The organism is Rhodovulum euryhalinum (assembly GCF_004342445.1).
Taxonomy (GTDB): Bacteria; Pseudomonadota; Alphaproteobacteria; order Rhodobacterales; family Rhodobacteraceae; genus Rhodovulum; species Rhodovulum euryhalinum.
The window spans coordinates 1-57671 of record NZ_SLWW01000017.1; the positions used below are offsets into that span (position 1 = coordinate 1).

Annotated in this window: 50 protein-coding genes and 1 tRNA gene; 26 read left to right on the top strand and 25 right to left on the bottom strand. The window is 67.8% G+C overall.

What is annotated here, in order from left to right; translation table 11 throughout:
* From EV655_RS16470 to EV655_RS16485, 4 genes are all read right to left on the bottom strand, one after another.
* A partial coding sequence (locus tag EV655_RS16470) for a HAMP domain-containing protein (RefSeq protein WP_132546457.1) occupies positions 1–1795 on the bottom strand: 1795 nt, incomplete at its 3' end.
* 71 nt (positions 1796–1866) lie between these two features.
* The gene (locus EV655_RS16475; protein ID WP_132546458.1) at positions 1867–3036 is read right to left on the bottom strand and encodes an ABC transporter substrate-binding protein; all 1170 of its coding nucleotides are present in this window, start codon (positions 3034–3036) and stop codon (positions 1867–1869) included.
* 231 nt (positions 3037–3267) lie between these two features.
* Positions 3268–4329: a dipeptidase gene (locus EV655_RS16480; protein ID WP_424511322.1), complete on the bottom strand. Its 1062-nt coding sequence runs from the start codon at positions 4327–4329 to the stop codon at positions 3268–3270.
* Between the two features lie 155 nt (positions 4330–4484).
* The gene (locus EV655_RS16485; RefSeq protein ID WP_132546460.1) at positions 4485–5795 is read right to left on the bottom strand and encodes a P-loop NTPase family protein; all 1311 of its coding nucleotides are present in this window, start codon (positions 5793–5795) and stop codon (positions 4485–4487) included.
* Positions 5796–5946: 151 nt separating this feature from the next.
* Between EV655_RS16485 and EV655_RS16490 the strand changes: the two genes are divergently transcribed.
* Positions 5947–7566, top strand: a complete 1620-nt coding sequence (locus tag EV655_RS16490; protein ID WP_132546461.1) for a hypothetical protein — start codon at positions 5947–5949, stop codon at positions 7564–7566.
* Here EV655_RS16490 and EV655_RS16495 read toward each other — a convergent pair.
* The 11 genes from EV655_RS16495 to EV655_RS16545 all read right to left on the bottom strand — a co-directional run bounded on the left by EV655_RS16495 (position 7521) and on the right by EV655_RS16545 (position 18124).
* Positions 7521–8126 carry a prepilin peptidase gene (locus EV655_RS16495; RefSeq protein WP_243645116.1) on the bottom strand — a complete coding sequence of 202 codons (606 nt, stop codon included), beginning with the start codon at positions 8124–8126 and terminating at the stop codon, positions 7521–7523. The genes EV655_RS16490 and EV655_RS16495 overlap by 46 nt on opposite strands.
* 109 nt (positions 8127–8235) lie before the next feature.
* Positions 8236–9087: a tetratricopeptide repeat protein gene (locus tag EV655_RS16500; RefSeq protein ID WP_132546462.1), complete on the bottom strand. Its 852-nt coding sequence runs from the start codon at positions 9085–9087 to the stop codon at positions 8236–8238.
* A gap of 29 nt (positions 9088–9116) precedes the next feature.
* Positions 9117–9719, bottom strand: coding sequence for a tetratricopeptide repeat protein (locus tag EV655_RS16505; protein ID WP_132546463.1), 603 nt, complete (start codon positions 9717–9719; stop codon positions 9117–9119).
* Positions 9682–10671 carry a type II secretion system F family protein gene (locus EV655_RS16510; protein ID WP_132546464.1) on the bottom strand — a complete coding sequence of 330 codons (990 nt, stop codon included), beginning with the start codon at positions 10669–10671 and terminating at the stop codon, positions 9682–9684. Before EV655_RS16510 ends, EV655_RS16505 begins: the two co-directional genes overlap by 38 nt.
* Before the next feature lie 12 nt (positions 10672–10683).
* Entirely contained in the window at positions 10684–11652 is a 969-nt protein-coding gene (locus EV655_RS16515) for a type II secretion system F family protein (RefSeq protein ID WP_132546465.1), read from the bottom strand.
* A 3-nt stretch (positions 11653–11655) separates the two neighbouring features.
* Positions 11656–13068 carry a TadA family conjugal transfer-associated ATPase gene (locus tag EV655_RS16520; RefSeq protein ID WP_132546466.1) on the bottom strand — a complete coding sequence of 471 codons (1413 nt, stop codon included), beginning with the start codon at positions 13066–13068 and terminating at the stop codon, positions 11656–11658.
* 19 nt (positions 13069–13087) lie between these two features.
* A complete protein-coding gene (locus EV655_RS16525) occupies positions 13088–14341 on the bottom strand; it encodes a CpaE/TadZ family protein (RefSeq protein WP_132546467.1) in 1254 nt (417 codons plus the stop codon).
* 210 nt (positions 14342–14551) lie between these two features.
* Positions 14552–15181: an OmpA family protein gene (locus EV655_RS16530; RefSeq protein WP_132546468.1), complete on the bottom strand. Its 630-nt coding sequence runs from the start codon at positions 15179–15181 to the stop codon at positions 14552–14554.
* A gap of 1 nt (position 15182) precedes the next feature.
* On the bottom strand, positions 15183–16604 hold the full coding sequence (locus EV655_RS16535; protein ID WP_132546469.1) for a type II and III secretion system protein family protein: 1422 nt from the start codon (positions 16602–16604) through the stop codon (positions 15183–15185).
* 215 nt (positions 16605–16819) lie between these two features.
* Entirely contained in the window at positions 16820–17656 is an 837-nt protein-coding gene (cpaB, locus tag EV655_RS16540) for a Flp pilus assembly protein CpaB (protein ID WP_132546470.1), read from the bottom strand.
* Positions 17657–17902: 246 nt separating this feature from the next.
* Positions 17903–18124, bottom strand: coding sequence for a Flp family type IVb pilin (locus tag EV655_RS16545; protein WP_132546471.1), 222 nt, complete (start codon positions 18122–18124; stop codon positions 17903–17905).
* Positions 18125–18487: 363 nt separating this feature from the next.
* On the opposite strand from EV655_RS16545, the gene EV655_RS16550 reads away from it, so the two are divergent.
* The 4 genes from EV655_RS16550 (at position 18488) to EV655_RS16565 (ending at position 22879) form a co-directional block, all read left to right on the top strand.
* The gene (locus EV655_RS16550; RefSeq protein ID WP_132546472.1) at positions 18488–19336 is read left to right on the top strand and encodes a lytic transglycosylase domain-containing protein; all 849 of its coding nucleotides are present in this window, start codon (positions 18488–18490) and stop codon (positions 19334–19336) included.
* Between the two features lies 1 nt (position 19337).
* Entirely contained in the window at positions 19338–20771 is a 1434-nt protein-coding gene (locus tag EV655_RS16555; RefSeq protein ID WP_132546473.1) for a UbiA family prenyltransferase, read from the top strand.
* A 213-nt stretch (positions 20772–20984) separates the two neighbouring features.
* The gene (locus EV655_RS16560; protein ID WP_132546474.1) at positions 20985–21683 is read left to right on the top strand and encodes a 5-formyltetrahydrofolate cyclo-ligase; all 699 of its coding nucleotides are present in this window, start codon (positions 20985–20987) and stop codon (positions 21681–21683) included.
* Positions 21680–22879: an NnrS family protein gene (locus tag EV655_RS16565; RefSeq protein WP_132546475.1), complete on the top strand. Its 1200-nt coding sequence runs from the start codon at positions 21680–21682 to the stop codon at positions 22877–22879. The genes EV655_RS16560 and EV655_RS16565 overlap by 4 nt, the downstream gene beginning before the upstream one ends.
* 154 nt (positions 22880–23033) lie before the next feature.
* On the opposite strand, the gene thiC is transcribed toward EV655_RS16565, so the two are convergent.
* The 3 genes from thiC to EV655_RS16580 form a co-directional block, all read right to left on the bottom strand.
* Positions 23034–24836, bottom strand: a complete 1803-nt coding sequence (gene thiC, locus EV655_RS16570) for a phosphomethylpyrimidine synthase ThiC (protein ID WP_132546476.1) — start codon at positions 24834–24836, stop codon at positions 23034–23036.
* 360 nt (positions 24837–25196) lie between these two features.
* Complete coding sequence (locus EV655_RS16575) at positions 25197–25994, bottom strand: glycoside hydrolase family 25 protein (protein WP_132546477.1); 798 nt, start codon at positions 25992–25994, stop codon at positions 25197–25199.
* A gap of 124 nt (positions 25995–26118) precedes the next feature.
* Entirely contained in the window at positions 26119–27351 is a 1233-nt protein-coding gene (locus tag EV655_RS16580; protein ID WP_165905382.1) for a lytic murein transglycosylase, read from the bottom strand.
* Between the two features lie 522 nt (positions 27352–27873).
* On the opposite strand from EV655_RS16580, the gene EV655_RS16585 reads away from it, so the two are divergent.
* From EV655_RS16585 to EV655_RS16600, 4 genes are all read left to right on the top strand, one after another.
* Positions 27874–28173 carry a hypothetical protein gene (locus EV655_RS16585; RefSeq protein ID WP_165905383.1) on the top strand — a complete coding sequence of 100 codons (300 nt, stop codon included), beginning with the start codon at positions 27874–27876 and terminating at the stop codon, positions 28171–28173.
* Positions 28174–28376: 203 nt separating this feature from the next.
* Positions 28377–28715: a zinc ribbon domain-containing protein YjdM gene (locus tag EV655_RS16590; RefSeq protein WP_132546480.1), complete on the top strand. Its 339-nt coding sequence runs from the start codon at positions 28377–28379 to the stop codon at positions 28713–28715.
* A gap of 254 nt (positions 28716–28969) precedes the next feature.
* On the top strand, positions 28970–29746 hold the full coding sequence (locus EV655_RS16595) for a fumarylacetoacetate hydrolase family protein (protein ID WP_132546481.1): 777 nt from the start codon (positions 28970–28972) through the stop codon (positions 29744–29746).
* A 155-nt stretch (positions 29747–29901) separates the two neighbouring features.
* Positions 29902–31035 carry an aminotransferase class V-fold PLP-dependent enzyme gene (locus tag EV655_RS16600; protein WP_132546482.1) on the top strand — a complete coding sequence of 378 codons (1134 nt, stop codon included), beginning with the start codon at positions 29902–29904 and terminating at the stop codon, positions 31033–31035.
* Between the two features lie 235 nt (positions 31036–31270).
* Here EV655_RS16600 and EV655_RS16605 read toward each other — a convergent pair.
* Positions 31271–31345: transfer RNA gene (locus EV655_RS16605), tRNA-Gly, on the bottom strand.
* Positions 31346–31662: 317 nt separating this feature from the next.
* On the opposite strand from EV655_RS16605, the gene EV655_RS16610 reads away from it, so the two are divergent.
* Positions 31663–32262 (top strand): hypothetical protein, encoded by a 600-nt coding sequence (locus tag EV655_RS16610; protein WP_132546483.1) that lies wholly within the window; start codon positions 31663–31665, stop codon positions 32260–32262.
* Positions 32263–32302: 40 nt separating this feature from the next.
* Here the strand turns inward: EV655_RS16610 and EV655_RS16615 are convergent, their stop codons facing one another.
* Together EV655_RS16615 and EV655_RS16620 are read right to left on the bottom strand one after the other, a co-directional pair.
* Positions 32303–35746, bottom strand: coding sequence for a pyruvate carboxylase (locus EV655_RS16615; RefSeq protein ID WP_132546484.1), 3444 nt, complete (start codon positions 35744–35746; stop codon positions 32303–32305).
* A 111-nt stretch (positions 35747–35857) separates the two neighbouring features.
* Positions 35858–36325 carry a hypothetical protein gene (locus EV655_RS16620; RefSeq protein WP_132546485.1) on the bottom strand — a complete coding sequence of 156 codons (468 nt, stop codon included), beginning with the start codon at positions 36323–36325 and terminating at the stop codon, positions 35858–35860.
* Between the two features lie 128 nt (positions 36326–36453).
* Between EV655_RS16620 and EV655_RS16625 the strand changes: the two genes are divergently transcribed.
* From EV655_RS16625 to msrB, 13 genes are all read left to right on the top strand, one after another.
* Entirely contained in the window at positions 36454–38838 is a 2385-nt protein-coding gene (locus EV655_RS16625; protein WP_132546486.1) for an ATP-dependent helicase, read from the top strand.
* Positions 38839–38958: 120 nt separating this feature from the next.
* A complete protein-coding gene (locus EV655_RS16630) occupies positions 38959–40041 on the top strand; it encodes a Hint domain-containing protein (protein WP_132546487.1) in 1083 nt (360 codons plus the stop codon).
* A gap of 503 nt (positions 40042–40544) precedes the next feature.
* Positions 40545–41618, top strand: a complete 1074-nt coding sequence (locus EV655_RS16635) for an Mrp/NBP35 family ATP-binding protein (protein WP_132546488.1) — start codon at positions 40545–40547, stop codon at positions 41616–41618.
* A 587-nt stretch (positions 41619–42205) separates the two neighbouring features.
* Positions 42206–42709, top strand: coding sequence for a division/cell wall cluster transcriptional repressor MraZ (gene mraZ, locus EV655_RS16640; RefSeq protein ID WP_132546489.1), 504 nt, complete (start codon positions 42206–42208; stop codon positions 42707–42709).
* A gap of 3 nt (positions 42710–42712) precedes the next feature.
* Positions 42713–43711: a 16S rRNA (cytosine(1402)-N(4))-methyltransferase RsmH gene (rsmH, locus tag EV655_RS16645; RefSeq protein ID WP_132546490.1), complete on the top strand. Its 999-nt coding sequence runs from the start codon at positions 42713–42715 to the stop codon at positions 43709–43711.
* Positions 43712–44074, top strand: coding sequence for a cell division protein FtsL (gene ftsL / locus EV655_RS16650; RefSeq protein ID WP_132546491.1), 363 nt, complete (start codon positions 43712–43714; stop codon positions 44072–44074).
* Positions 44071–45849 carry a peptidoglycan D,D-transpeptidase FtsI family protein gene (locus EV655_RS16655; RefSeq protein WP_132546492.1) on the top strand — a complete coding sequence of 593 codons (1779 nt, stop codon included), beginning with the start codon at positions 44071–44073 and terminating at the stop codon, positions 45847–45849. The genes ftsL and EV655_RS16655 overlap by 4 nt, the downstream gene beginning before the upstream one ends.
* A gap of 26 nt (positions 45850–45875) precedes the next feature.
* Positions 45876–47363, top strand: coding sequence for a UDP-N-acetylmuramoyl-L-alanyl-D-glutamate--2,6-diaminopimelate ligase (locus EV655_RS16660; protein ID WP_132546493.1), 1488 nt, complete (start codon positions 45876–45878; stop codon positions 47361–47363).
* Positions 47360–48808, top strand: a complete 1449-nt coding sequence (locus EV655_RS16665) for a UDP-N-acetylmuramoyl-tripeptide--D-alanyl-D-alanine ligase (RefSeq protein WP_132546494.1) — start codon at positions 47360–47362, stop codon at positions 48806–48808. The genes EV655_RS16660 and EV655_RS16665 overlap by 4 nt, the downstream gene beginning before the upstream one ends.
* Positions 48808–49893, top strand: a complete 1086-nt coding sequence (gene mraY / locus EV655_RS16670; RefSeq protein ID WP_132546495.1) for a phospho-N-acetylmuramoyl-pentapeptide-transferase — start codon at positions 48808–48810, stop codon at positions 49891–49893. The genes EV655_RS16665 and mraY overlap by 1 nt, the downstream gene beginning before the upstream one ends.
* Before the next feature lie 21 nt (positions 49894–49914).
* Entirely contained in the window at positions 49915–50343 is a 429-nt protein-coding gene (locus tag EV655_RS16675; RefSeq protein WP_132546496.1) for a hypothetical protein, read from the top strand.
* 90 nt (positions 50344–50433) lie between these two features.
* Entirely contained in the window at positions 50434–51837 is a 1404-nt protein-coding gene (murD, locus tag EV655_RS16680; protein ID WP_132546497.1) for a UDP-N-acetylmuramoyl-L-alanine--D-glutamate ligase, read from the top strand.
* Positions 51838–51911: 74 nt separating this feature from the next.
* Positions 51912–52379 (top strand): peptide-methionine (R)-S-oxide reductase MsrB, encoded by a 468-nt coding sequence (msrB, locus tag EV655_RS16685; protein WP_132546498.1) that lies wholly within the window; start codon positions 51912–51914, stop codon positions 52377–52379.
* A gap of 232 nt (positions 52380–52611) precedes the next feature.
* Here the strand turns inward: msrB and EV655_RS16690 are convergent, their stop codons facing one another.
* Complete coding sequence (locus EV655_RS16690) at positions 52612–53238, bottom strand: J domain-containing protein (RefSeq protein ID WP_132546499.1); 627 nt, start codon at positions 53236–53238, stop codon at positions 52612–52614.
* A 76-nt stretch (positions 53239–53314) separates the two neighbouring features.
* On the opposite strand from EV655_RS16690, the gene EV655_RS16695 reads away from it, so the two are divergent.
* A complete protein-coding gene (locus tag EV655_RS16695; RefSeq protein ID WP_132546500.1) occupies positions 53315–53572 on the top strand; it encodes a BolA family protein in 258 nt (85 codons plus the stop codon).
* A gap of 3 nt (positions 53573–53575) precedes the next feature.
* On the opposite strand, the gene EV655_RS16700 is transcribed toward EV655_RS16695, so the two are convergent.
* Both EV655_RS16700 and EV655_RS16705 read right to left on the bottom strand, forming a co-directional pair.
* Entirely contained in the window at positions 53576–53983 is a 408-nt protein-coding gene (locus EV655_RS16700; RefSeq protein WP_132546501.1) for a DUF4177 domain-containing protein, read from the bottom strand.
* A 70-nt stretch (positions 53984–54053) separates the two neighbouring features.
* Positions 54054–54338, bottom strand: coding sequence for a hypothetical protein (locus EV655_RS16705; protein ID WP_132546502.1), 285 nt, complete (start codon positions 54336–54338; stop codon positions 54054–54056).
* Between the two features lie 159 nt (positions 54339–54497).
* Between EV655_RS16705 and EV655_RS16710 the strand changes: the two genes are divergently transcribed.
* Positions 54498–55223 carry a hypothetical protein gene (locus tag EV655_RS16710; protein WP_132546503.1) on the top strand — a complete coding sequence of 242 codons (726 nt, stop codon included), beginning with the start codon at positions 54498–54500 and terminating at the stop codon, positions 55221–55223.
* 133 nt (positions 55224–55356) lie between these two features.
* Here EV655_RS16710 and gatB read toward each other — a convergent pair whose 3' ends face one another.
* On the bottom strand, positions 55357–56868 hold the full coding sequence (gene gatB, locus EV655_RS16715; RefSeq protein WP_132546504.1) for an Asp-tRNA(Asn)/Glu-tRNA(Gln) amidotransferase subunit GatB: 1512 nt from the start codon (positions 56866–56868) through the stop codon (positions 55357–55359).
* A gap of 209 nt (positions 56869–57077) precedes the next feature.
* Between gatB and EV655_RS16720 the strand changes: the two genes are divergently transcribed.
* Entirely contained in the window at positions 57078–57671 is a 594-nt protein-coding gene (locus EV655_RS16720) for a transglycosylase SLT domain-containing protein (RefSeq protein WP_132546505.1), read from the top strand.

A 57671-nucleotide genomic window follows, 5' to 3' on the forward strand; every position in this document is an offset into this window, starting at 1 on the left:
CGTTGAAATCATGCCGCAACTGCTCGTAATCCGCCGGGAACGGCGCATCCAGAGACTCCGTCAGGTCCCCAGACGACAGACGTTGCAGCGCTTCGGCAAGGCGCGTGACCAGTGCGTGCTGTTCTTCGGCACGCTTCTGGCGTTCTTCCTCGGCAAGGCGCTCGTGCTCCTGCATCCGCCCCCGTTCGATCAGACCTTCTCGGAATACGCCCAGCGCCGTCGCCATCCTGCCGATCTCGCCTCCGGTGAAACGGAAGCCGGTGATCGGGGCGAGATCGCCCTTCGACAGCCGGACGGTCAGCCGTTCAAGCCGCGACATCGGCCGTAGGATCAACAGCCAGGTGAGGAACGGGGCTGCGATCAGGATCGCGACACTGCCCATCGCCACCAGTTCGAGGCGCCGCTCGGCACGTTCGGATTCGGCGAGGATCGCATCGCCGGCCTCGACCGCGCCCGTCAGCGCGACGCCGCCATGGCTTGCGGCCAGGTCGCCGATAAGGCGCAGCCGCTCATGGGCGGCGTGGGAGGTCTGTTCGGCGCGCGCCTCGGCGGTCAGAACCTCGGCTCGGGTCGCCACGATACCGTCTTCGGCCGCGGTGAACGCCAGAAGTTGCCCGACGATGACCTCGAGGTCATCGGTCAGGTACACGTTTTCGGACAGTTCCCGGAGATGGCTGGCCGCGTCGTCGAGCTGGGCCTGTGCCGTGCCGATCGCGTCGAGCGAGCGAACAGTGGCCCCGAGGAATGCCGTCGCCACCACGGTTTCGACCGCGATCTCCAGGTTCGCGGCGTCGCGGATCGACTGCACCTCGTTCTCGAGCAGGCGGGTGATCGCATCCTGGTTGAACGTCGCGGTATCCTCGGCGCCGATCATCAGGGTGGCGGTCAGATCGTCGATTGCATAGGTCAGCGCGAGGTTGCTTTCTTCGCGCAACTCCATCAGGCGCTCGCGATAGCCCGCCCGGGCGCGGAAACCCTGGCGCGCCGCCTCGGCGACGACGCCGCGGATTTCTGTGAGGGCCGGCAGATGGTCGGGAATCGCGTCGCGCTCTTCGAGATCGGCGAGAATCGTATCAAGTTCGCCCAGACTTGCCTCGGCAATGTCGCGAAGCGAGTCGGAAAGCGCGCTGTCCTCGGTTTCGGACAGGGCAATCGCGAGGCCGCTCAGAAGGTTGACTTCGCCCCGCGCTCTCAGCACCAGGGTTGTCGCCGCGAAGTCGTAGTCGACGAGGTTCCCGAGCGTGCTGGCGACGACTTCGATGGTCTGGTCGCCGGCAAGCCCCATGTCGTAGACCGCGTCTTCGGTCAGCTGAACCAGCAGTTCGCGGGCCCAGGCAGAGAGGTTGCGAAAGCCTGCAATGGTCGTCTCGAGCGCGGCCTGCTGTGCGAAACCCTCTTTGATCGCGGACTGCATTTCGTCGACCCTCTGTTCGAGGTCCGTCAGGGCCGGGATCATCTCGGCGACCGTCGCATCGGGCAATCCGTTCATCCCCTTGGCGAGGAAGTTCTTTTCCTCTTGGAAGCGGGCCTGCGCCTCCTCGACGTCCGAGGATGAGCGGGCAAGCAGCATGTCCGACAGAGAGTCGCGTATCCCGGCGCTGTGCTGGATCACGGTGACGCTGTCGCGAAGGTCCGGCAGTTGTTCGGCAAGCAGCGCGTTGAACGACGCGGACAGCGTGTTGAACACCATCAGGCCGATCACCACGGCGGTGCCCGTCATCGCGGTCAGGGCCGCAACGGTCAGAGAGATCTTCAGGGCGATACTGCCCAACAGAAAGGACAAAATCCTGCGCATGGGTGCCTCCCGCAGGTGACGGTTGGTCGACGAGAGGGGCGGCACGGCGATGCGTGCCGCCCCCCGTCGGTTCAGCTTTGATCCCCACCTGTCGCCATGGGGACCGGTTCAAAGATGCCGTCCTGCCCGATACGGGCGAGGTAGGCAGTGTCGAGACCCTGGTTGTCGCCAGGGCCGAAGTGCAGCACGAGGCCGCCAAGGTCGACCTCGCCGAGCGCGGCGAGAGTGGCCAGATAGCGTTCGCGGGTAAGCCAAGGCCCGGCCTCGTCGAGGGCGGCCAGCGCGAGGCGGCCGGCGATATAGCCTTCGAGGGATGCGAAGCCCGGCGCCGCCGCTGCATCGAGCATGGCGAGTGCAGCGCGGTACTCGGCCACGATCGGCAGGGTGTCATCCCGGGGAAGCGGAACCGCGCGGGCGAAAACAAGGCCCTCGGCCTCATCCCCGAGGGCGGTGGCCAACGCTTCGGCGTCGGCATTGGCAAGACCGGCAAAGACCGGCGCAAAGTCGAGCGAGGTGGCGAAATCGACGGCCTTTGCCGTGGCGTCCGCGCTGCCAAGCAGCAAAACGGCATCCGGCCGGGTCTTGCGAATACCCAGCATGGCGACCTTGATGGCGCTGGTCCCGCTGGCATAGCGCCCGACGGTGACGGGGGGGAGGTCGCGGCGCGCGAGCCCAGTCTCGATCGCCTTGAGCAGCCCCCGGCCCGCGTCGTCGTTTTCGTGAAGGACGGCAATCCGCCGGGCGCCCAGGCCGTCGATGAGATGGCTCAGCACGGCCTCGATCTCGGTGGTTTGTGTCGGGCGGATGTTCACCGCATTGGTGACCCAGGGCGCGCGCAGCGCCTCGTCTCCGGTGGCCGCGCCGATGAAGGGCATGCCCACCTCGTCGGCGAGCGGCTGGATCGTGCGCGACTGGGCGGCGCCGACGGCGCCGATCACCGCGACATGCGCTGCACCATCGGCCACGAGCCGCATGCGGTCGGCCGAGCGCTCGGGGTCGCGGCGATCACAGAGACTGTCGAGTTCGATCCGGCGGCCATGGATGCCGCCCGCGCGGTTCGCCTCGTCGAAGGCGGCGAGCAGCCCCTGGCGCAGCCCGAGGCCAAGCGCGGCGCCGGGACCCTCGAGCGGCGCGATCTGGGCGAAGCGGACCGACCCAGGTTCGACCCCGTCCGCCGCCTGGCCCGCCAGAGGGGCAAGGCCGAAGACGGCCGCGAAGGCCAGGGTCGAGAAAATATGCATCAGAAAGTCCTGATTTCATGGGCGCTTCGGCGGACATTGCGCCCGAAGCCTTAACAACATGTTCTCCTTCCCCGGCCTGGAAGCTTCGTGTTCCCCGAAAATTCTAACGACTGACCGCGTCGGCTCGCCTGGGGCAGGGCCGTCAAGGGCGCGGGCAAAGCGCCCGGCACGGCAGGGCCGCGCGGGACATTGTGCGATCAGGGACAATCGCGGCGCGGACGCGTGCGGCGCTCAGGCGCCCCAGGTCCTTTCCAGGACCCGCAACCAGTTGCCGTGGCACAGCCGTTCGATCAGCGCCGCGCCGTAGCCATGTTCGGCCATTGCCCGGCGCAAGGCGGGCAGCCCGGCGGCCGTGCCGATATCCGAAGGGATGATCGCGCCGTCGAAATCCGACCCCAGCCCCACCCGGGTCTCGCCCAGCCTGTGCAGCAGGTGGTCAAGATGCCGCAGCATGTCGTCGATCGCGGTATCGACCATGCGCCCGTCGGGCCTGAGGAAGGCCACCGCGAAATTCAGGCCCACCATTCCGTCGCTGGCGGCGATGGCGTCAAGCTGGGCGTCGGTGAGGTTGCGTGCCTGCGGCGTGATCGCGTGGGCGTTGGAATGGGTGGCCACCAGCGGCGCGGTCGACTGCCGCGCCACGTCCCAGAACCCGGCCATGGTCATGTGCGACAGGTCGATGAGGATGCCGAGCCGATTGCAACGTTTCACCAGGTCGATCCCGTCCTCGGTCAGCCCGCCCCCGGTATCGCCGTCCGACGGATAGCGGAAGGGCACGCCCGCGCCATAGATCGTCGGCCGGCTCCAGACCGGACCCAGAGACCGCAGTCCGGCGCGGTAGAGCACGTCAAGCACATGGAATTCCGGGTCGATCGCCTCGGCGCCCTCCATGTGCAGAACCGCCGCGAGAGTCCCGCTTGCGAGGCAGACGCGAATCTCTGCCGCCGTGCGGCAGACTTTCAGCGCGCCCAGCTCCTCCAGCCGGAACAGCGTCGCGGCCTGGGTCATCACGACGGGCAGGGCGTCCTCCCACTCGATCGGGGCGGGCAACGGCAGGTCGTAGCTGCCGGCCCGCATCCGGCCCGTGGTGTCGTCGAGGTCGATGTCGTTCGAAGGCACGAAAATGGCGAAGAATCCGCCACCAAAGCCGCCCGCCCGCGCCCCGGGCAGGTCGAGATGCCCCGCGCGTCCGGTCAGGAACTGTTCGGCGGCCATCGGTCCGCCCGCGCGGAACAGCCGCAGAAGCACGTCGTTGTGCCCGTCGAAAATGGCCGGCTCGGTTGGCAGCGTCACGCGATCCCCGCTTGTCCCACGGGGCTTTGCCCCCCGCATGGCAGGCCGAGCCTAGCGAAAAACGCCACGCGGGAAAGGCCGAAGCCGTGCCCGATCAATGAAACGAAGAACATCCCGGCGCAGGCGGCCGGGCTGTCCCGCGGGGCGCGGTGGGGTCAGTGCAGGATTTCCTCTTCGCGCACGAACATGTTGGCCCAGGCGCGGTCGATCAGTGCGGGGCTCATCTGGTAGGGGATGCCCTCGAATTCGCAGATAGAGATCATCTGGTCGATCAGGAACACCGGCTGGTAGTTGGCGTATTCGTTGTTGATCGAGGGATATTTCTCTTTGAGCAGGTAGATCAGCGTCGCCTCGTCGATCGGCATCTTCTTCTTGCGGGCGACAAGGGCGAAGATCTTCAGGAAATCCTCCTGGCAGGGGCCATCGATCTTGATCTTGAAGAAGATCCGGCGCAGCGCGGCGCGGTCGAAGATCTCGTTCGGGTGGAAGTTGGTCGAGAAGATCACCAGCGTGTCGAACGGCACCTCGAACTTCTCGCCCGATTGCAGCGCGAGGATGTCCTTGGATTCCTCCAGCGGCACGATCCAGCGGTTGACCAGCGCCTGCGGCGGTTCCGCCTGGCGGCCAAGGTCGTCGACGATGAAGACGCCGCCGGTGGATTTCAGCTGCAGGGGCGCCTGGTAGGTCCGCGCGGTGGGGTTGTAAACCAGATCGAGCATGGAGAGCGAGAGTTCACCGCCGGTGATGACCGTCGGGCGGTCGCACAGCACATAGCGCGTGTCGAACCGTCCCGAGGTGCGGCGCAGCGAGTTCGGATCGTCCACCAGTTCCTCGGCGGCGGAATGGACGATCGGGTCGTAGACGGTGATGACCTGACCGGAATACTCGATGGCACGGGGGATGTAGATCCTGTCGCCCAGCGCGTCGCGGATGCCGTTGGAAATGGACGACTTGCCGTTGCCGGGCGGGCCGTACATCAGGATCGACCGGCCCGCGCTGACCGCAGGGCCCAGGTGATCCAGCAATGCGTTCGGCAGGATCAGGTGGCCCATCGCCCCGGTCAGCTGGTCGCGGGTGATCTGGATGTTGCGGATCGACTGGCGCCTGACCTGTTCGGCATAGACCTCCAGCGGCACGGGCATGGCGCCATAATATTCCGACTGGGTCAGCGCGTCGAGCGCGCGCGCCTTGCCGGAATCGGTCAGCTGGAACGCCATCTCGTTGCCCGCCCCGGCATGCAGCGTGCCGGTTGCCTCCAGCAGTCTCTGGCCGCGCGCCATATCCACCAGTTCCTGGGTCACGGGAACCGGCAGGCAGATCGCCCGGGCGATCTCGGTCACGACGTTGACGTTCTTGCGGAACACGGTCTTGAGCAGGATGTCGCGCATCATCACTGCCGGCAATTGCATCTCGGCCAGCGTGCGCGGCGCGGGCGGGGCCATTACCGACGAGGTCTGGATATTCATGGACTTGCCCTGAAACTGCTGCGGTCTTGGCCCGAAAGTCACCGCATTTTGGGGCGATTCTTGGGCGATACACCGGGCGTTTTTGAGACAATCCCGGAAAGACGCGGCGATCCGTCGACCGGCGGACACGAGGCAAGGACGAGGGCAGGGTATGAAGCGATCCGATCCGGTCACGCTGGCGGCGGCAATGGCCGCGGTCCTTGGTCTGGCTACATGGGCGGGGCTGGCACGCGGCGGGCTCTACCCGGTCATGCACGAGGGCGACATGCTGCACATGGTGCAGATCGTGTTGCGCGAGGCCGCGGGCGAGTGGCCGCATCTCGACTTCATGACGCCGCTGGGCGTGCTGGCCTTTGCGCCGGTCACCCTGTTCGTCCGCCTGGGCTGGCCGCTGGCCGAGGCCTTCGTGCTGGGTCAGGCGCTGGTGGGCGTGGTGATTTTGCCCGCGGCATGGTGGGCGGGGCTCGGCCGGCTGCCGCGGGGCTGGGCGCATCTCTTCGGGGCGGGGATCATGGTGCTGGTGGTCGCGCTGGTCCCCGCGACGCCCGATCCCGACATCTCGCTGTCGATGAACTACAACCGCTGGGCCTGGGCGCTGCTGTTCGTGGTACTGGTCGTCGCCGTGCTGCCCGCGCGCTGGGCCGGGCCGCGGGCGCGGCTTGGCGACGGGCTGGTGCTGGGGCTTGGCCTTGCAGCGCTGGCGCTGATCAAGGTGACATTCTTTCTTGCCGCGGCACCGGTCGTGGTGCTGGCGCTCTGGCTCGGGCGCGACCGGCTGGGGGCGATCGTGGCGCTTGCTGCCGGGCTCGCCGTCACCCTCGCCGTGACCATGGCGGCGGGGCCGATGATCTGGCCGGCCTATCTCGGCGACCTCGGCGCCGTTGCATCGACCGAGGTGCGGGCCTATCCCAGCGCCAGCCTGCCGGACGTCGTGGCGGGAACCGCGGCCCGCGTCGGCAGCCTGCTCTACCTCGCCGCAGTGATCCTTGCGCGCCGGGCGGGGCAGGCGCGCGCGGGACTCTTGCTGCTGGCCGCGGCGCCGGGGCTTGTCTATGTCACCTACCAGAATTTCGGCAACGATCCGGTCTGGCTGTTCTTCCTCGGCCTTGCCGCGCTGGCGCTGCGCCCCGTGCCCGGCGGCCGGCATGCGGGCCCAGGCCAGGGGCTGACGGTGGCGGGCTGGGGGGCGCTGCTGCTTGTCGCGCCGGTCTTCATGGCGATGGCCGAAAGCCCGCTGCGCAACCTTGCCGCCGGCGAGGCCGGGCGGGTCGAGATCCTGCCCGGCAATCAGGGGATATGGATGCCCGACGATCGGGTCGCCCATGTCCAGACCCGTGTCAGCCGTGCGCTATTCGCGGGTGAACCCGCCGCGCAGGCGCACACCTTGCCCGAGCCGACGCTTCTGCTGGGTCAGCCGCTGGAGAATTGCCGCCTGATCAGCGGATTGGTCGGCTGGTTCCGCACGGTGTCCGACGATATCGGTGCGTCGGAGTTCGGCGGGCGCCCGGTCCTCGTGGCCGACATGTTGAACGCCTACTGGCTTTACGGTGGCGTCGCCCCGCTGCCCGGGGGGGCGCCCTGGTATTACGGCGGGTTGCCGGGGGTCGAGGTGGCAGAGCTTTTGCTGGTGCCGCAATGCGCGACCCGGCCCGACGTGCGGGCGCGAGTGCTGCGCGAGCTGGCGGATGGCGGCTTTGGTCTGACCGAACTGCGCCGGACGCCGGATTACGTGCTGCTGGCCATCAGGCCTGCGGCCGAGAGCGCGAGATAGGCAACCAGCACGCCCGCAAGTGCGATGCCCATCGGGAAATCGCTGCGCTCCCACGAGTCCCAGCCGGGCAGCGCGCGGCGCACGGCGGGGATGCGGCGGGCCAGCCGGTGCCCGGCAAAGGCCGCCAGCGTCACCCCCGAGAACAGGAACAGGAAGCTGCCGATATCGGCCAGCGCCACGAACGGTGCCATCGCCGCGGCGAACTTGGCGTCACCCGCGCCGATCAGGCGCAGGCTGCTCATCACGAAGCCCAGGACGAGGATCGCGGCAAGGTGTGTCCAGCGCCAGGCCCAGACCTCGACCGGCAGTGCCACCAGCCCCACCGCGGCAAAGACCGCGACCAGCGCCAGAACCGCCCGGTTCGGGATCTTCATCGTCTTCATGTCGCTGCGGGCCACCCAGAAGGCGACCGGCAGCACGAAGGGCAGGAAGGCCACCGCACCGAGCGGCCGGCCCAGCGAAAGCGCCAGCGCCGCAAGCGCGGCCAGGATGGCGAGCGCCATGCCGCCGGCCAGAATGGTCAGCGCGCGCGCACCATGGCGGGGGGAATCGGCGGACATGTCGATCGAACTCATACGGAATCCCGGGGAAACAGGGTCACCGGTCAGGATTGCGGCGGAATCCGGCGGGGGTAAGGCGGCCCGGTGACGCCGGGATGGTTCGCCGCCCTCAGCCCCGCGCCTCAAGCGCGCGCAAGGCGCGGACCGCCGGTTCGAAATGCTGCGGGTGGGTGTCGATCGCGTCCTGCAAAAGCCCCTTGCCGATGCCGACATCGCCCTGCTTGATCGCGGCCAGCGCCAGCGTGTGGTAAAGCTGCGCCCGTTCCGTGGGCGTCATCTGGACCACCGGCAGGTCATAGTTGCGTTGCGCGCCGCGGGCGAGCACCAGGTTGTTCTTGGCGGTAAACAGCGACGGGTCGTAGGTGATCGCCTCGGTGAACAGCCGTTCGGCGCCCTTGAAATCGCCCCGGGTCAGCTTGGAATAGCCCCAGTTGTTGTACACGCCCGAGGGTTTGGTGGTCAGGCCCGCAGCGGTTTCGTAGAAGCTGTCGGCCCGGCTCCATTCCTTGTTGGCATCGGCGACCATCGCCTCGAGCCGGTAGCGCTGATAGGCCTCGTAGGTGGGCGGGATCGCGTCCAGCACTGCCTCGGCCTTGGCCCATTCGCCCACGCGGATCAGTGCGTCGGCATGGTCGACCCGGTCCTCGTTGGTGGCCTCGGGGTGCTCGGCCACCCGCGCCCAGGCGGTGGCCGCCTCGGTGTTCCGCTTGGCCCGGATCAGCGACCTGGCAAGGCCCCGTTGAAAGGTGATCCGGTCGGGCTGCTTCTCGAGATTGCGGCGGAAATAGGTGACCGCCTCGTTGGGGTCGGCCACCGTCATCATGATGTCGTTGAGACTGCTCTCGTCGCCCGAGATCACGTCCTGGACGGCACGTTCGACCTCGGCCTCGCCGGCGTGCTGGCACCCGGACAGGGAAAGGGCGCCGATCACGCAGATCGGAATAAGAAAAACGTGGCGCATGACTGCTGCGTCCTCTGCTCTTTTTTGCCTCAGGGTGTGGCGAGCAACAGGTACCGGTCGCTGCCGCGCCTCACCAATTCGAACTCGTTCTTATTGGGGGCATCATAGGCCGGATCGCCGGTTTTTTCGATAGCGAGCAGAAGATTTTGCCGGATGTCGTCCGAATGGCCACTATCGAGCGCGAAGGCGGTTTCGAAGACGCGCCGGGCCTCTCCGGTCTCGCCCGTTTCCATCAGCACCACGCCCAGATTGTTCCAGGCCGGCACGAAGCGGTCGTCCTCCTTCAGGGCGCGGCGCAGTTGTGTCTCGGCCTGGCCGAGCCGGCCAAGGCGCAGGTTGGCTGACCCGATGGCGGACAGGACGTCGACGGTCAGCCCCTGCTCGGCCCCCGCGCGGTAATAGGCCCTGAGCGCGAGTTCGTACTCGCCCGCGGCCATCAGCCGGTGGCCGACGATCAGACCGTCGACGGCCTCGGTGATCTCGGGCGTGCCGCGGGGCGGGGGCAGGCCCTGGAAGCCGGGCCCAAGACCCGGCCCGGTCTGGCAGGCCGTCAGCACCACAAGCGCGGCCAGGGGCAGGCCGCGCCGGATCGTGTCAGAAGCTCGAATTCGACAGGGTGTCGTAGATCGCATAGATCGAGGGGCCGATCAGGATGATGAGCAGCGGCGGAACCGTGAACATCATCGTGCCCAGTGTCAGCTTCGTCGGCAAGACGTTTGCCTTTTCTTCGGCGCGCATCACGCGCTTGTCGCGCATTTCGGCGGAAAAGACCCGCAGCGCCTCGGCGATCGAGGTGCCGAATGTCGCCGACTGGATCAGCACGGTCACGAAGGACGAGATGTCGGTCACGCCGCAACGCTCGGACATGTCCTTGAGCACCTGCACCTTGTCCTTGCCGGCCTTCATTTCCTGGGCGACGATCTCGTATTCGTCGGCGAGGTCGGGAAAGCCCGCGCGCATCTCACGGGCCACGCGGACGATCGACTGGTCCAGCGACTGGCCGGCCTCGACGCAGACCAGCATCATGTCGAGACTGTCGGGGAAGCCGTTGGTGATCTCCTGCTGGCGGGTCTGGACCCGTCGTTCGACCCAGTATTTCGGCAGGAAATAGCCCACGCCCCCCGGGATGATGACCGACATCAGCAGGTTGGTCGTGCTCAGATCGGTCGAGGCGCTTTTCAGGACAGTGTAGAAGACGCCGAAGATCAGCAGGCCAAGCCCCAGCGCAAGCTGCGCGAAATGGAAGGTCCGGACCGCGTTCTTCGTGCGGTAGCCCGCGCGGACCAGCTTGAGCCGGATCGCCGAGAATTCCTCTTCGTCCTGGGGTTCGAGGAAGTTCGAGAACCGCTCGAGCTTGTCCGCGCGCGAGGTGGGGCGCAGCGAACTCGCCGGATCACGGGTGCCCGCGGCCTTCATCTCGCGGGTCTCGCGCCGGAGCTTGTCCAGGGGATCGACGCGCTTTTTCAAAAGCGCCGGCAGGGTCAGGGCGATCATCAGAAAACCGAGAAGCCCGACCGCGTAAAGCGGCCCGAGTGCGCCGAACCGCTCGACGAGAACGCTGTTGGTTGTGGCGACGATATCCATGGTTCCGGCTCCTCAGACCTTGATGTTGACCATGATCCGCATGAAGATCACGTTCACGACGAGGAACACGCCGACGGCGATCGCGGCGGGAATGAAGGCGGATGTTTCCTTGACCTGGTCGTAGTAGTCGGGTTTCAGCACCGAGATCATGATGATCGCGCCGATCGGGAAGCCCGACAGGAACATGCCCGACCACTTCGCCTCGGCGGTGATCGCCTTGACGCGGCGGAACAGCTTGAAGCGCGAGCGGATCACCGCGGCGAGGCCCGCCAGGACCTCGGCCAGGTTGCCGCCGGACTGCTGCTGGATGGTCACCGCCACCGCCAGGAAGCGCATGTCCTGCATGTCCACGCGCTCGGCCAGATCCTTCAGCGCCTCGCCGACATCGCGGCCATAGGCGGCCTCGTCGGCGATGATGCCGAACTCGGTGCCCAGCGGGTCGGGCACCTCCTTGGCGACGATGTTGATGGCCGAGACGAAGGGGTGGCCGACGCGCAGGCTGCGGACCATCAGCTCGACCGCGTCGGGCAATTGTTCCTCGATCAGGCCGAGGCGCTTCTTGGCCTTCTTGTTGACCCAGACATAGACCCCGCCGATGCCCATCGCGACGGCGACGAGCGCGCGCACCGGCAGCGGCGCGGCGGTGCCCACGGTCAGGCCCAGGAATGCGACGCCGGACAACAGCACCATGATCATGATCAACTGGTTCGGCGTGAAGGCGATGTTGGCCTTCTGCGCCCGTTCCGCAAGCAGCGAATAGAGCGGGATGCCGCGCGCGTTCATGTGCTGGCGCATCTCCTTGCGAAGCTGTTCCAGCACCTTTTCGCGGTCGGTCCCCTTTTCCAGCATCTCCAGCCGGCGGTTCACCTTTGCGTTCAGGCTGATCGACTTGCCGAAGACCGTCAGGTACAGGCCCTCGACCAGCAACAGGACCGCGACGAAGATCACGCCGTAGATGATGGGTTCCGCGCTGATCTGCATGGCTCAATGCCCCCTGTTGGGTTCGAAGAGGCTGGCCGGCAGGTCGTAGCCCCACTGGCGGAAGCGTTCGGAATAGTGGCTGCGTACGCCGGTGGCGGTGAACCGGCCGATGATCTTGCCGTTCGGTTCCAGCCCGAGGCGTTCGTAGCGGAACACCTCCTGCATCGAGATCACCTCGCCCTCCATCCCGGTGATCTCGGTGATCGAGACCATCCGGCGCGAGCCGTCCTGCAGGCGGCTGGCCTGCACGATCAGGTTGACGGCCGAGGCGATCTGGCTGCGCACCGCCTTCAGCGGCATCTCGATCCCCGCCATCGCGATCATGTTTTCCAGGCGGCTGACCGCGTCGCGGGCGTTGTTGGCGTGGATCGTGGTCATGGACCCGTCATGGCCGGTGTTCATCGCCTGCAGCATGTCGATCACCTCCTCGCCGCGGGTCTCGCCCACGATGATGCGGTCGGGGCGCATCCGCAGCGCGTTCTTCAGACAGTCGCGCTGGGTGACCGCGCCCTTGCCCTCGACGTTGGGAGGGCGGCTTTCCATCCGGCCCACATGGGTCTGCTGCAATTGCAGTTCCGCGGTGTCCTCGATCGTCAGGATGCGTTCCGCATTGTCGATGAACCCCGACAGCGCGTTCAGCGTCGTCGTCTTGCCCGAGCCCGTGCCGCCCGAGACGATGACGTTCAGCCGGGTGGCCACGGCGGCCTGCAGATAGGCCGCCATCTCGTCGGTGAAGGCGCCGAACTTCACCAGATCCTCGATCCCCAGCTTGTCCTTCTTGAACTTCCGGATCGACACGAGGCTGCCATCGACCGCGATCGGCGGCACCATCGCGTTGAAGCGCGAGCCGTCGGCCAGGCGGGCGTCGACATAAGGGTTGGATTCGTCGACGCGCCGGCCCACGGCGGACACGATCTTGTCGATGATCCGCAGCAGGTGGCGTTCGTCCTTGAAGGTGATGTCGGTCAGCGTCAGCTTGCCGGCCCGTTCGACGAAGATCTGCTTGGGTCCGTTCACCAGGATGTCGTTGATGGTCTCGTCCTGCAGCAGCGGTTCCAGCGGCCCGAGGCCCACCACCTCGTCATAGAGTTCCTGGTTGAGCTGCTGGCGGTCCTCCTTGTTGAGGACGATGCCCATCTCTTCCAGCGCCTCGCCCGCGATCGCCTGAATCTCGGCGCGCAGTTCCTTTTCGTCGGCATGTTCCAGCGCGGCGAGGTTGAGGTTCTCCAAGAGGCGCTTGTGCAGTTCGACCTTCAGCTCGCCCAGCCGCTCCTTGCGCTTGCGTTCCTTGTCGACTGGCGCAGGCTTGGCCGGGGCGGTCTTGGGCAGCGGTGCCGGGACGGGCGCCTGCTGGCCTTCGGGCGCTGTGGCCGGTCGCGCGGCCCGGGCGTCGGCTTTCTTGTATCTGGAGAACATCGGGCTTGCGCCTTTCCTGTCACGCCTCGGCCGTGGCCGAGATCTGGCCCAGCTCGTAGAGCGAGGCCGCGAGTTTCTGGATTTCCCTGCGCAGCGGCGCCTTGGCGGCGGTCTCGGCCAGCGGCAGGCCATGGTCGCCCGCCTCGGTGATCACCTTGCCGCCATCCGGCAGGTGGATCTCGATATCGATGTCGAGGCTTTCGGCCAGCCGCTTGACCCGGCTCTTGCCCGACAGATCGGTGAATTTCGGTGCCCGGTTCAAGGCATAGCGCAGCCGTTCGTGCGGCAGGTCCTCGGATTTCAGGGCCCGGATCAGCCGCAGCGCGTTCTGGGCCGAGCGCATGTCCAGCTCGACCAGGGTGAAATAGACATGGGCCTGGCTCAGCACCGTTTCCGTCCATTGCACCAGCGTGGTGGGCATGTCGATCACGACGAACTCGAACTGCGCGCGCGCCATCTCGATCAGCCGCTTCACGTCCTCGGAGGTAATGATGTCCAGCGGCAGGATGTCCGCGGGCGCGGTCAGCACGTGCAGCCCGTCCTTGTAGGTCTGCAGCGCCTGCATGAAGCTGTCGCTGTCCATCGAGGGGATGTCCGACAACATCTCGAACACCGCGTCCTTGCGGGGCAGGTCGAGATAGGTCGAGGCCGACCCGAATTGCAGGTCGAGATCCAGAAGGCACACGCGGCCGTTCGACCCCTTGGCGGCCAGCGCAAGTTCCCAGGCCAGGTTGACCGCGAAGGTCGACGCGCCGACACCCCCCGCCAGCCCGTGGACCGGCAGCACCACCCCGTCGCGATCGGATTTGGAGACCGCGGGCCGTGCCTCGCCGCCCGCGCCGCGTGCGATCGACGCGACCGGATCGGGGCGGCGCAGCCGCTCGACCGCCTCGTGCAGCGCGCCTTCGGGCAGGGGGTAGGGCACGAAATCGTCCGCGCCCACGCGCATCAGCTGGTGCAGCGCGATCGGGCTGAGTTCCTCGGCGATGACGATGACCTTGATGCCTCGGCGCTTGGCATTGCGGACGATCTCGCCGATGAAGCCGATGTTGTCCTCATCCTCGTCGTCAACGGCGATCGCGATGAATTGCAGCGAACTGCCGTCGGGCTGGTCGAAGAAGCTGTTGGCATCGGGGAAGGCGAGATCGCCCCAGCTTTCGCCCAGCTCCGCCTCCATGTCCTCGATCAGCAGGTCGAAGTTCTGGATGTCCCGGGACACCGTGCAGGCGATCACCGGAGCCGGTTCGGATTGCAAGGCGGCCGTGCTCGTCATCGTCCCATTCCCTCCTTGCGGACCGGCCCGCGGGCCGTCCGGCCGCGTCGGAAGCCTGTCCACGCACGACTCGCCGCCGCGCGCACTGCTCTCGATCAGGGAATGTGATGACCAATCTGGGCAACATTACGGCCCGAAAGCCGAAATTGTTGGAATTCCGGCTGCGCATCGCCCCGGTGACAGTCCGAACCGGGGCGCGGGTGGGGCAGCCTAGTCCTCGTTATGGGGTTCCTGCGCGCTTTCGAGATACAGGCCGTAGGTGCGCTGCATGTACTTGCCGTCATGGATCAGGCGCTTGGGCTCGAGGAAGCCCCAGACCTCGGTCACGGTGCGGCGGTTGCGCCGTTCGCGCCCCTCGGTCACGACCAGCGGCTGGGTTTCGCCATAGGATGCGACCGCCTCAAGCCGCGAGCGGGAAATGCCGCGCGATACCAGGTGGTTGACGGCGGCGCGGGCGCGCCGCAGGCCCAGCGCCTTGTTGTAGGCCGCACTGCCGACCAGGTCGGTATGGCCGTAGACGCGGAACTTGACATAGGGGTATTGCGCGATCCATGCCGCCTGCGCGTCCAGCTTGGCGCGCGCCTCGCCGTCAAGCTGGGCACTGTCGAAGGCAAAGTTGATCGTGCTGTCCACCTCGGCTGCGAAGCGGCGGTTGAGGTTGATCGCCATCGCCCGCGACCCGGTGTGCACCAGCGCGTTGCTCATGGTGGCGTTGCCGAAATCTCCGTCGTCCAGGCTTGCCCCGGCGGGGCGGTTGAAATCCGCGATCTGCCTGGGGCTGCAGCCGGTCAGTGCGACCGCCGCGGCCAGTGTCAGAAGGGCAAGAGGGGCGCGCATCATGTCACTCCATCACATAGCCGTAGGAGCCGCTGAAATCCTGCCGCGCGACCTCGCCCGCGGCGCCCTTCCTCGGCGTGTTGGGGGCGGACAGTTCGCCGAACAGGAACAGTTCGCGCTCGCTCGGCGGGCGCACCCGGTCGGTCGGCAGGGCCAGCGCCTCGCCGCGGGTCGGGCTGACCAGATGCGCCGTGACGATGATCACCAGCTCGGTCTGACCCCGTTCATATTCCGCGCTGCGGAACAGCGTCCCCAGGATCGGGATGTCGCCCAGCCAGGGCACCTGTCCCTTGAGGCTGCTGAAATCGTCCTGCAGCAGGCCCGCCACCGCAAAGCTTTCACCGTCGCGCAGTTCCACCGTCGTCTGGGTGCGGCGGGTCGAGAAGCCGCTGATGGTGATGGTGCCGTCGGTGTAGGTGGTCGAGGGGTCGACGCCGCTGACCTCGGCACGGATGCGCAGGTTGATGTTCTCGCCCACCACGCGCGGGGTGAAGTCGAGGCCGATGCCGAAGGGCTTGAACTCGACGGTGATGTCGCCATCATCGCCCACCACCGGGATCGGGTATTCGCCACCGGCGAGGAAATTGGCGTTCTGCCCCGACAGCGCGGTCAGGTTCGGTTCGGCCAGCGTGCGGACGAAGCCCTTTGATTCGAGGGCTTCCAGCAGGACGTTCAGTTCCACATCGCCGGCGCCGATGCCCAGTGACAGCACGCCGGTGCTGTTGCGCGAACGTTGGGCAAGATGCGGCGGGCTGGCTGCAAAACTGCCGAGGTTGTTCCCCTCGGTTGCGGTGATGGTGCCGCCCAGCACGTTCAGATCGCCGCTGATCCCGCTGATCGCAAGGCTGGTACTCAGGCTCTTGGAGATCGAGCGGCTCATCTCGGCGAAGCGGACCTTCAGCATCACCTGCTGGCTGCCCGCCACCGTCATCAGGTTCGAGATCCGCTCGGGCGCATAGCGCGAGGCAAGGTCCAGCGCGCGGTCCACGGCCTGGGCCGAACTGACCGTGCCCGACAGCACCAGGCCGTCATTGGCGGACCGCACCTCGATCGCCTCGCCCGGCAGCACCTCGCGCAGGCGTTCCTTGAGTTCGCTCATGTCCGGGGTCACGCGGACCTCGACATTGGTGATGAGGCTGCCGTCCGGGCCCAGAAGCGTCAGCGTGGTGCGCCCCGGCGACTTGCCAAGCACGTAGATCGAGCGGTCCGACAGGGTCGAGATGTCCGCGATCTGCGGGTTCGAAATCGACAATTCGGCGAACACCTCGTCGCTTTCGACCACCACGGCGCGATTCATTGGAACCGTCAACTGACCGGTGGCCTTGCCGGTCAGGGTGCGCAGGGTCTGGGCCTTTGCCTCGGCCACGGGGACTGCCGCAGTGGCCAGGCCAACGAGGCCAGCCACCATGAGCGCCTTGATTTTCATGTGATCCTGCCTTTCCGATCACGCCTCTGGTCGGGTCTTCATGCCCATATTGCAGGGCAGCATGGGCCAACCGGCGTTTTATTGCAAGATTCAAGCGATTGCGGAATTCGCCTTATGTGGATATCCCGCAACATCACCAAGATCGGACAAGACGGCGCGCCGCAACCGCAAGATGCGGACCGGCGCGCTAGGGGTTGTGGGCAGGGCGCCCGGGATCAGTTCGTGCAGGGGATCGGAATCTCCATCACTTCGCCGCCCCGACGGGTTCGAATGGTGCAAACTTCCTCTTTCTCGACCTCGACGATCGGGGTGTCCTCGATGCCGAGCAGCAGCTTCTGGTCGACCTCGACCACCTCTGCCATCTCCTCGTCCTGATTACCGACCAGCGACAGGGACAACCGGCCGGTGGACTGCGCCTGGGCCAGGGCGGCAACCTGTTGGGGGGTGGCTTCGACGGTCACGGTGCGCGCGATCAGCGGGCGCGACGTGTCCTCGTCCGCGATCTGGTCGACCGCGATCAGCGGGATGCCGGTCTGGATCAGCCGGGTGACCTGCTTGTCCTGTGACTGGCCGGTCCAGTAGACGTCGACCGTGTCGCCCGGCCGCAGGAAGCCCGACACGCCCGAGGCGACGTCGACGCGGATCGCGAAGGCGCGCATGCCACGGCTCAGCCGCGAGGTCAGCCCGGCGTCCCCGCCGGGCGCGGTGACCTTGACGGCGAGCAGGGGTTCGCCAGCCTCCATCGCACGCAGTACGGTGCGGAATTTGGGCTGTCCGTCGGGGAAAAGCTCCTCGGCGGTCTGGAACACCCCTTCGGGCAGCGAGTCCTTGGGCCACAACACGCGGCGAAGGTTTTCCAGCGTGACCTGCTGGCCGTAGCGCAGGGGTTCGTTGGCGACGACGACGGGCACGAGGTCCACCTGCTCGGCACGCGCCGCGCGTTCCTCGGCAAGCTGGCGTTCGTATTTCTGGATGTAGCCTTGGGCCATGTAGACGGCGAAGCCGGCGAGCCCCAGGCCCACCAGGAGCACCAGTCCGAAAATCATCCGCATGGCGTGTCCTTTCCTAACGCAGGCCCGGGGCGCCGTGCCCGGACATGCCGATCCTGACCTTTGGCCGCAGACTGAACGGCGATTGCGGCGAAAACGGGGTTATCCCTTGGCCTGAAGGCGGATTTTGCCCGCGCCCGAAACAATTCCGCAACTGCCACCCGTCGCGGTCGAAGGCAGGGAAAGAAATGAGAAGGGCCGCATCCGGGGATGCGGCCTCTCCGGTTCCGCCTTGAAACGCGGGGTGACTTATTCGGTGCCGTTGCCCCAGCCCAGCGAGCCAAGTTGCTTGACCTCGGCGGAGGTCAGCGAGGTCTTGATGTCGACGGCCAAGGCGTCGACGCCGGTTTTCACCTGGCTCAGAACGGCGATGCCCAGGCCCACGATCGCGGCGGTCAGCACGACCCAGTCCACGGTCACGGCGCCCGACTCGTCGCTGCGGAAGCGCTTGATCATGTCGAAAAGTTTCATTTTGGTCCCTCCAGTAGGATGCTCGTTCACTTCAACGTGCCTTGTCGGAGACTGTTGGGCCGGTCTCTGTCCTGACCCGTAACCGCCTCGGCATGGGGGAATAAGGCCACCCGAATCGGGCAAGAGTTGGGCTGAGCCTTGTCAATTTCTGCCCGGCAGGAAAATTTGCGGAATCTTCTAACAACTCCATGAAAACGCGTTATAAAAGCCCCACAATTGAGAAGAATTTTTTGAATTCTGGGGCTGTTTGCGCTGGGCACACTGCGCTTTCGCCGCGACGATGGGCCATTCGATATGGCCTTTGACACCGGATTCTGCATAATTCTGCAAAGACGTTCGGATCGGGCAGGACAGAAAAAGGTCATGGCGTCGAGGCTTATCGTGGCGACTGTCGCGGCAATCTTGCTGGCGACCGCGGGCGCGGCGGAACCGCCGCCCTGGCCCGACTTCAGCTTCAAGCGGGTGAAGCCGCCCGCGCCGGGTACGGCAAGGCGCATCACCGTCCAGGTGCAGCCCGTCGAACCGCGCCTGCCGCCCGCCGCGGCCCCGGTTGCCCGGCCCGAAACGCCCGAGACCGGGGCCGGGGCCGAGTCCGGTACCAGTGGCGACGCGGGTCCCGGTCCGGGCTGGTTCTGGGCCCGCGTCTCGCCCGCGCTGGCCGATGGCGGCCCCGGGCGGCTGGCCCCGGCGCTGGCGGCACTCGCAAAGCCGCCGCTGGGCGAAACCGTGCCGGCGCCCAGGCTGCAACGGTTGCAGGACATTGCCGCCACCCACGGGGCCGAGATCCTGATGGCGACGGTCGGAACCCGCGTCTCGCCCGCGCTTGCGCTTGCGGTGATCGGGGTCGAGAGCGGCGGGCGGCGCGCTGCGGTCAGCCCCAAGGGTGCGACCGGCCTGATGCAGCTGATGCCCGCGACCGCGACGCGGTTCGGCGTGGCCGACATCCTAGACCCGTGCGCCAACATCCGGGGCGGTGTCGCCTATCTCGACTGGCTGATGGGCGAGTTCGGCAACGACCCGATCCTGGTACTGGCCGCCTACAATGCGGGCGAGGGCGCGGTGCGCAACCATGCCGGCGTACCGCCCTATGCCGAGACGCGCAACTACGTCCCCCGCGTGCTGGCCGCCTGGGCGGTGGCGCGCGGCCTGTGTCAGACGCCGCCCGAGTTGATCAGCGATGGCTGCGTGTTCCGGGTGATGGGGGCAGGCTAGCATGGGATCGCAAAAGCCGCTGGTCCTGGACGTGGACGGCACGTTCCTTCGGACCGATCTTTTCCTGGAATCCGTCTGGGCCGGGCTCGGCCGCGATCCGCGCGCGACGCTTGCCGCCCTGGTCCGCACCCGCGCCCGTCCGGCCGCGTTCCGGCAGGCAATCACCCGCCTTGCCCCGCCGCGGGTCGATCTGTTGCCACTGCGGGCCGAGATTGCCGAACGCGCGCTTGCCGCGCGCGAGGCCGGGCGCCAGGTGGTGCTGGTGTCCGATGCTGACGGCGATCTGGTGGCCGCCCTGTCCGACCATTACGGGTTCTCCGGCGGGCTCGGTACCGAGGGGCAATCCCGTTTGACCGGCGAAGACCGGGCAGAGGCGCTGAAATCGGCCTTCGGGCTGCGCGGCTACGACTATGCCGGCGACAGCGGGCAGGACCGCGCGGCGTGGAAGGCGGCGGACCGGGCGGTGGTGGTGGGCGAGCATCCGCGCATCGCGGACGACCTGCGCGCCGCGGGGCGGCGGGTCGACGCGGTGCCGGGCGGCTGGCGCTGGCGCGATCTCGCCCGTGCATTGCGCCCGCACCAATGGGTCAAGAACGTGCTTCTGGTCCTGCCGGTGCTCGCGGCGCATGATTTCACGCTGCCGACGCTGGTGCTGGTGCTGGCTGGGATGGCGGCCTTCTCGGCGGCGGCCTCGTCGATCTACATCGTGAACGACCTGCTCGACCTCGAGGCCGACCGCCTGCACCCGACCAAGTGCCGCCGCCCCTTTGCCGCCGGGGCGGTGCCGATCCGGGCGGGCATGGCGGCGGGCGGTGCGCTGGGGCTTGTCGCGCTTGCGATCGGTACGGTGCTGGGACCGGCGTTTCTGGGCGTGCTGGTGCTCTACATGGCGCTGTCGCTGGCCTATTCGCTGCGGCTCAAGCGGATGCGCTGGATCGACGTGGCGACGCTGGCCGCGCTTTACACGATCCGGGTGGTGGCGGGGGCGGCGGCGACGGGGGTCGCGGCCTCGATCCTGATGCTGGTCTTCGTCTTCCCGGTGTTCCTGGCGCTGGGCTGCGTCAAGCGGATGACCGAACTGGCGCTGTCCCGAACCGACGAGCGTCTGCCGGGGCGCGGCTATGGCCGGGCCGACCGGGGCGATCTGCTGAACGTGGCCGCGATCGGCGTGGTGGGCGCGCTGGTGGTATTCTTCGCCTACAGTTTCACCGAGCAGGCCCGGATGCTCTATCCGACGCGCTGGATGCTCTGGGTGGCGCTGATCCCGCTTGCCGCCTGGCTGGTGCGGATGGTCGTGCTGGGCTATCGCGGCAAGCAGGACTACGACCCGATCGTCTTTGCGCTGCGCGACCGGGCCGGGCTGGGGCTGGTCTTCTTCACGCTCTCGTTCATGTTCTACGGCGCGGGGCTCTGGCAGCGCTGGTTCGGGTTCTGAGGGCGCCCGGCGCGCCATGCGCGGGGACCATTCCGGGTGGTTTTGCCGTACGGTGCAAGTCTATTCTGAAACGCGCTTGCAGGTCTCCCGTTGGCGGAAGGAGCGCGACGTCCGTCGGCTTTTCCGGATGGCCCGGCAATGCCCGGGGTTCGGCGGTCGCCACCGGGCCGGTATAGGGTATAGTCTGAAGGCCATTGGGCAAGGATGCTGCACATGAGCGACCAGGACAGCGGAAGGGGGCGCTATGCCTCGCCGCCCTGCATGGCGGGTGATCTGGCGCCCGGCTATTTCGATCCACTTGGCGTCGACCCCGCGCAGGCCGGTGATGTGGACCGCTGGCGCCGCGCGGAACGGGCACGCCTGCGGGCCCGGCGCCAGGCGATGAGCGTGGCAGCGCACCAACGGGCGAGCCATGCGCTTGCCGGGCACTTGCGGGATTTTCTGTCGTCGCGCCCGGGCGGCGCGAAGGGGCGCGTCGTCTCGGGCTATTGGCCGATCAAGGGAGAGCCCGACCTGCGCCCCGTGCTGGCCGAGTTGCACGACGCGGGCGTCATGGTCGCCTTGCCGGTGGTCGAGGTGAGGGCCGCGCCGCTGGTCTTTCGCAGGTGGAGCCCGGCGACGCGGATGGTGCTGGGCGACTGGAACATCCCGGTGCCGCCCCCGGATGCGGGAACGCTCACGCCAGACATCACGCTTGCCCCCGTGATGGGTTGGGACAGCGCGGGCTATCGACTGGGATATGGCGGCGGGTATTTCGACCGGACGCTGGCGGCGCTTTCCCCGCGCCCCGTGTCGATCGGTGTCGGGTTCCAGTCCGCGCAGCTTGCCACGATCTACCCGCAACCCCATGACATCCCGCTGGACGTCATCCTGACCGAAGCCGGCATCCAGTTCACGAGAGGTATACGATGAGCGGCACCGCCGGGAAAATGCGCGCCTGGGACGGGCCGGCGATCCTGAGCTACGGCTTTCGCCCCTTCTTTCTGGGGGCCGCGGTCTGGGCGGCCTTGGCCATGGCGATCTGGGTCGGCATGCTGACCGGCGCGCCGGGCCTGCCCACGGCCCTTGACCCGGTATCCTGGCACGCGCACGAGTTCCTGTTCGGCTATCTCGGCGCGGTCGTCGCGGGCTTTCTGTTGACCGCGGTACCCAACTGGACCGGACGGCTGCCCATCGTGGGCTGGCCGCTCGGCGCCCTGTTCGGAGTCTGGATCATCGGCCGGATCGCGATTGCCGTGTCGGCCGTCTTGCCGCCCGTGTTCGTCGCCGCGGCAGACCTGCTGTTCCCGGTCATGCTTGCCGCTGCCCTCGCGCGCGAGATCGTCGCGGGGCGCAACTGGCGCAACCTGATCGTGCTGGCGATGCTCGGCGTCCTGATCGCGGGGAACGCCTTGTTCCACTGGGAAGCCGCCAGGGGGCGTATTCCGGCGCAGGGCGCGGGGCTGCGTCTGGGGCTGGCGGCCGGCATCATGATGATCGGGGTGATCGGCGGGCGGATCGTGCCCTCGTTCACGCGCAACTGGCTGGTGAGGCGTCAAAGCCCCGTCCTGCCGACGCCGCCGATGCAACGGTTCGACACGCTGGCGCTGGCGGCCTTGGGGCTCGCGCTTCTCGCCTGGGTCGCGGCGCCGGACGCGACGGTCACGGGCGCGGCGCTGATCGTCGCGGGCGGTCTGCATCTGGGCCGCCTTGCACGATGGGCCGGGCATCGCACCGGTGCCGAGCCTATGGTGCTGGTCCTGCACGCCGGGTACGCCTTCGTGCCGGTCGGCGCGCTGGCGGTCGGGGCGGCGATCCTGTGGCCCGCGGTCCTTGCCCCGGTGGCGGCGCAACATCTCTGGATGGCGGGCGCCCTCGGGTTGATGACGCTGGCGGTGATGACGCGCGCGACGCTTGGCCATACCGGACAGGTACTGAGCGCCGATGCGGGCACGATCACGATCTACCTGCTGCTGGTCGGTGCGGTGCTGATGCGTTTTCTTGCGGGGGCGTTCCCGACATTCGCGTCTGCGTTCCATGTCCTTTCGGGCCTCGCCTGGATCGGCGCTTTCGGCGGCTTTTCCGTGCGCTACGGGCGATACCTGCTGACGGTCCGCCCGGCGCGGTAAGCGATCGGCCGAGGCATGGCCGTCCTCGCCAGGTTCCGCGTGCATCGCGCGTCCACGCGGCACGGCGCCGGCGCGAAAGGCCCCGCAAAGCGCGTGCGGCGGGCCAGTCGCGTCCATGAGCCGAGGGGCCTGCCCAGGCCGTGCGGCGAAGCGCCTATCCGTCGCTTCCCTCGTCGAGCGTTACGTAGAGCTCGCCGGTCTTGCGGAACGCGGTCGCCATGTCGGCCATTCCCTTCTCGCGGGCGGCGTCGCGGATGTCCTGGCTGATCTTCATCGAGCAGAATTTCGGCCCGCACATCGAACAGAAATGCGCCACCTTGTGCGCCTGTTTCGGCAACGTCGCGTCGTGAAGGGCGCGCGCCGTGTCGGGGTCAAGCGACAGGTTGAACTGGTCTTCCCAGCGAAAGGCGAACCGCGCGCGGGACAGCGCGTCGTCGCGGGCGCGGGCGCCCGGATGACCCTTGGCCAGGTCCGCGGCATGGGCGGCGATCCTGTAGGCGATGACGCCGGTCTTGACGTCGTCGCGGTCGGGCAGGCCCAGATGTTCCTTGGGCGTGACATAGCACAGCATCGCGGTGCCGAACCACCCGATCATCGCCGCGCCAATCGCACTGGTGATGTGGTCGTAGCCGGGCGCGATATCGGTGGTCAGCGGGCCCAGCGTGTAGAACGGCGCCTCGCCGCACAGGGCCAACTGCTTGTCCACGTTCTCCTTGATCTTGTGCATCGGCACATGGCCCGGCCCCTCGATCATGACCTGAACGTCATGGTCCCAGGCGATCCGCGTCAGTTCCCCCAGCGTTTCCAGTTCCGCGAACTGCGCCGCGTCGTTGGCATCGGCGATCGAGCCGGGCCGCAGCCCGTCGCCCAGTGACAGGCTGATGTCATAGGCCGCGCAGATCGCGCAGATCTCGGCGAACCGCTCGTAGAGGAAGCTCTCCCGGTGATGCGCCAGGCACCACTTGGCCATGATCGAGCCGCCGCGGCTGACGATGCCGGTCACGCGATCCACGGTCAGCGGGATATGGTGCAGGCGCAGCCCCGCGTGGATGGTGAAGTAATCCACACCCTGTTCGGCCTGTTCGATCAGCGTGTCGCGGAACAGGTCCCAACTCAACTCCTCGGGCACGCCGCCGACCTTTTCCAGCGCCTGGTACAGCGGCACCGTGCCCACCGGCACCGGCGCGTTGCGCAGGATCCACTCGCGGGTGGTGTGGATGTTGCGCCCGGTGGACAGGTCCATCACCGTGTCCGCCCCCCAGCGGATCGCCCAGACGAGTTTGTCCACCTCTTCCTGCATCGACGAGGTGACCGCCGAAGTGCCCATGTTCGCGTTGATCTTGGTCAGGAAGTTTCGGCCGATGACCATCGGCTCAAGCTCGGGGTGGTTGATGTTGGCGGGCAGGATGGCGCGGCCGGCGGCGATCTCGGCGCGCACGAATTCGGGCGTCACATGGTCGGGAATGGCCGCGCCCCAGTCGTGGCCGTCGCGCAGCCCCGCCATGTCGCGCCCCTGGTTCTCGCGGATCGCGGCGAATTCCATCTCGGCGGTGACGATGCCGCGCCGCGCATAGGCCATCTGCGTGACGGCACCCGCTCCGGTACGGGCCCGGCGCGGCCGGTGGTGCAGGGGGAACGCAGGCGCAAGGCCCGCGCCTTCGGCAAAGCCGTTATCGGCCGCCGCGACGGGCCGGGGCGCGTGGGTTTCGGTATCGCCGCGCGCCTCGATCCACGCGGTGCGTATGCGTTGCAGGCCCCGCGCGATGTCGATTGCCGCATCCGGATCGGTATAGGGCCCCGAGGCATCATAGACGACAAGCGGCGGCTCGTCCGACGACGGGTCCAGGTCGATCCGCCGCATCGGCACGCGCAGATCGGGATAAAGCGTCCCGGCGACATGGATCTTGGACGATGCGGGCAGCGCGCCGCATGTCAGGGTCTTGGGGTGCTCGGTCATTGGGTTCTCCTCAAGTTCGCACTCAAAAAGACCCGTTGCGACATGAGGCAGGAGAGGGGGGGGCAGATGGCCCGGATGGACGCGGCCCGCACCTTGGTCTTCCTACGCCAGTATCACCTGGGTCAGGTTCGAAGGGTCGCGTCACCGCATGTTTCCATGCCGTCAGCCTCTCAGTCCCCTTGGCGGGACTCCCCTGACACCTGCGATAAGACCAGCCCGTTCCGGTGGGGTCAACAGGCAAACGGCGGGCCCCATGCCGCCCAGCGCGACGCCGCCGTCGCGGACCCACGCCGATGTCCGCAGGTGCCCGGACGGGTTGTCCGGCAGTGTCCTGCCCGGCCGCATCGGGTTCAGGAAGGGTTACAACGCGGATCGTTCCCACGCCGTCCAGCTTGCCAGTGAGCCGCGAAAGACGTTGATGTCGACCGGGCCGGGCACCCCCTCGACGCGGCCGGTGCCGGTATATTGCCAGAACGTCCAGCGCGCGCCGGGATATGTCTCGCGCGGATGGCCCGCGACCGAGCGCAGCCAGAATTCGGTGCCCGGCAGCCGCTCGATCCCGGTGTCGCGGGAGAAATCCACCGTGGTGTAGACGACCGGCCGCCGCCCGTAATGGCGTTCGAGGATGTCGAGGAAGGTCTTCGCCTCGGCCCGCACGGTCGCGGGGTCGGGCCGGTGCCGGCAGGTCGGGGAGCGCGGGTTCCACTCCATGTCCAGCACGTGCGGCAGGCTGGCCGCCGAACGCGGCACGTTGGCGATGAACCAGCGCGCCTGTGCGTCGGCGGGCGCGCAGAAGTAGAAGTAGTGGTATGCGCCGCGCGCCACCCCGGCGCGGCCCGCGCCCTCCCAGTGCGTGCGGAACATCGGATCCAGTTCCTCGACCCCCTCGGTCGCCTTGACGAAGGCGAACGAGACGCCCGCCGCGCGCGCGGTGGCCCAGTCGATCGCGCCCTGCCAGCGCGAGACGTCGATGCCGTGCACCGGATAGGACCAGGGCGCCTCGCCGTCCCAGGCATGGGGGTCGTGGTCGGCAAACCGCGGGTGCGGGGTCGCGATGGCGCGCCCGGCCGCTTCGGGGCCGGGGGGCAGCGGCCCAGGGGACGGGCCGCCGCAGGACATCAGGGCAAGCGCGCAGAGGGCCACCAACGTGCGCAGCATGGCGTGCGGTTCTCCCCGTGGCGCGGCCGATTCCCCGGCCGCAGCCCCATCCCGCCCGAGGACGGCGCCCGAGGCAACAGCTTCCGGGTGCGGCCCGCGGGAAACCGCCGCCGAAGGCGCCCGCCTATCGCAGGCGGGCCAGCAGGGCGCGCGAGGGCGTGCCGTCCACCGGCAGCCCGGCGCGCGCCTGATAGGCCCGGATCGCGGACTCGGTGTTCGCGCCGATCACTCCGTCGGTGCCCTGGGTGTCGAAGCCCCGTGCGGTCAGCCGCCGCTGAAGCTCCTTTCGGTCGTCGATGGTCAGGCCCTGCGCATCCGGCGGGAAGGCGGTCCGCAGGGGCGGTTTCCCTGCAAGACGGTCCGACAGGTGGCCGACGCCGATCCCGTATTTCTCGGCGTTGTTGTAACGCAGCAGGACGTTGAAATTGTGGAACACGGCAAAGGCCGGCCCGCGCGGCCCCTGCGGGATCAGGATCGCTGCGGCCCCGAGGTTCGGCAGCGTGCGGCCTGCGCTGTCGGTCACGCCGAGCCCCGCCCAGGCCGAAGTGGCCCGCGCCCGCCCGCGCCCCGCAAGGCCGGTGTCGAACCCCGCGGGCAGGCGAACCTCCATCCCCCAGGGCTGGCCCGGGCGCCAGCCCGAGCGTTGCAGGTAGGCCGCGGTCGAGGCCAGCGCATCGGACGGATCGTCCCCCCAGATGTCACGCCGCCCGTCGCCAGTGAAATCGACCGCATAGGCCAAGTACGAGGTCGGGATGAACTGGGTATGCCCCATCGCGCCCGCCCAGCTGCCGGTCATGCGCACGGGCGTTATGTCGCCGCGCTGGACGATCCGCAGCGCCGCGATCAGCTGGTCTTCGAAGAACGCGCCGCGCCGCCCGTCGAAGGCCAGCGTCGACAGCGCCGAGATCACGGGAACGTCGCCCCGCCGTTCGCCATAGGTGCTTTCAAGGCCCCAGATCGCCGTCACGATCTCGGGCGCGACGCCGTAGCGCGCCGCGATGGCCACCAGCGTCCTTTCCTGCCGGCGCAGCGCGGCGCGGCCCTTGCGGATCCGCTCGTCCGAGGTGGCGATGGCCAGGTAGTCCTCGAGGCTGCGCGTGAACTCGGTCTGGCTGCGGTCCTTCTCGATCACGGCCGGAAGGTAGCCGGCATCCCGAAAGGCACGCTCCAGTGTCTGCTGCGAGATCCCGCGGCCCGTGGCCCGCGCCTGGAAGGCCGCGACCCAGCCATCGAAGGCCCTGTTCGGCACGGCCCTGACCGAAGATTGCGACGCCGTCTGCGAGGGCCGATCGCCGACACAGGCCGAAAGCATCGTCGTTGCAAGCCCCGAAATGACCGTCCGTCTCGAGAGTTCCACTGTCTTTCCTCTTCACGCGGGGTGAACCATCCTTGACCGGCCCGCGGGCCGGGACCTGCACCTTGTGCGCCGATCGAGCGGGCGCGCGGCAAGCCTGACCGATGTTACTCGAAAGGGCCACATCCCATGGCCCCAAAAGACTCCTCGAACGGTCATGCCCGCGGGGGGTGACGACGGCAGGATCAAGCGTGGCAAAGCCGCATTACCATCCGGCGAGACCGAACCGACTCACGGTGCAAGTGCCGCGTCTGGGGTGGGATCCCTACTGGGCGGGTGCGGCCGGAAAAACGCGTCAATTCGATTGTATTGGAGCGGACCGTTGGTCTGATCTCGAGACAAGTGGCGGGCAAGGCCAGACATATCGGTTAAAGGCGCGCGCCCGTGGCCACCTATACCCTTGCGGCGATGCCGTCGCGCAGTTCCTGATCGAGGGCGGCGTTCCAAAGACCGGCTCGCGCTTCATGCTCGAACCCGGTTTCGTTGCCGAAGCCGACAGCCTGACCATCACCGTCACCGATGACGATGGCATCTTCAGCGGCTCGGCCTCCAGCCTATGGCGGCGACGGCAATGACGCGCTCATCCAGGCCGAGGGGCTGGCGGTCGAAAGCTTCTGGCCCGGCCCCCGGGCCTTCGCCGCGTTCGACCGCGCCACCCGCGCACGGTTCCTGCACGAGCGGCCCGAGCTTGCCCGCGCGGCGCTTGGCCTGGCCCCGGTCGAGGCGGTCTATGGCCCCATGGTCCTGCCGCTGAAGAAGAAACGCGAGATCGACCGGCGCCGCCTGGCCCGATGGGCGCGTCAGGCCGCCCGCGTGCCGGCCTGATCCGCCCATCCCTCAGCGCGGAGTTCCGCCCGGCACAGGCGTTGGCGCCCGCGTTCCGTGCGGGAAGGCCCTGGACCTGGCCGGTCGCGGCGGCGTTCGAAACGCAGACGGGAATGTGCCGCGGCACCGATGGCGACCGGCCGCAGGGCGGCAGATCGATCTGCGTCTGGTCACCGTGCAGATGTATGGCTATAGGCTGATCCATGACCGAGATTTTGCCCCCGTGCCCCGAATGTGCCTCTGCCTACACCTATCAGGTGGATGCCCTTCTGTGCTGCCCCGAATGTGGACACGAATGGTCGGCGGTCGAACAACCCGAGGCAGCGGCCGAGGTGCGCGACAGCGTGGGCAACATCCTCAGGGACGGCGACACCGTCACGCTGATCAAGAGCCTGAAGGTCAAGGGATCGTCCTCGATGCTCAAGGTCGGCACCAAGGTGCAGGGAATCCGGCTGGTCGACGGCGATCACGACATCGACTGCACGATCCCGGGCTTTGGACAGATGGGCCTGAAATCGCAGTTCGTGAAAAAGGTATCCTGAGCCGCATCGGGCAAGGGCATCGCCGCGGGGCCGCGAAGTCCTGCGTCCGATCTTGTCGCCTCCTGTGCGGCGCGTCTGGCTGCGCGGATGCCCACGCCATTCGTCGCGGGCGCGGCACCGGCCCCACCCTGCGTCAGGGCCGGGCCACCGGCGCGAAAATCCGTGGCGCGGCATGCGTGTGCCCCCCTATAACTGGACCGCACCGGCGATGACCGGTTCGGCAACAGCGCGCGCACAGAGCAGGAGAGGACAGCATGAAGTGGGGCAGGGGCTTTACCAGCGACGGATCGCAGATCACCGGTGTCATCGCCGAGGACAGGTTTCACCCCCGCGCGGGCCTCGGCTCGGAAACCTCTGCCGGTGCCCCGCTGTCCCTGTCCGAGGTCACGCTGCTGGCCCCGGTCCGGCCGGGCAAGTTCATCGGGCTGTGGAACAACTACAAGGCGGCCGCCGAAAAGGGCGGGTTCGACCTGCCCACGCATCCACTGTATTTCCTCAAGGCCGACACGTCCCTGTCGGGGCCGGGTGCAGAGGTCGCGATCCCGCAATCCGCCGGGCGGGTGGTGTTCGAGGGCGAGTTGGGGATCGTGATCGGCAAGACCTGCAAGGCGATCGCGCCCGAGGATGCGGGCGAAGCGATCCTTGGCTATACCTGCGTGAATGACATCACCTCGCTCGACGTGCTGAAGGCCGATGCCTCCTTCCCGCAATGGACCCGCGCCAAGAGCTTTGACGGGTTCGGTACCGTCGGGCCGGTGATCGAGACCGATATCGACTGGCAGGCGCTTACGGTCCGGACGCTGGTGAACGGGCGGGAACGCCAGTCCTACCCGACGTCGGACATGATCCTGACACCGGCCGAGATCGTCAGCCTTCTGTCCCGGGACATGACCCTCAACCCCGGCGACCTGATCGCCTGTGGCACCTCGCTGGGGGCGGGGCCGATCAAGCCCGGCATGAATGTCGAGGTGGTGATCGAGGGGATCGGCGCGCTCAGCGTGACCATGACGGCACCCGCCGGACAGGACTGACGGCCCGGCGCCCCGGTCCCTGCGCCCGATGGCACGTCGGGACGCCCGGCCGCGAAGGCGCCCGATCGGCGGGTGCGCCGCGGGCGGGCTTTTTTGCTGGCGAACGGGCGGTTCCGGTCCTAGACGTGGCAGCGAGCAAAAGAGGAGTTTCCGCAGTGTCCGGCTTGCGTCCCGATGTCGATCCCGATGGCCTGAGCGAGTTTTCGGTGGTCTTCACCGACCGGTCGCTGAACCACATGTCCGCACGGTTCCAGACCGTCATGCGCGACATCTCTGCCATGCTGCGCGAGGTCTATGGCGCCGATGCGGTTGCCCTGGTGCCGGGCGGGGGAACCTTCGCGATGGAGGCGGTCGCCCGCCAGTTCGCCACCGGCCGCCGGGCCCTGATCGTGCGCAACGGGTGGTTCTCCTATCGCTGGACTCAGATCCTGGAGGCTGGCGGCTTTGCGGCCGAGACCGCGGTGGTCATGGCGCGGCCCGCAGGCAACGTGCCCCGCGCCCCTTATGCGCCCCCGCCGATCGAGGACGTGACCGCCGCGATCCGCGACACCCGCCCCGAGATCGTCTTTGCCCCGCATGTCGAAACCTCGTCCGGCATCATCCTGCCCGACGCCTATATCCGCGAAATGGCCGCCGCCGCCCACGAGGTCGGCGCGCTGATGGTGCTGGACTGCATCGCGTCGGGCTGTGTCTGGGTGGACATGGGGGAAACCGGGGTCGACGTGCTGATCTCGGCCCCGCAAAAGGGCTGGTCGGCCTCGCCCTCGGCGGGGATGGTGATGCTGTCGGCATGCGCGGCCGCGCGGCTTCAGGAAACGGTGTCGAATTCCTTCGCGATGGATCTGAAGAAATGGCGCGCGATCATGCAGGCCTATGAGGACGGCGGGCATGCCTATCACGCCACGATGCCGACAGATGCGCTGGCCGGGTTGCGCGATGCCATGGCCGAGATCCGGGCGCTTGGCTTCGAGGCCGCGAAAGAGGCGCAGTGGCGGCTTGGCCGGGCCGTGCGCGAGATGCTGGCCGAATTGGGCGTGGCCTCGGTTGCCGCGCCGGGCTTTGGCGCGCCGGGGGTCGTGGTGTCCTATACCGACGATCCGGACATCCAGAATGGCCGCAAGTTCCTGGCCGAAGGCATGCAGATCGCTGCTGGTGTGCCGCTTCAGGTCGGCGAAGGCGCCGAGTTCCGCACCTTCCGGATCGGGCTTTTCGGCCTCGACAAGCTGACCGACATCGACGGTACGCTGGCGCGCCTGCGCGCGGTTCTGGAAAAGGTGGTCCGGGCCTGACACGCGGCAGGCCCGTCAGCGGCGGGCCTGCTCCATCCCGGACAGAGACGCAGCCCGGCACCCATCGGCCTGCCCGAACGCCGGGTCTCCTCTGGCGTGATGGCTGCCGCTCGGACCCGAGCCCGCATCATTCCTGACGGCTGAAGATCGCTGAAAAGGCGGAACCGAACGAACTATGAACGCAGGGCTTACCCGCGTTTCATGTCCTCAACCCATTCAAGTCTTTCAAGAAAATTGGAGCGGGCGATGAGATTCGAACTCACGACCCTTACCTTGGCAAGGTAATGCTCTACCCCTGAGCTACGCCCGCATCCATTGGGTGAGGCGTGGTTTATAAAGTTGGGCGGGGGGCTGCAAGGGCAAAAACGCGGCTTTCGTAAAATTTCTGTGCCGCACCTGCCGCTCTGTCCCGCCGGGTCCGTCCTGGGGGCGCCGGGATGCGTCCGCTTGGCGGATCGGATCGGTTTCGGACACAACACAGGTCGATTTCAACGACTGTCTGCGATGCAGATGGGCTGTGACGATTTGCGCATGCCAGTAACCGGAACTCCCCCGGAATGAGATTGACCTTATGTCATGAATACGCCCGTGTTTTGCCACATTCAGTCTGTGCAAGGGGTAACGATCTTGAAGAAACTCATCACCATCGCCGCCGTTTCGACGGCACTTGCCGGGGCGGCCGGGGCGGCGACCGTCGGATTCGATCTGGCGATCTCTGGGTCGGCAAACGGGCCGGTCTTCACCGTGACGAACATGTCGAGCGCGGCCCGGATCACGGGCGGTCAGGCCGTCATCGGCAATACGGCGTACAACTTCGACTGCGTCCAGAACGGTGTGGCGCCCGCCGGCGGCACGCTTGGCTTTACCACGCCAGAGGTGGGCACATGTTTCCCCGGCGGCGGCCTGCGTCCCGACGAGATCGTGTTCCAGGTCACGGATTTCGATCCCGGCGAAACTCTTTCCTTCGCAACCGACATCGATCCGGATTCCCGCGACGCGTCCGTTTACGACTTCAACATCCTGCTGAATGGCGGAAGGTTCGAGGTCACGTTCGCGGATACGGATCTGAACGGTCCGCTGGTTGCCGCGTTTCAGCCGGGCCAGATGACCTACAGCATCTCGGCGTCGACCGCCACGCCGTCCGCGGTGCCTCTGCCGGCCGGGGGCGCGCTTGTCCTGACGGCGCTGGGGGCGCTGGGACTGCTTGGCCGGCGCAGGATCCGCTAGACACTCCGGGAGGCGGGCCGGTCTGACCGGCCCGCTGCGGCTACTCGAATTCGACCAGCAGGTCCTTGGCGTCGATCTGGGCGCCCGGGGTGACGTGAACGGCCCTGATCGTGCCGTCACGCTCGGCATGCAGGCCGGTTTCCATCTTCATCGCCTCGATGGTCAGGAGCAGGTCGCCGGTCTTGACCTTCTGGCCCGCGCTGACCGCGACGGTCGCGATCGCGCCCGGCATCGGCGCACCGACATGGCCGGGATTGCCGAGTTCCACCTTGGGCCGCTTGGCCACCTTGGCCTTGGCCTTGCGGTCGGGCACGCGGATCACCCGGGGCTGGCCGTTCAGCTCGAAGAAGACACGCACGTCGCCCTCTTCGGTGGTCTCGCCGATGGCCGACAGCCGAATCTCCAGCGTCTTGCCGGGGTCGATCTCGGCGGTGATCTCCTCGCCCGGCTCCATCCCGTAGAAGAAGGTGCGCGTGGGCAGGGTGCGGACCGGGCCATACATCTGGTGCCGCGCCGTGTAGTCGGTGAAGACCTTGGGATACATCAGGTATCCGTTCAGGTCCTCGTCGTCGAAGTCGAGATCGTCGAACTGCGCCTTCAGGTCGGCGCGCAGCTTGTCCAGATCGGCGGGCGGCACCTTGGCGCCGGGCCGTTCGGTCAGGGGTTTCTCGTCCTTCAGCACCTTGCGGACGATGGCTTCGGGAAACCCGCCCGGCGGCTGGCCCAGGTTGCCGCGCAGCATGTCGATGACGGAATCGGGAAACGCCACGTCGCGGGCGGGGTTCTCGACATCGGCGCGCGTCAGCCCCTGGCTGACCATCATCAACGCCATGTCGCCCACCACCTTGGAGGACGGCGTCACCTTGACGATGTCGCCGAACATCTGGTTCACGTCGGCATAGGTCTTGGCGACCTCGGGCCAGCGGTCCTCCAGCCCCAGGCTGCGGGCCTGCGCCTTGAGGTTGGTGAACTGGCCGCCCGGCATCTCGTGCAGGTAGACCTCGGAGGCGGGCACCTGCATGCCGGATTCGAAGGCGGCGTATTGCGTGCGCACCTGCCCCCAGTAGTCCGAGATCTCGCGCACCGCCTCGATGTCGATCCCGGTATCGCGTGGCGTGTTGCGCAACGCCTCGACGATGGACCCCAGGCAGGGCTGCGAGGTGCCGCCCGAGAACGCGTCCATGGCGGCATCGACCGCGTCCACGCCCGCCTCGGACGCGGCCAGGATCGTTGCGCCCGCGATGCCGCTGGTGTCATGGGTGTGGAAGTGGATCGGCAGGCCCACCTCCTCCTTCAGCGCCTTGAAGAGCACGCTGGCGGACGCGGGTTTCAGCAGGCCCGCCATGTCCTTCAGCCCAAGGATATGGCAGCCCGCCGCCTTCAGCGCCCTGGCCATCTCGACGTAATACTTCAGGTCGTATTTCGCCCGGTCCGGGTCGAGGATGTCGCCGGTATAGCAGATCGCGCCTTCCAGCACCTTGCCGCTGTCCAGCACCGCGTCCATCGCGACGCGCATGTTCTCGACCCAGTTCAGGCTGTCGAACACGCGGAACACGTCCACGCCCGTTTCCGCGGCCTGTCTGACGAAGCTCTGGACCACGTTGTCGGGATAGGTGGTATAGCCCACCCCGTTCGCCCCCCGCAGCAGCATCTGGGTCATCAGGTTCGGCATCCGCGCGCGGATGTCCCTCAGCCGCTGCCAGGGACATTCCTGCAGGAACCGGTAGGCCACATCGAAGGTGGCGCCGCCCCAGCATTCCACGCTGAACAGCTGTGGCAGGTTGTGGGCATAGGCGGGTGCGACGCGCACCATGTCGATCGACCGCATCCGGGTGGCCAGGAGCGACTGGTGCCCGTCCCGCATAGTGGTGTCGGTCAGCAAAAGCTGCTTCTGCTCGGCCATCCAGTCCGCCACCGCCTGCGGCCCGAACTCGTCGAGGATCTGCCGTGTGCCGGGGGCGAAGCTTTCGCGCCGGTTCTCGGGCGGGCGCGGGGTGCGCGCCTCGGCTGGCGGGCGCGGGCGGCCCTCGGTCTCGGGGTTCCCGTTGACCGTGACATCGGCGATGAAGGTCAGGATCCGTGTCGCCCGGTCGCGCCGCTTCTCGAACTGGAACAGCTCGGGCGTCTGGTCGATGAACTTGGTATGGTATTCGTTCGACAGGAAGGTCGGGTGCTTCAGCAGGTTCTCGACGAAGGCGATGTTGGTGCTGACGCCCCGGATGCGGAATTCGCGCAGGGCGCGGTCCATCCGGGCGATGGCGGCCTCGGGGGTGGGCGCCCAGGCGGTGACCTTTTCCAGCAGGCTGTCGTAATAGCGCGTGATGACCGCGCCCGAATAGGCCGTGCCGCCGTCCAGCCGGATGCCCATGCCCGTCGCACCCCGATAGGCAGTGATCCGGCCGTAATCGGGGATGAAGTTGTTCAGCGGATCCTCGGTCGTGATCCGGCATTGCAGGGCGTGGCCGGTCAGTTCCACGTCGTACTGGCTGGCGATGCCGGTCGCCTCGACCAGGCTCTTGCCCTCGGCGACCAGGATCTGTGCGCGCACGATGTCGATGCCGGTCACTTCCTCGGTGACGGTGTGTTCCACCTGGATGCGGGGATTGACCTCGATGAAGTAGAACTCGCCCGATTCCATGTCCATCAGGAACTCGACGGTGCCCGCACATTCGTAGTTCACCGCCTCGGCGATCTTCTTGCCGAGATTGCACAGGTGCTCGCGCTGGGTGGGACTCAGGTAGGGGGCGGGCGCGCGTTCGACGACCTTCTGGTTGCGCCGCTGCACCGAGCAATCCCGTTCCCACAGGTGATAGATGTTGCCGTGGCTGTCGCCGAGGATCTGCACCTCCACGTGGCGGGCGCGCAGGATCATCTTTTCCAGATAGCCCTCGCCGTTGCCGAAGGCCGCCTCGGCCTCGCGCCGGCCCTCGCGCACCTTTTCCTCCAGTTCGTCCGGGCCGTTGATCGGGCGCATGCCGCGCCCGCCGCCGCCCCAGCTGGCCTTGAGCATCAGCGGATAACCGATCTCGGCGGCCTCGGCGCGGATCGCGTCCATGTCCTCGCCCAGAACCTCGGTCGCGGGGATCACCGGCACGCCCGCGGCAATCGCCACCTTGCGCGCGGACGCCTTGTCGCCCAGCGCCCGCATGGTCTCGGCCTTCGGCCCGATAAAGGCGATGCCCGCCGCGTCGCAGGCCTCGACGAAGGCCGGGTTCTCGGACAGCAGGCCATAGCCCGGGTGGATCGCGTCGGCGCCGCACATCTTCGCCACGCGGATGATCTCGTCGATGGCCAGATAGGCCTGCACCGGCCCCAGCCCCTCGCCGATCTTGTAGGCCTCGTCCGCCTTGAAGCGGTGCAGCCCCAGCTTGTCCTCCTCGGCATAGACCGCGACCGTGCGCTTGCCCATTTCATTGGCAGCGCGCATCACGCGGATGGCGATTTCACCGCGGTTGGCGACGAGGATTTTCTTGAAGTCGGTCAAGGGCGGGCCTCCTTGTGGATCGGTCCGTCCGGTGCGTGGGCACGCGGGGGCATCCCAATGGGTATATCTCTGCGCCGCAGCGGCGCAAGAGGGCAGGGCGCGCGCCGCAGGTCAGCGCGGCGTCAGGGTGACGACCCGGCCCTCGGGATCGGTCTGGCAACGCCAGACCCGCGCCGCGCCCGGCATGCCCAGGTCGACGAACCAGCCCGCCGCCGTGCGCCCCTGTCCGCCCAGCAGCGCCGAGGTCGCGGGCAGCCGGAACCGGGCGGTGAAATCGGCCACGCAGTTCAGCCGGGCCTTGGCGGGCGGCGTGACCATGGCGGTGGCCGCATCTTCCAGTGCGGCATCGGCACGGGGGCCGGGCGGGATCGGCCCGACATCGACGCCGGGCGCGGTTCCCGCCGGGGCCGGATAGGTGCCCCCGGGCCACAGCGCGGCGGGCGCGGGCGCGGCAGGCACCACCTCGACCGGGCGCAGTTCGCGCGGTGCCCGCTGGGGCTCTGGCGCGGTGCAGGCCCCGAGGCCGCCCAGTGCCAGCCCCGCCACCAGCACCCGTGTTGCGATCTGTCGGTGTCCCATGGCCCGACTATTCCCGTTTCGCGCGAAAACACAACCGCCAGAGGTGCTTGGCCTCGTGCCACGATGGGCAAGGAACATTCTGCGAACACGCCTTTAACTCCGCTGCGGCCCGCGCTAGATTGGTCGCCATGTGCCCCATCGACGACTCCGACGCCTTCGAGGCCGCCGCCCAAAGCTCGCTTTCCATGCGTGCCATGGCCGCGCGGCCCGCGCCCTATCTGGATGGTCTGAACCCTGCGCAACGGCAGGCCGTGGAAACGCTGGACGGCCCGGTGCTGATGCTGGCGGGCGCGGGCACCGGAAAGACCCGCGCGCTGACCGCCCGGATCGCGCATCTGCTGAACACGGGCGCCGCCCGGCCGAACGAGATCCTCGCCGTCACCTTCACCAACAAGGCCGCCCGAGAGATGAAGGACCGCGTCGGCCGTCTGATGGGCCATGCGGTCGAGGGCATGCCGTGGCTGGGCACCTTCCACGCAATCTGCGTGAAACTGCTGCGCCGCCATGCCGAACTGGCCGGGTTGAAATCGAATTTCACCATCCTGGATCGTGATGATCAGCTTCGTTTGATAAAGCAGGTTTTGACCGCCGAACAAATCGATCAGAAAAAATGGACTGATCGTTGGTTCGCTGGAAAAATAGAAGTCTACAAAAATGAAGCCAGAACGGCCGAGAGCGTCGGGCTTGGCGGCGGACAGACTGTGGATCGGGTTCCGGGTGCTGCTCGCGACGGAACGGGTTACCAGAGGACAGTCGGCGACGTTTACGTCCAATACCAAGACCGCCTGCTTACCCTGAACGCCGTCGATTTCGGCGATCTCTTGCTGCACATGGTCACGATCTTCCAGACCCATGACGACGTGCTGGACCAATATCGCCGCTGGTTCCGCTATATCCTGGTGGACGAATACCAGGACACCAACGTCGCCCAGTACCTGTGGCTGCGCCTGCTGGCCGGGGGGCACAAGAACATCTGCTGCGTGGGCGACGACGACCAGTCGATCTATGGCTGGCGCGGCGCCGAAGTGGGCAACATCCTGCGCTTCGAAAAGGATTTCCCCGGCGCGCAGGTGATCCGGCTGGAACAGAACTACCGCTCGACCCCCCATATCCTCGCCGCCGCCAGCGGTTTGATCGCCGCCAACAAGGGCCGGCTGGGCAAGACGCTCTGGACCGAGGCCGATGAGGGCGAAAAGGTGCGCCTGATCGGCCACTGGGACGGCGAGGAAGAGGCCCGCTGGATCGGCGAGGAGGCCGAGGCGATGACGCGGGGCACCCGCGGGCTCGACCCCCTCAGCCTCGACGACATGGCGATCCTCGTCCGTGCCTCCCACCAGATGCGCGCCTTCGAGGACCGGTTCCTGACCATCGGCCTGCCCTATCGCGTCATCGGCGGCCCGCGCTTCTACGAGCGGATGGAGATCCGCGACGCGATGGCCTATTTCCGCCTCGCCGTCAGCCCCGCGGACGACCTCGCATTCGAGCGGATCGTCAACACCCCGAAACGCGGCCTTGGCGACAAGGCGCAGCAGAGCATCCAGCAGATGGCGCGGGCCAACGGCGTGTCGCTGGTCGAGGGCGCGCGGCTCTTGCTGGAGTCCGGCGGGTTGGGCGGCAAGGGCGCCAAGGAACTGGCCAGCCTGTTGCAGGGCATCGGCCGCTGGCACGGCGCCGCGCTGGATGTCCGCGTGAACCATGTCGAACTGGCCGAGACCATCCTCGACGAGTCGGGCTATACCGCGCATTGGCAGAACGACAAGACGCCCGAGGGGCCGGGCCGGCTGGAAAACCTCAAGGAACTGGTCAAGGCGCTGGAGGAGTTCGAGAACCTCCAGGGCTTCCTCGAACATGTCGCCCTCATCATGGACAACGAGACCGAGAGCGAGGGCGCCAAGATCACCATCATGACGCTGCACGCCGCCAAGGGCCTGGAATTCCCCGCGGTTTTCCTGCCGGGATGGGAGGACGGGCTGTTCCCCTCGCAACGCTCGATGGACGAAAGCGGGTTGAAGGGGTTGGAGGAGGAGCGCCGCCTCGCCTATGTCGGCCTCACCCGCGCCGAGGAGTTGTGCACGATCTCCTTTGCCGCCAACCGCCGTGTCTACGGGCAATGGCAGTCGCAAATGCCCTCGCGCTTCATCGACGAACTGCCCGAGGATCATGTCGAGGTGCTGACGCCCCCCGGCCTTTACGGCGGGGGCGCGGCACCCGTGCGGTCCGGCATCGAAGAGGCCGCCAGCCGCGCCGATGTCTACGCCTCGCCCGGATGGAAGCGGCTTCAGTCCCGCAGCACCCAGCGCCCGATGGCCCAGCCGCGCGAAAGCCGCAGCATCGTCATCGACGCCGAGGCGGTCGCGGCCTATCAGACCGGCGCCCGCGTGTTCCACACGAAATTCGGCTACGGCACCGTGACCGGGATCGAGGGCGACAAGCTGGACATCGCCTTCGACAAGGCCGGCGACAAGAAGGTGGTCGCACGTTTCGTCATGGCCGCCGACGACGTGCCATTCTAGGCCCCCCCAACGCCCCAGATTTGCCGAAAATCCGCGCGATAAACCGCTTCCCGCCGGGAATCGGGTTAATGGCTTGTTCTTTACCCAAGGTCAGAGTCCGGCGGGAGGGATTCCGAAACCATGGTCACGTTCACCACCATAGACACCGAATTCGCGGCCGCGACGGGCGACAACGTCAACAGCAATGCTGGCGGCGCCGGTACGTCCACCTTCGACTATCCGCCGAACGGGACCAAGGACCTTGTCATCACCTCCAAGGAGGGCGATCCCGACCCCTATACGTTCGAGGTGGGCGATATCTACGAGGTGTCCTTCGGTGGTGCACATTCGGCCGTTCTGACCGACGCGGTGGTGATCCGCTCGGACGAGATCAGTTTTGCCAGCGGCCACGCGGTCGTGTTCGAGGGCACGGACGAGAACGGCGACCTGGTGCAGGTCGTCTGGTCGCCCGGCTTCGACCTGGAACAATGGTACTGGGACCATTTCGAGGGGGGGGTAAGCCCCGGCTTCTACGTCTACGACACCGACCCCAACTCCGAATACTCCGCGCCCGTCATCTGTTTCGAGGCCGAGACGCTGATCGCCACCCCGCGCGGTCCGGTCCGCGCGGCAAGCCTTGCGCCCGGCATGATGGTCGAGACGGTCGACCACGGCCCGCAGATGCTGCTGTGGGTGGGGCAAAGCGTGACGCGGGGCACCGGCCAGATGGCGCCGGTGGAATTCCCCCCGGGCGCGATCGGCAATGACCGGACGCTGGTCCTGTCGCAACAGCACAGGGTGCTGCACGCCTCGCCGATGGCCATGCTGATGTTCGATACGTCCGAGGTGCTGGTGCCCGCGCGGTCCCACGCGATGCTGGGCGTGGCCGGTGCCGCGATCGTCGAGCGGCCGGTGGTGCGCTATGTCCACCTGCTGTTCGAGCGGCACGAACTGGTATGGGCAAACGGCGCCATCTGCGAAAGTCTGTTCCTCGGCGACGTGGCGCGGCGCGCCCTGGATTCCGAGGCGCGCGACGAGATCGCGACCCATTTCCCCGAGCTTGACCTGTCGGTGAAGGGGGATGATCCGTTCGAGCCGGTCCGCCCGATCCTGCGCAGCTACGAGGCCCGCGCGCTGCTTGGCCCGCTGCGGGGCGCCGCTGGCGCGACGCCGTCCGGCTCCGCCCTTGCGTCCCGCGACATGTGCAAGCTGGCCGCCCTCTGAGGAACGGCACCTGCGCTGCACTTGCTGGTATCCTGCTGAAAAAAGAAACGGCGACGCCAAGGGAGGAGAGGCGCCGCCGTTCTTGACAACGGCGGTGTCAGGGAGGAGGAGACCACCCGCCGTATCCGGTGGGACCTTTCGGCCCCGAAAAAGGTGCGGCGGCACCAGGGAGGAGGAAGGTGCCGCCGCGAGCAAAGGAAACCCAGGGAGGAGGAGGGGTTTCCCTTTCCGTCTGGCCCATCGAGCCGCCGCAGCGATCCCGAACCGCGACCTTGGCCGCGTGCCGTTGGATCAAACATACCCCGATGCTGCAGATGCACAATAGCGCGCGGGTGAAATGCCGCCATGCAGAAACTGCATAAGTCATGCTGACGTAATTTCGGGCGGCAGCGGTGGCCGTGCCGGGAAAACCGGCAGAATGGAAACGCTCTTGCCCTTCCGGCGCGGCTGACCAAGTAAGGGGGCACGATCCTTTGCCAGAAACGCCCCGAAAGGAGTCCTTCATGCCCGTGACGCGTGATGCCGTGCTTGCCGCCCTGTCCCGAATCGCGCTGCCGGACGGGGGCGATCTGGTCGCGCGCGACATGGTCCGCGCGCTGAGCGTCGAGGGCGACGCGGTGCGCTTCGTGATCGAGGCGCCCGACGCGGCCCAGGCCGCGGCGCTGGAACCGGTGCGCGCCGCCGCCCAGGAAGCGGTCGAGGCATTGCCGGGCATCGCGCGCGCCTCGGTCGTGCTGACCGCCCATGGTCCCGCGCCCAAGGCGGCGCCCGAGGGCGGGCTCAAGATCGGCCGGCATCCGACGGCGCAGGCTGGCCCCGAAAATCCCGCCGGAATCGACCGCATCCTCGCCATTGCCTCGGGCAAGGGGGGCGTCGGCAAGTCGACGGTGGCCAGCAACCTTGCCGTGGCGCTGGCCCGACAGGGCCGGCGGGTCGGCCTGCTGGATGCCGACATCTACGGCCCCTCGCAGCCGCGCATGATGGGTGTCACGCGCCGCGCCGCCTCGCCCGACGGCAAGACCATCGAACCGGTCGTGGCCCATGGCGTCACCATGATGTCGATCGGGTTGATGATGGAGGAGGGGCAGGCCGTCGTCTGGCGCGGCCCGATGCTGATGGGGGCGTTGCAGCAGATGCTGACCCAGGTGAACTGGGGGCCGCTCGACGTGCTGGTGGTCGATCTGCCGCCGGGCACCGGCGATGTGCAGCTTACGCTGTGCCAGCGCACGCAGCTGACCGGGGCGGTGGTGGTGTCCACGCCGCAGGACGTGGCGCTGCTGGACGCGCGCAAGGCGATCGACATGTTCGCCAAGCTCAAGACGCCGGTGCTGGGCCTGATCGAGAACATGTCCACCTATGTCTGCCCCAAGTGCGGGCACGAGGCGCATATCTTCGGCCATGGCGGCGTCGCGGCCGAGGCCGAGAAGATGGGCGTGCCGCTTCTGGGGGCGCTGCCGCTGGCCCTCGAGGTGCGGCTGGCCGGCGACGAGGGACGCCCGGTCGCGCTGGGCGATGGTCCCGCGGCCGAGGCCTATGCCCATATCGCCGCGCGGCTGATCGGCGGCGGGATGGCCTGACCCCAGTCACGGGAATTCATGGCCCCCGGATCCCGGCGGCCCCGTTCCGGCGCGAATCACCGGCGCTTTCGTCCCGCCTTGCGGGACGAAATCCGCGTGATATCCCCCTCTCTGCCCTTTGATGCGGGCGGTTTTCCGGTTGCCTCGGGAAATCACGGGAAAAGTCGGCCGCGCCAGATTCCACACAACATATAGATAGATTTTGTCAGATGCTCGCAACAAGAGGTGCGTCCCCGCGCCATGCGGTTGACCTTCCCTGCCGCTTCGGGCTGCTGGCTACCGGACTCAGCGGTCTTTTCCCGTCGATTTCAGTTGATTTCCATGAATTCCCGTGGCATCCCTTGGTCATCGGATGACGGCGGGCAGTTTCAGGGGCACCAAGACCCCACAGGCAGTCAGGTTTCATACAGGCCCTCCGCCTTCATCGAAAAACAGAGATCCGGCGCGCGGGCGAGCAGAACATCCCCCCAGGTGGCGCGCGCAGCCGGACATCCCGAAGCGGGACGAGGGCGGCGGATCGGGCAGTGGCAGCAGCTCGATCCGCCGTTTTCGTTCCGGACCGGTGAACGAGAAGGAGCGGACGGCCGGTGGCGCGCAGGTTCAGAGGTTCGAGCCGCCACAAGGTGGATGCCAAGGGCAGGGTGTCGATCCCGGCCCAGTTCCGGCGTGTGCTCGAATCCTGCGATCCCGAATGGACTGACGGCTTGCGTCCGCAACTGGTGATCTTCTTCGGAGACCACCGCCGCAAATTCCTTGAATGTTACACGATGAAGGCGATCGAAGAGGTCGACGAGAAGATCGAGTCGCTGCCGCGCGGATCGAAGGCGCGGCGCCGGCTGGAACACATGTTCAGCGGCCAGACCCTGCCGACCGAGGTCGACCCCGACGGTCGTCTCGTGCTGCCGCAGAAGCTGCGCGAAAGGATCGGGCTGGACGACGAGGCCTTCTTCATCGGCTCGGGCGACACCTTCAAGATCTGGAACCCCGACATCTACGAGGCCGAGGAACAGGCCGATACCGAGGCCTGGCTCGAGGAAATGCCGGACGATTTCGACCTGCTTTCCCTGCTGGACAATCCGGAGGCGGTCTGAGCGATGGCCGCCGCGGAACGCCTCTCCCCCTCTGATCCGCCCCACATCCCCGTCCTGCTGCGCCCGCTGCTCGAGGCGGTCTCGCCGGTCCGGGGCACCTGGCTGGACGGCACGTTCGGGGCGGGCGGCTATGCCCGCGGGCTGCTCGATGCGGGCGCGGACCGGGTGATCGGCGTCGACCGCGACCCCAGCGTGGCCGGGATGGCCGCCGACTGGGCCCCGGCCTATGGCGACCGGCTGCGGCTGGTGCAGGGCACGTTCTCGCAGCTTGACAGCCATGCCGGCGGGCCGCTTGACGGCGTGGTGCTGGATCTCGGCGTGTCGTCGATGCAGATCGACCGGGCCGAACGCGGGTTCTCGTTCCAGAAGGATGGGCCCCTGGACATGCGGATGGGCGACGAGGGGCCGTCGGCGGCCGACCTGGTCAACACCGCGTCCGAGGCGAACCTGGCCGACATCCTGTTCCATTACGGCGAGGAACGCGCCGCCCGCCGGATCGCGCGCGCCATCGTGGCCGCCCGCGCCATCGCGCCCATCGTCACCACCGCGCAACTGGCCGAGGTGGTCGCCCGCTGCCTGCCACGCCCGAAGCCCGGCCAGATCCACCCCGCGACCCGCAGCTTCCAGGCGATCCGGATCGCGGTGAACGACGAACTTGGCGAACTGGTGGCCGGGCTCGAGGCCGCCGAACGGGCGCTGACGCCGGGCGGCAAGCTGGCGGTCGTGACCTTCCATTCCCTCGAGGACCGGATCGTCAAGCGGTTCCTGCAACTCAGGTCCGGCCAGGCAGCCGGCACCAGCCGCCACGCGCCCGAGACGCCGCAGGAGGCGGCGCGCTTTCACCTGCTGACCCGCAAGGCCACCGCGCCCGACGACGCCGAGCTTGCCGCCAACCCGCGCGCGCGCTCGGCCAAGCTGCGCGTTGCCGAACGCACCGATGCGCCCGCGGGGCCGGTGGACCGCGCCCTGCTCGGCCTGCCGAAGATCATGGAAGGGGCCTAGATGCGCAGCCTGTTCTACGTCCTGACCGCACTGGCCGTGATGGGGCTTGCCGTCTGGGCCTACCGCGAGAACTACCGCACCCAGGAGGCGATCGCCGAGGTCGAGACGCTGAACCGCGAGATCGGCCTGTTGCGCGAACGCCTGGCCGTGCAGAACGCCGAATGGGCCTATCTGAACCGGCCCGACCGGCTGCGCGCGCTGGCCGACATCAATTTCGACCGGCTGGGCCTGATGCCGCTGGCCCCCGAACAGTTCGCCAGCATCGACCAGGTCGCCTATCCGGCCTTCGAACTGCCCGAGATCGTGATCCCGGCCGAGCTGCTCGACAGCCTGCTCGCCGAAGCGGCGGAGGACCTGCCATGATCCGGACGCCGCTGCGCCCGCTGGCCCGCATCCTGCAAGCCCGCGCAAGGGGCGAGAATCCCGCCGCCATCGAGCGCGAGAACCTGGCGCTTCGCCACGAGCGGATGCGCGATCAGGCCCGTGACCGGGCCGAGGGCCGCCTGCTGATGCTGGGGGTGATGTTCTTCGCGGCCTTCCTGGTGGTCGGCGTCCGCATGGGCAGCCTGGCCGCCTCGGACCCGTCCGAACCGCGCGCCGCCACCCCCGGCGCCGCCATCGTCGCCCAGCGTGCCGACATCACCGACCGCAACGGCAACATCCTGGCCACCAACCTTGCCACCCATGCGCTCTACGCCCAGCCGCCCAACATGATCGAGCCGGGGCGGGTCGCGCGCGAACTGGCCGCGATCTTCCCCGACCTCGACGAGGCCGACCTGCTCAAGGACTTCACCGGCAAGCGCAAGTTCCTGTGGATCAAGAAGAAGATCAGCCCCGAACAGATGCAGCGCGTGCATGACATCGGCGATCCGGGACTGATGTTCGGCCCCCGCGAGATGCGGCTTTATCCCAACGGCCGGCTCGCCTCGCACGTGCTTGGCGGTTCGGGCTTCGGGCGCGAGGGCGTGTCCTCGGCCGAGGTGGTGGGCCGGGCAGGCGTGGAAAAGGCGTTCGACGGCTGGCTGCGCGATCCCGCGAATGGCGGCCAGCCGCTGCGCCTGTCGCTTGACCTGACCGTGCAGGCCGCGGTCGAGCAGGTGCTGGCGGGCGGCATGCGGCTGCTGGATGCCAGGGGCGCGGCGGCGGTCCTGATGGATGCACAGACCGGCGAGGTTGTCTCGCTGGTGTCGCTGCCCGATTTCGATCCGAACGAGCGCCCCCGCCCGTTGACCAAGGGCGATCCGTCCGAAAGCCCGCTGTTCAACCGCGCCGTCCAAGGGGTCTACGAACTGGGCTCGACCTTCAAGACCTTCACCGTCGCCCAAGCCCTGGAAGAGGGGATCGTCACCCCCGCCACGATGATCGAGACCAAGGGGCCGCTGGTCTGGGGCCGCCACCGCATCCGCGACTTCCACAATTACGGGCCGCAGCTTTCGGTGACCGACGTGCTGGTGAAAAGCTCGAACATCGGGACCGCGCGCATCGTCCAGCGCATCGGGGCCGAGCGTCAGCGCGACTTCCTCGGCCGCCTCGGATTCCTGGAAGCGACGGGCCTGGAACTGGTCGAGGCGCCCAGCGGCAAGCCGCTTCTGCCGCCGAAATGGACCGAGATCTCGATGATGACGATCTCTTATGGCCACGGGCTTTCGGCCAGCCCGCTGCACCTGGCCGCGGCCTATGCGACCGTTGCCAATGGCGGCTACCGGGTGACGCCCACGATCCTGGCCGGTCAGGGCAGGCGGGGCGAACGCGTGATCTCCGAGGCGACATCGGCGGCGATCCGGACGATGCTGCGGCAGGTTGTCTCGCGCGGGACGGCGACGCTGGCCGATGTGCCGGGCTATGCCGTGGGCGGCAAGACCGGCACCGCCGACAAGCCCAAGCCGACGGGCGGCTACTACAAGGACAAGGTGCTAGCGACCTTTGTCAGCGTCTTCCCGGCCAATGCGCCGCGCTACGTGCTGGTCGTCAGCCTGGACGAGCCCGAGGACCGCACCGGCCCCGAACACCGCCGCACCGCGGGCTGGACCGCTGCGCCGGTGGCGGGCGAAATCATCCGCCGCGCCGCGCCGCTGCTGGGGCTGCGGCCGGAGATTGAAACCGCCGGGGGCTTCGGGGTAACACTGGCCGCAAATTAGGGCCGCGAACCAGGGGGCGGGGGATCATGGACAGCCGCTCGGACACGACGCTCGCCGCGCTTGGCCTCCGGGCCCGGGGCGGGCGCGAGGCGCGGATCGCGGGACTGGCCATCGACAGCCGCGAGGTCAGGCCCGGCTATCTCTTCGCCGCCTTTCCCGGCAGCCGCGTGCACGGGGCCGAGTTCATCCCCTATGCGTTGCGGCAGGGCGCCGCGGCGGTGCTGACCGATGCCGCGGGCGCACGGGTCGCGACCGCGCCCCTTGCCGGGTCGGATGCCGCCCTGATCGTGGCCGAAGACCCCCGGGCGGCCTTTGCCGCCGCCGCCGCCCTGTGGTTCGCGGCCCAGCCCACGATCATGGCCGCCGTCACCGGCACCAACGGCAAGACCTCGGTCGCCCATTTCACCCGCCAGATCTGGACGCTGCTGGGCCACGAGGCGGCCAGCCTCGGGACCACGGGGGTCGAGGGGGCGTATCAGGCGCCGCTCGCCCACACCACGCCCGACGCGCTGACCCTGCATCGGCTGCTGGCCGGAATGGCCGGGGCGGGCGTCACCCACGCGATCATGGAGGCGTCCAGCCACGGTCTGGCCCAGGCCCGTCTTGACGGCGTGGTCCTGAGGGCCGCGGGCTTCACCAACTTCACCCAGGATCACCTCGACTACCACGCGACCTTCGAGGAGTATTTCGCCGCCAAGGCGGGGCTTTTCGACCGGGTGCTGCCGCAGGACGGCACTGCCGTCGTGAACATCGACGATCCCAAGGGGCCGGTCGTGTCGGGCATTGCCAAGGCGCGCGGCCAGCAGGTGCTGACCGTCGGCAGCGACCCCGGCGCCGATCTCAGGATCGCGGCCCAGCGATTTGACGCGACCGGGCAGGAATTGCGGCTCGACTGGCAGGGCCGGGCGCGGCAGGTGCGGCTGGATCTGATCGGCGGGTTCCAGGCGCAGAACGTGGCGCTGGCCGCGGGCCTTGCCATCGCCTGCGGTGATGAGCCATGGCAGGTCTTCGACACGCTGCCAGGGTTGCGCGGTGTGCGCGGCCGGATGCAGCTGGCCGCGACGCGCGCCAACGGGGCGTCGGTCTTCGTCGACTACGCCCACACGCCTGACGCGATCCAGACCGCGCTGCGGGCGCTGCGCCCGCATGTGATGGGCCGGATCGTCATCGTCTTCGGCGCGGGCGGCGACCGTGACCGGACCAAGCGGCCGTTGATGGGGCAGGCCGCTGCCGCCCATGCCGACGTGGTCTTCGTGACCGACGACAACCCCCGCAGCGAAAGCCCGCCGGTGATCCGGTCCGAGGTGATGCAGGGCTGCCCCGAGGCGATCGAGGTGGGCGACCGGGCCGAGGCGATCCTGCGCGGCATCGACGCGCTGGAACCTGGGGACGCGCTGCTGATCGCCGGCAAGGGGCACGAGACGGGGCAGACCGTCGGCGAGACCATCTATCCCTTCGACGACGTGGAACAGGCCAGCGTGGCGGTCGCCGCGCTTGACGGGCGCGGCGCATGAGCGCGCTCTGGACCGCCGAAGAGGCCGCCGCCGCCACCGGCGGGCGCGCCACGACGCGCTGGCAGGCCACCGGCGTTTCCATCGACACCCGCAGCCTTGCCCGCGGCGACCTGTTCGTCGCGCTCAAGGACCAGCGCGACGGGCATGATTTCGTCGCCGACGCGCTGGCGCGGGGCGCGTCCGCCGCCCTTGTCTCGCGCATCCCCGAGGGCGTCGCCGATAACGCGCCGCTGCTGGTCGTGCCCGACGTGCTGGGCGCGCTCGTGGCGCTGGGCGTCGCGGGGCGGGCACGGGCGCGGGCGCGCGTGGTCGCCGTCACCGGCTCGGTCGGCAAGACCTCGACCAAGGAGATGCTGCGCGCCGTCCTCGCCGGGCAGGGCCGGGTCCATGCCGCCGAGGCGAGCTTCAACAACCATTGGGGGGTGCCGCTGACGCTGGCCCGCCTGCCGGCTGACGCCGATTTCGCCGTGGTCGAGATCGGCATGAACCACCCCGGAGAGATCGCGCCGCTGGCCCGGATGGCCCGCCCCCATGTCGCCCTGATCACCACCATCGCCCCCGCCCATCTCGAGGCGTTCGATGATCTTTCGGGCATCGCCCGCGAAAAGGCGTCGATCTTCGAGGGGCTGGAACCGGGCGGGGTGGCGGTCTGTCCCGCCGATCTGGAGGTCAGCCCGATCCTTGTCGAGGCCGCCCGGGAACGGGCCGGATCGACGATCACGTTCGGGGCCACGAAAGAGTGCGACTTCAGGCTTCTATCGGCGGAAATTCATCCCACGTCCACGGTCATAGGTGCCAAGGTGCAGGGCGAGAAACTGCTGTTCAAGATCCGCGCGCCGGGGCGCCATTTCGCGACCAACGCACTGGGCGTTCTGGCGGTGGCCGAGGCGCTGGGCATCGACCGGGCGGTGGCGGCCTGCGACCTGGGGGCGTGGCTTCCGCCGGGCGGGCGGGGGGCGCGGCTGGGCATCGCGCTTGACCCGATCGACCGCGACATCGCGCTCGAGGTGATCGACGACGCGTTCAATGCCAACCCCGCCTCGATGGCCGCCGCCCTCGAGGTGCTGGCCGCCGCCATGCCCCGCGACGGGGTGGGCCGTGTCGCCCGCGGCCGCCGCATCGCCATCCTCGGGGACATGCTGGAACTGGGCCCGCAGGAACAGGCGCTGCACGCAGGCCTTGCCGACCTGCCCGCCATGGGCCGCGTCGATCTGGTGCATTGCGTCGGACCGCGAATGAGGGCGCTCTATTTCGCGTTGCCGTTGAAGCGCCGCGGCCAGTGGTTCGACGAGGCCGAGCCGCTGGCGGCCAGGGTGCACGGGCTCGTCGATGCGGGCGATGTCGTGCTGGTCAAGGGCTCCAAGGGCAGCCGCGTCTCGATCGTCGTTGACGCGCTGCGGAAACTGGGCCAAGCGCTCCCCGAAACCGACGAGGACCTTGACTGATGCTGTTCTGGCTGGCCGATCTTTCCGACGGGGGCGGCGCGTTCAACCTGTTCCGCTACATCACCTTCCGGGCGGGCGCGGCGTTCTTCACCGCGCTGGTGTTCGGCTTCCTGTTCGGGCGGCCGCTGATCAACCTGCTGCGCAAGCGCCAGAAGAACGGCCAGCCGATCCGGGCGGACGGCCCCGCTAGCCACCTGGAAACCAAGGCGGGCACGCCCACCATGGGCGGTGTGCTGATCCTGGGCGGGCTGATCTTCTCGACGCTTTTGTGGGCGCGGCTCGACAATTCCTATGTCTGGCTCCTGCTCTTCGTCACCCTGTCCTTCGGGGCGATCGGCTTTGCCGACGACTATGCCAAGGTGTCGAAGAACAACGTCAAGGGCGTGCCGGGGCGGGTGCGCTTCGGGCTTGGGTTGGCGATCGCGGCCATTGCCGGGGTCTGGGCGGCATTGATCCACCCGGCGGATCTCAGCTTTCAACTTGCCTTTCCTGTATTCAAGGACACGCTGTTGAACATGGGCTATCTCTTCGTGCCCTTCGCGATGATCGTGATCGTGGGCGCGGCGAACGCGGTGAACCTGACCGACGGGCTGGACGGCCTTGCGATCATGCCGGTGATGATCGCCGCCGCCACGCTGGGCGTGATCGCCTACGCGGTGGGGCGCGTCGACTTTACCGAGTATCTCGACGTCCACTACGTGCCCGGCACCGGCGAGATCCTGATCTTCTGCGCCGGACTGATCGGCGCGGGGCTGGGATTCCTGTGGTATAATGCCCCACCGGCTGCGGTCTTCATGGGCGATACGGGGTCGCTCGCGCTGGGCGGCGCGCTGGGCGCGATCGCGGTGGCGACCAAGCACGAGATCGTTTTGGCCATAGTTGGCGGGCTTTTCGTGATCGAGGCGCTGTCGGTCATCGTTCAGGTCGGCTACTTCAAGGCGACCGGTAAACGTGTGTTTCTTATGGCACCCATCCATCATCATTTCGAGAAGAAGGGATGGGCGGAACCCCAGATCGTGATACGGTTCTGGATCATCAGCCTGATCCTCGCGCTGATCGGGCTGGCAACCCTCAAGGTGCGCTGAGAGGGAAAGGAGGACGAGAGCATGGAATACAAGATCGTGGACGAAGAATTCGTCCGTGAGGTGCGGCCGGAACCAAAGCGGCCGCACCGTGACCGCAAGGCCTTCTGGGCGTCGCCCCGGCTGCACGCCGTCACCCCCGACGTCAGCCTCAAGCAATGGGACGGCGTGCCGCCCTTCGGGATCGTGGCCTTCATCGGCTACCTGATCGCGCTGACGGTGGTCTTTTCCGACCAGGTGGTGCCCTACTGCATCGAGAATTTCGCCCAGCCTCAGAACTGCGCGCCGATCTTCGACCGGGTGCTGCCGATCGCGCTGGCGGCCATCGTGGTCGTTCCGGCGGTCAGCGGGGCGGTGCGGCGGATGGGCGGCAACCGGGCGGCAAGCCAGGCCCTGGCGGTCACCGCCGTCCTGATGCCGCCGCTGATCCTGGGCTGGCAGCTTCTGGTCTGACCGCGCAGCGGCCCGGCAGGCACCGGGCCGTCTTGCATCCGGCGGCCCGCAATGGGCATGCTCGCCCCGTCGTTCAGAGGGGGCGAAGGGATGATTCCGGTACGCGGCGTGAACGGGGCGCGGGTGGCCGTTCTTGGGTTGGGCCGTTCGGGCCTGTCGGCGGCACGCAGCCTGCGCGCGGGCGGCGCCGAGGTGCTGGCCTGGGATGACAACGCCGCCGCGCGCGCCGCCGCCGAGGCCGAGGGCTTCGTCCCCGTCGACCTGACACGGGCCAGTGCGCTGGAGGGGGCCGCGGCGCTGATCCTCAGCCCCGGCATCCCGCATCTCTACCCGGCCCCCAACCCGGTCGTCGCCGCCGCCTGGGCGGCGGGGGTGCCCGTCGACAACGATATCGGGCTGTTCTTCCGCTCGCTCGCCACCGACGACTGGGAGGTGTTCGAAAGCCCGCCCCGCGTGATCGCGGTCACCGGCTCGAACGGCAAGTCCACCACCGCGGCGTTGATCCATCACGTGCTGACCGCGGCAGGCCGGGACAGCCAGCTTGCGGGCAATATCGGCCGCGGCGTGCTGGACATCGCCCCCCCGGGCGAGGGTGGCGCGGTGGTGCTGGAACTGTCCTCCTACCAGACAGAGCTTGCCCGCGCGCTGACCCCCGATATCGCGGTGCTGACCAACCTGTCGCCCGACCACCTGGACCGGCATGGCGGGCGGGGCGGCTATTTCGCGGCCAAGCGCAGGCTCTTCGCCGAGGGCGGGCCGGACCGCGCCATCATCGGCGTGGACGAGGACGAGGGGCGGTTCCTGGCCAACCAGCTTGCCGAGGCGGCGGCGGACGACCGGGTGATCCGCATCTCCTCGGGTCAGAAGCTGACTGGCCCGGGCTGGTCGGTCTTCGCGCGCAAGGGGTTCCTGGCCGAATGGCGCAAGGGCCGGCAGGTGGCCAGCATCGACCTGCGCGCGGTGCCTGGCCTGCCCGGCGCCCACAACCACCAGAATGCCTGCGCCGCCTATGCCGCCGCGCGCTGCCTCGGCATCGGGCCGCGCGAGATCGAGCGCGCCTTCCACGATTTCGCGGGCCTGCCGCACCGCAGCCAGCTGGTGGCCGAGGCGGCGGGCGTGCGTTTCATCAACGATTCCAAGGCCACCAACGCCGCTTCGGCCGCGCAGGCGCTGGCCGCCTTCCCGCGCATCCGCTGGATCTGCGGCGGGCTGGAAAAGGAGGGCGGGCTCGACGCGCTGGCCCCCCATCTGGGCCATGTCGCCAAGGCCTATGTGATCGGCCGCGAGGCCGCGTCCTTCGCCCTGCACCTGCGCGACATCCCGCACGAGATCTGCACCTCCATGGCCAGCGCGGTCGCCCGCGCCGCCGAGGAGGCAGCGCCGGGCGAGGTGGTGCTGCTGGCCCCCGCCGCGGCAAGCTTTGACCAGTACGACAATTTCGAAAAGCGCGGCGAGGATTTCATCGCCGAGGTGCGGCGGCGGCTGGCGGGCTAGCTCACATGCCCCGCGCGCGATCGTGAGATGCGCCCGCGGCCGGGGGCGCCTATGATCCGTCCGAGGAGGACGCCATGATCCGACGCCAGTTCCTGACCGGAGCCGCGGCCGCGGCTCTTGCCGCGCCCGCGCGGGCCGCCGACAGCTTCGAGATCACCCGGACCGAGGCCGAGTGGCGTGCCCGTCTGTCCGACTTGGAATACCGCGTGATGCGGCAGGAGGGCACCGAGCGTGCGTTCACCAGCCCGCTCAACGACGAGAAGCGCCCGGGGCTCTTTCTCTGCAAGGGCTGCGACCTGCCACTCTACGACGCTGCCACCAAGTTCGACAGCGGCACCGGCTGGCCCAGCTTCTGGACGGCGCGGCCGGGCGCGGTGGGCACCAGGCCCGACCGCACGCTCTGGATGGTCCGCACCGAGGTCCATTGCCGCCGCTGCGGCAGCCATCTCGGCCACATCTTCGATGACGGCCCGCCCCCCACCGGCAAGCGGCACTGCATCAACGGGGCAAGCCTCGCGTTCCGGCCCGCCAACGGGACGTGAGGCGATCTCCGCCGGACGACGGTCATGCGTCCCCTTGCGTCCCTTCGGATTTCGCCCTGGCTGACGCCAGGGCGACCCGCGCGGGGGGCGCTGCCCCCAGCGACCCCCCGGAGTATTTCTGCCAAGAAGAAGCACAAACCCGGTTTCATCTGGCCGGAAATATCCGGTGGGGAGTCGGAGGGACGGGGGGGCAGATCCGCGCACGGTAGTCCGGCAAAGGCACAGCACCACCTTAGCGGAAGCTGCGGCTGTCCTTGATCTGGTCCCAGGCCCAGACGACTTCCTGAAGGCGGTCCTCGTCGGCGCGATTGCCGCCGTTCATGTCGGGATGCAGGTCCTTGACCAGCGACTTGTACTGCTTGCGGATTTCCAGCTTGGTCCAGCTGTCCTCGGCGCCGAGGATCTCCAGCGCCTTGCGCTCGGTCGGCGGCAGGCGGCGCGTCGCGCCGGTCGAGCGTCCCGGGTTCCGCGTGGCGTTGTCGCCCAGCACCTGATGCGGATCGTCCACCCCCAGCCGCGACCAGGCGCGCTGTTCGTCGCGGTTGCCGAAGGGTTTGGTCTCGCGCTCCCAGACCCGATCCTTGTCGATCTGGGCCTCGAACTCTTCCTCGGACACACCGTGGAAGTAGTTCCATCTCAGGTTGTATTCCCGCACATGGTCCTTGCAGAACCACAGGTATTCGTCGAGGTGGTCGGGCGATCTTGGCGCACGGTACTGGCCCGCCAGCGTGCAGCCCGGGTGTTCGCAGTTGCGTTGCGAGGTCTCGATCGCGCCCGACATCCCGCGCCGCCCGCGGGTTCGCTTCTTCTTGTCCGCCGACACGGAGATGTCGAACCCGAAGGGATCGGTTTTCGTCATGGCCAGCCACCTTTTCGACTCGGACCAGAGAGTTTAGTCAGTTGTGTGTGAGAATGAAGGGGGCGCAGGGCGAAAAATGAGTGTGAGCGAGGAAATCCGCAGCCGGCTGGAGGCCGCCTTCGCCCCGGACCGGCTGGACGTCACCGACGAGAGCGAGCGGCACCGGGGCCATTCCGGCTGGCGCGAGGGGGGCCAGACGCATTTCCGCGTGGTGATCGCCGCCCCCAGCTTCGCGGCAATGACCCGGGTCGAGCGGCACAGGGCTGTCCATGCCGCGCTCGGCCCCGACCTCGTGGGCCGCATCCACGCGCTGGCTCTGACGGTCGAGGGCTAGGGCTCAGGCCTCGTCATCGCGCGCCGGGCCCAGCGGGCGGATGGCGCGGAACACGGGATCGCGCCGCGCGGCGCCCAGGCTCGGCGCCAGGCCGTGCCCGGGATCGGGCGACAGCGAGGCCGCAGCGGCGGCCGCGATCTCCTCGGGGCTTGCCGCCTGGGGCAGGGCGCCGCGCTCGGCCCGGGGGCGGCGGAACACCAGCATGGTCTGCGTGGTCTCGACCCGCCCCGTCAGCCCCTTGCGTTCCACGCAGGGCAGGCTTTCGGCGCGCAGGTATTCCCAGCCCTCGGCCGCCATCGCGTTCAGGATCTCGGTCAGCACGACCGCGAAGCGCTCGCCCGTTCCGCTCGCCCCCTTGGCCCGCCTGGCCCGCTCGGGGGCGGGCAGCACCTTGTACTCGAAAACGGTCATGTCGCCTGTCCTGCTGGAAGTTGTCGCCCCGATCTAGCCGATTCGGCGCGAAAGGTCCCGCCCCCGTCGCTCAACCGATCCGCGCGGCCAGTTGCGTGGCGATCCGCTCGCGAAGGGTGGTGCATTGCCCGTGCTCAAAGGCCGTATGCTCGGGATCGAAGACCCGCAGCGCCGCCGCGACATGGCCCAGCGCCGCCTCCAGGTGCGGGCACGGATTGGCGGTCGCTTCCTGTGCCGCCAGCGCCATGTTCTTCTGCGTCGTGTCCAAGTCCACCGGGTGGTCAGCCTCGGTGCGGACGCGCAGTGCGGAGCGATAGGCGGCGGCTACCTCTTCCAGAAGGCCCGCACGCTCCACGCCAACCTGTCGCTACCGAACCGGGGGCCGAAATGAGAACTTGCTGGTACGTTTTACATCCCAAGCCTTTTAGACAGGCGGTTGGCACCAGCGTGGAGAACTTACACAAGTATGTGCGTTCGCGCGGCAGCGAACCTCGACCTGTGGTAGCCTTTAAACATGGACAGCCAGCCGACACCGCCCGGATGGGACAACGACCCGCTCACGCGATATCTCGACGATGCGCGAGGCAACCAGTTCGCCACGTTCGCCAACAAGCGGTCCGAAGTCATTGACCTGATCACCATCGACGGCATGTTTCGCAAACTGTTGGACGGTGCGCTGAACCCAAGGCCGTTCGTTCCGATGGGGTTTCTGCTCCGTGCGCATTCCGCATACCTTTCCGCGGTAGGTGCGGTGATGGCGGGTCAGGCCTATGAATCTCAGGCTCTGCTTCGTGTTTGTCTCGAACAAGGGGCCTATGCCCACTACATCGGCGACGACAAGGCGCGGTACGAGTTATGGCTGAACCGCCACGACAGCCCTGCAACGATGCAGGCTGTGCGCGAAGAATTCACCTACGGCAAGGTCTCTCGCCACCTCACAGACGCCGACGCCAAGCTGGGCAGCGTCTACAAGACGCTTTACGAGCGGACCATAGATCGTGGCGCGCACCCGAATGTGATGGGGACGTCGCTCAGTTCCAAGTTCCTGGATCTGGAGGATGGCGGGAAGCAGATCCTTGCGATCTACCTCCAGGGCGAGGGGTTGTTGCTGGACGGGGGCCTCAAGGCGGCGGCTCAGGTCGGGCTGTGGGTGCTTCGCATCGCTCAGTCGATTTACCCGGCCCGCGTGCAGGCAGTCGGCATCCAGTACCAGCTTGCCGACATGCTCGAGCGGTTCTGATCGACATCAATCAGGAGACAGCAATCGACTGTGCGCTCAGAATGGACGTATCGGCTCACGCTCTAGGCGCGGCCCGACGGGCCGATCAAGCGGTCCAACGAAAAGTCTGATCCTCATGAAACCGTGAGAAATCTCACACGCCCAGCTTCCGGGCCACGATCTCGTTCACCGCCTGGGGGTTGGCCTTGCCGCCCGTGGCCTTCATCACCTGGCCCACGAACCAGCCTGCAAGTTTCGGATTCTGCTTGGCTTTTTCAACCTGCGCGGGGTTCTGGGCGATGATCTCGTCGACCGCCACCTCGATCGCCGACAGGTCGGTGACCTGCCTCATCCCCCTTGCCTCGACGATCTCGGCCGGATCGCCGCCCTCGACATAGACAAGCTCGAACAGGTCCTTGGCAATCTTGCCGGAAATGTCTCCCGAGGTGATAAGGTCGATGATCTTTCCCAGCTGGTCCGGGCTGACCGGGCTGCCGGTAATATCGCGGTCATCTTTCTTGAGCCTTCCGAAAAGCTCGTTGATGACCCAGTTCGCCGCCGTCTTGCCGTCGCGCCCCTCGGCCACGGACTCGAAATAGGCCGCCGAGTCCACATCCGCCGTCAGCACGCCCGCATCGTATTCGGTCAGGCCGAAGTCATTGACGAACCTCGCCTTCTTCTCGTCCGGCAGCTCGGGCAGCGACGCCTTGATGTCGTCCACCCAGGCCTGTTCGATCTCCAGCGGCAACAGGTCGGGGCAGGGGAAGTAGCGGTAATCATGCGCCTCTTCCTTGGACCGCATCGACCGCGTCTCGCCCTTGTCCGGATCGTAAAGCCGGGTTTCCTGCACGATCGAGCCGCCATCCTCGAGGATGGCGATCTGGCGGCGCGCCTCGTACTCGATCGCCTGCTGGATGAACCGCATCGAGTTCATGTTCTTGATTTCGCAGCGGGTTCCCAGCACCGAATGATCGCCCGTCTCGCGGTACTTCTCGTAGTCGCCCGGCCGGCAGACCGACACGTTCACATCGGCGCGCAGATTGCCGTTCTGCATGTTGCCGTCGCAGGTGCCCAAGTACCGCATGATCTGGCGCAGCTTGCCGACATAGGCGGCGGCCTCTTCGGGGCCGCGCAGGTCGGGGCGGCTGACGATTTCCATCAGGGCGACGCCGGTGCGGTTGAGATCCACGAAGGACATCGCCGGGTCCATGTCATGGATCGATTTGCCTGCATCCTGTTCCAGGTGGATGCGCTCGATCCTGACCCGCCGCGCGACGCCGGGGCCCATGTCGACGATCACCTCGCCCTCGCCGACGATGGGGTGGTAAAGCTGGGAAATCTGATAGCCCTGCGGCAGGTCGGGGTAGAAGTAGTTCTTGCGGTCGAAGGCCGACACCAGGTTGATCGCGGCCTTGAGACCCAGCCCGGTGCGCACCGCCTGGGCCACGCAGAACTCGTTGATGACGGGCAGCATGCCGGGCATCGCGGCATCGACGAAGGCGACGTTGGAATTGGGCTCGGCGCCGAAGGCGGTCGAGGCGCCGGAGAACAGCTTGGCGTTCGAGGCGACCTGGGCATGCACCTCGAGCCCGATCACCAGTTCCCATTCGGCCTTGGCGCCGGAGATCACCTTGGGTTTGGGGGCTTCGTAGGCGAGGTCGAGCATGGCGGCGGTCCTTTCACAGCGCGGCATGTCTACGGCAGGGGGCGGGCGCGGGCAAGGGGGAGGGGACCGGCGGCGGGCCGCCGATCGGGGGCCTGCGCTTCGGCGGGGCTCCGCCCATGGCCCGGCGTCGGGCTTGCTCGGCGGGCGCAGGGCGGGGGATAAGGTGGCGGCCGGGCACATAACGCCCGGCGCGATGTGATGTCCAGCCAATGCGTGCCCTTGTCGTTGCCCTGTGCCTTGTTCTTCCCGCCGCCTGCATGAAGGCCCCCGATACGTCCTCGCGGGCGACATTCGGACCTTCGGGGCTCCCGCAGATGCGCTGGGACCACCGGCCCGAGGCGACGGCCTGGACCGCGGCAAGCCTGGAGGCGCTGTCGGCCCACGGCGCGGCATTGGCCGAGACCGTGCCCGCCGACATCGCACGCTGGTGCCCGTCCTATCCCGAGGCCGGAACCGCCCAGCGGCAGGCATTCTGGGCGGGGTTGTTCTCGGCGCTGGCCAAGCATGAAAGCACGTGGAATCCCGACGCCGTAGGCGGCGGAGGGCGCTGGTTCGGCCTGGTGCAGATCGCGCCGGCAACCGCGCGTGCCTACGGCTGCAGCGCAACCAGCGGCGAGGCGCTGAAGGACGGGGCGGCGAACCTCTCCTGCGCGATCCGGATCGCGGCGCGGACGGTCACGCGCGATGGCGTGGTGGCTGCGGGCGGGGGCGGCGTGGCGGCCGACTGGGGGCCGATGACCGTGGCCGCCAAGCGCGAGGAGATCGCCGCCTGGACCCGCGCCCAGCCCTATTGCGGCGGCTGA

Coding starts and splice junctions, on each gene's coding strand:
- EV655_RS16690 (WP_132546499.1), bottom strand. CDS start 53,238: ATGACGAAAACCGATCCCTTCGGGTTCGACATCTCCGTGTCGGCGGAC.
- EV655_RS16560 (WP_132546474.1), top strand. CDS start 20,985: ATGAGCGACCAGGACAGCGGAAGGGGGCGCTATGCCTCGCCGCCCTGC.
- EV655_RS16585 (WP_165905383.1), top strand. CDS start 27,874: ATGGCATCTTCAGCGGCTCGGCCTCCAGCCTATGGCGGCGACGGCAAT.
- EV655_RS16620 (WP_132546485.1), bottom strand. CDS start 36,325: ATGGGACACCGACAGATCGCAACACGGGTGCTGGTGGCGGGGCTGGCA.
- msrB (WP_132546498.1), top strand. CDS start 51,912: ATGATCCGACGCCAGTTCCTGACCGGAGCCGCGGCCGCGGCTCTTGCC.
- EV655_RS16595 (WP_132546481.1), top strand. CDS start 28,970: ATGAAGTGGGGCAGGGGCTTTACCAGCGACGGATCGCAGATCACCGGT.
- gatB (WP_132546504.1), bottom strand. CDS start 56,868: ATGCTCGACCTCGCCTACGAAGCCCCCAAACCCAAGGTGATCTCCGGC.
- EV655_RS16590 (WP_132546480.1), top strand. CDS start 28,377: ATGACCGAGATTTTGCCCCCGTGCCCCGAATGTGCCTCTGCCTACACC.
- mraY (WP_132546495.1), top strand. CDS start 48,808: ATGCTGTTCTGGCTGGCCGATCTTTCCGACGGGGGCGGCGCGTTCAAC.
- EV655_RS16630 (WP_132546487.1), top strand. CDS start 38,959: ATGGTCACGTTCACCACCATAGACACCGAATTCGCGGCCGCGACGGGC.
- EV655_RS16625 (WP_132546486.1), top strand. CDS start 36,454: ATGTGCCCCATCGACGACTCCGACGCCTTCGAGGCCGCCGCCCAAAGC.
- EV655_RS16505 (WP_132546463.1), bottom strand. CDS start 9,719: ATGCGATCTACGACACCCTGTCGAATTCGAGCTTCTGACACGATCCGG.
- EV655_RS16525 (WP_132546467.1), bottom strand. CDS start 14,341: ATGACGAGCACGGCCGCCTTGCAATCCGAACCGGCTCCGGTGATCGCC.
- EV655_RS16520 (WP_132546466.1), bottom strand. CDS start 13,068: ATGTTCTCCAGATACAAGAAAGCCGACGCCCGGGCCGCGCGACCGGCC.
- EV655_RS16510 (WP_132546464.1), bottom strand. CDS start 10,671: ATGGATATCGTCGCCACAACCAACAGCGTTCTCGTCGAGCGGTTCGGC.
- thiC (WP_132546476.1), bottom strand. CDS start 24,836: ATGACCGAGCACCCCAAGACCCTGACATGCGGCGCGCTGCCCGCATCG.
- EV655_RS16660 (WP_132546493.1), top strand. CDS start 45,876: ATGGACAGCCGCTCGGACACGACGCTCGCCGCGCTTGGCCTCCGGGCC.
- cpaB (WP_132546470.1), bottom strand. CDS start 17,656: ATGCGGATGATTTTCGGACTGGTGCTCCTGGTGGGCCTGGGGCTCGCC.
- EV655_RS16695 (WP_132546500.1), top strand. CDS start 53,315: ATGAGTGTGAGCGAGGAAATCCGCAGCCGGCTGGAGGCCGCCTTCGCC.
- EV655_RS16635 (WP_132546488.1), top strand. CDS start 40,545: ATGCCCGTGACGCGTGATGCCGTGCTTGCCGCCCTGTCCCGAATCGCG.
- EV655_RS16530 (WP_132546468.1), bottom strand. CDS start 15,181: ATGATGCGCGCCCCTCTTGCCCTTCTGACACTGGCCGCGGCGGTCGCA.
- EV655_RS16500 (WP_132546462.1), bottom strand. CDS start 9,087: ATGCGCCACGTTTTTCTTATTCCGATCTGCGTGATCGGCGCCCTTTCC.
- rsmH (WP_132546490.1), top strand. CDS start 42,713: ATGGCCGCCGCGGAACGCCTCTCCCCCTCTGATCCGCCCCACATCCCC.
- ftsL (WP_132546491.1), top strand. CDS start 43,712: ATGCGCAGCCTGTTCTACGTCCTGACCGCACTGGCCGTGATGGGGCTT.
- EV655_RS16475 (WP_132546458.1), bottom strand. CDS start 3,036: ATGCATATTTTCTCGACCCTGGCCTTCGCGGCCGTCTTCGGCCTTGCC.
- murD (WP_132546497.1), top strand. CDS start 50,434: ATGATTCCGGTACGCGGCGTGAACGGGGCGCGGGTGGCCGTTCTTGGG.
- EV655_RS16550 (WP_132546472.1), top strand. CDS start 18,488: ATGGCGTCGAGGCTTATCGTGGCGACTGTCGCGGCAATCTTGCTGGCG.
- EV655_RS16675 (WP_132546496.1), top strand. CDS start 49,915: ATGGAATACAAGATCGTGGACGAAGAATTCGTCCGTGAGGTGCGGCCG.
- EV655_RS16575 (WP_132546477.1), bottom strand. CDS start 25,994: ATGCTGCGCACGTTGGTGGCCCTCTGCGCGCTTGCCCTGATGTCCTGC.
- EV655_RS16495 (WP_243645116.1), bottom strand. CDS start 8,126: ATGTCCGCCGATTCCCCCCGCCATGGTGCGCGCGCGCTGACCATTCTG.
- EV655_RS16665 (WP_132546494.1), top strand. CDS start 47,360: ATGAGCGCGCTCTGGACCGCCGAAGAGGCCGCCGCCGCCACCGGCGGG.
- EV655_RS16720 (WP_132546505.1), top strand. CDS start 57,078: ATGCGTGCCCTTGTCGTTGCCCTGTGCCTTGTTCTTCCCGCCGCCTGC.
- EV655_RS16555 (WP_132546473.1), top strand. CDS start 19,338: ATGGGATCGCAAAAGCCGCTGGTCCTGGACGTGGACGGCACGTTCCTT.
- EV655_RS16535 (WP_132546469.1), bottom strand. CDS start 16,604: ATGAAAATCAAGGCGCTCATGGTGGCTGGCCTCGTTGGCCTGGCCACT.
- EV655_RS16700 (WP_132546501.1), bottom strand. CDS start 53,983: ATGACCGTTTTCGAGTACAAGGTGCTGCCCGCCCCCGAGCGGGCCAGG.
- EV655_RS16515 (WP_132546465.1), bottom strand. CDS start 11,652: ATGCAGATCAGCGCGGAACCCATCATCTACGGCGTGATCTTCGTCGCG.
- EV655_RS16545 (WP_132546471.1), bottom strand. CDS start 18,124: ATGAAACTTTTCGACATGATCAAGCGCTTCCGCAGCGACGAGTCGGGC.
- EV655_RS16565 (WP_132546475.1), top strand. CDS start 21,680: ATGAGCGGCACCGCCGGGAAAATGCGCGCCTGGGACGGGCCGGCGATC.
- EV655_RS16655 (WP_132546492.1), top strand. CDS start 44,071: ATGATCCGGACGCCGCTGCGCCCGCTGGCCCGCATCCTGCAAGCCCGC.
- EV655_RS16710 (WP_132546503.1), top strand. CDS start 54,498: ATGGACAGCCAGCCGACACCGCCCGGATGGGACAACGACCCGCTCACG.
- EV655_RS16485 (WP_132546460.1), bottom strand. CDS start 5,795: ATGAATATCCAGACCTCGTCGGTAATGGCCCCGCCCGCGCCGCGCACG.
- EV655_RS16490 (WP_132546461.1), top strand. CDS start 5,947: ATGAAGCGATCCGATCCGGTCACGCTGGCGGCGGCAATGGCCGCGGTC.